Here is a 57,671-nt window from a genome sequence, read left to right on the forward strand (position 1 = left end):
GCCGAGAAAGCAATGGCGCCAAAACCGGAAGCTTCTAAGGAGAATGCAAAAATTGCGGTAGAAAAGCCCAGAAAGAAAGCCGGTTTTATAGCGGTCTCAATCGGAGAAGGGCTGGGCGAAATATTTACAGGGTTAGGAGTTGACTATCTGATTGAAGGTGGTCAGACAATGAATCCGAGTACGGAGGATATGTTAAATGCAATCAGTGAAGTAAATGCAGATTCGATCTTCATCCTCCCGAATAACAGCAATATTATCTTGGCAGCAGAACAGGCAAAACAGTTAACTGAAGACAAGAATATTATAGTAATACCATCTAAGACAATTCCCCAGGGTATTACAGCAGTGATTAACTTTGTTTATGATAAAAGTCCGGAAGAAAATGCCGAGAGAATGATCCAAGAGATGCTGAGAGTAAAATCCGGCCAGATAACCTATGCAGTAAGAGACACAAGCATTGATGGTAAAGAAATTAAACAAGGTAATATAATGGGAATTGGAGATAAAACTATTCTCTCTGTAGGCCAAGATATTAAGGAAACCACCTTAGAATTAATACAGTGCCTGACAGATGAAGACTCAGAGCTGATCAGTTTATATTATGGCGAAGAGATAAGTGAAGAGGATGCCACAGAGCTTGCTGATGAGCTAATGGAGTTATATCCGGATATGGATGTAGAAGTTCATTACGGAGGTCAGCCGATTTATTACTATGTTTTATCAGTTGAATAAGTTAAGATAGAAAAACATACAAATGATAGGAATGTAAGTGGTTCGGAGATTAATATTGACGAACCACTTTTCATATTCTATGATAACTTTAGCCTTAATTATACCGTAAAGATTGGGGAAAGGATGTGGTAAGTTGAAACAAGATAAATTACCTAAACAGGGGGATATATTTAAGCTTGATGTGGACAAGCCTTGTCAAATTGTTACAAATGCATTGCATTCACAAACAGGTGAGAATATGGTGGTATATCAGGAGCTGTATGGAGACTTTCTTACCTATGTGGAACCTTTGGCATTATTCTTATCAAAGAAGAACAATGCTTCCAAAGATGAATTATGTGCCGATAACAACCACAATGAGACAGATAACAATCTTACAGTGCAAAGTAACTCTTCGATAAAATCAAGTGACAATAAGTCTAACGAGAATAACTCTAATGAGAGTAATACAGATAATACAATAGAAAACGTAGATAATATAAAATCCGTACAGGAAGGGGTGAATACGCTTCTTATGGATTTTTTAGAAGCACCCTCCTATAACAAGAAGCTGGAGATTATTACATCGAATCGAAAGCATATGAGTAACAGATTAATTAATGACATGGCAGTATCTTTAGATTGTACAGTGGAGGATGGTCCATTGGAAAATAGGATTAAGGAATTAATTTATTGCTTACAGGCTATGGCTAGATTTGAGGATAGAAGATTAAGATAATACTTGAATAAGCAATTGGAAGATTATTTAAAAAGCACTATTCGATAATATAATATTATTTTGAATGCTAGAAGGTTATAAAAGTGAAGGACTATTGCATAAGGAATATGCTAAGAGTATGACTTGTTGTTATACAAGGCTTGACGGACTCATTGCTAATTATGTATGCCCTTATCGAACAAAAATGTTAGATGGTGGAAGACATAATCGATAATGAGTCCATCAGCCTTAAGAATTTATTTTCTGAATTTTACCTACTCAAGATTTAATTTATTTCGGAATATATAATTCGTTGCAAAGAAGTATAATACAATTAATATTAAAATTGTGAATATACCGATAGGGAATATAAAATTAGGCAAGGATAAAACATTCGTCACACTTTCTCTAAATATACTGCCTACAATAGCAGCTAGGACGCTTATAATAGTTTGCATTACCATGCTAATTCCTACATAAGCTACAAAGGATCCGAGTAACTTGTGTCCGTTGAATAGATGTCCGATGGCAATAGCAAGGTAAATCATTAAAATATTATGAATTAAACCGAAAATTGCCAAAATAGCAAGCTCGATAAATAACAGAGTGGTTCTTCCCTTAAAAATCACATCTAATTCAGTCAGTCCTAAGCGAATTTGATACCAAATTTCACTGATACTGTCCGGATTTGCAAATACCAATAATAAAGAAGCAAAAACAGCAAGCACACTGCTGACAATCCATATCGCAGCCGTCAATAACTTTGATATAATCAACTGGTGTGATTCTACCGTAAGGGTGAACATCAGATAGCCTTCATCGGAGAGAAGATTTTTATAAAACCGCATAATCATGATTATAAAAGTAACAACAATCACAGCTATAATTGATACAATGTAAGCAAAGATTGAAAACCGGGGTATAATTGCTAAAGCACCGTCAAAAATATCTAAACCTATGATAACACGGTTTATTAAAGATAAAACGAATAAAATCAGATAAAGAGGCAGCAAGAAGCGTGCATTTGCCTTCATTTCATGTTTGAATAATTTATTTAGCATTTGAATACCTCCCTAAACAATGTATCAATTGATTTACCCTCTTTGGTTCGGATGTCATCTACACTGGCATGCAGCATAAGTGAGCCTTCCTTAATAAACACCACTTCATCCAAAACATTTTCAATATCAGCAATAAGATGAGTAGAGATTAATACCGTGGCATTCTCATTATAATTCGATATGATGGTATTCAGAATATAATCTCTGGCAGCCGGGTCTACGCCGCCAATCGGTTCATCCAAGCAGTATAAATCGGCTTTCCGGCTCATGACAAGGATAAGCTGAACTTTTTCTTTCGTTCCTTTGGATAATGTCTTCATTCTCTTTTGTGGATCCAGATGAAGTCTATCCAGCATCTCATATGCTTTCTTTTCATCAAAATCTTCATAGAAATCTTTAAAGAAATCAATGGTTTCGGATACTTTCATCCAATCCGGTAAATATGTCTTCTCCGGTAGGTAGGAAACCACCTTTTTTGTCGCTGTTCCCGGTAGATTTCCGGCAATCTTTAAGGTTCCTGAGGTGGGTACCAACAAACCGTTGATTAATTTGATTAATGTGGTTTTACCACTTCCGTTCGGTCCTAATAAACCGATAATGCGGCCCCGTTCCAAACTTAAATTGATATTATTTAAGGCAGTGAGGCTTGCATATTTTTTTGTTAATGAATTACATTCTAAAATTGCACTCATAATTTACTTAACTCCCATCTGCGTTTTACGCTGTTTTAATCATTGTTAAAATACTTATAAAAGGCTTACTCTGTGTTATTCATGATTTCTTTAATTAAAGCTATAATTTCCTCTGAATTGAAACCCAGCAACTTCATCTTATCTAAGAATTCCATAATTTGATCTTTCGCTGACTGCCCCTTTAGTTTTTTTATCATTACCTCATCAGAGGTTATATACCTTCCGCTAGTACGGTTTGTATAAATCAAACCGGTTCGCTCCAGTTCGGACAAAGCCTTTTGCATGGTGTTGGGATTAACGGTAGCTTCTGCGGCAAGATCTCTGACAGAGGGTAGCTTATCGCCGGGTTTATAATATCCGGAGATGATACCTGCCTGTATTTGTTCAATCAATTGAACATAAACAGGACGGTCTGAATTAAGCTCCCATTGCATTATCAAGACTCCTTTCTGAATTTTTTTGTACTACTGTATTAAGTGGTTAATACAATAATACAATCAATTGTAATTTTTGTCAATAGTAAAAATAAAAAACTTTTGAGATTAGATAATAATGGTTAGTTGCATAAAGAGTATTTTGCTCTTGTACAACTTGTTGTTTTATAAAGTTAAAGCTATTTGTGAAATATAGCAAATTGTCATTTTATTCTTTTTTATTCCCTGAATATGGGTTATAATAAAGAGTATACGATTTATTTAATTGAAATATTTTGTACGTTATTATCTTATTCTGCCAATAGGAATACTTCATAAACGTAAAAATACTGAGAAAGTACAGGTAATAGGAATTTAGATATAAGATACAATAAGTTAAGGAGAATTGATGGAATACAACGATAGAATTAATGCAATCAAGGGAATAGGGGAGAAGACTGAGAAGGCATTCCATCGCCTTGGAATAGAGACAGTTCAGGATTTGTTGGAGCATTATCCAAGAGGATATGAGGTGTTTGAACATCCACGGGTAATTGCCGGATTAGAGGAAGGTGTAACTGCATCCATAGAAGCTTCCATTACCATGACACCTAAGGTGAAGAGGGTAAGAAATCTACAGATAATTAATACCCAAGTTAAGGATGCTTCCGGAAGCATGCATTTGACCTGGTTTAATATGCCCTTTTTACAAAAGTCTCTTCGAATGGGATACCGTTATATTTTCAGGGGAAAGGTAATCCGTAAGAACGGTGTTCTGGTTATGGAACAACCCGGTATTTATCAGAAAGAGACCTATTATAAATTACTGAAGGTTCTGCAGCCGATCTATCCTTTGACGGAAGGAATTACAAACAAACTAATTTCAAAGGCCATGAAAGAGATACATAAGAATTTGGAATTTGCGAAAGATTATATTCCGAAGGCTGTTATAAAAGAAAATGCTCTTATGGACCGAACGAAAGCATTAAAGGAGATACATTTTCCAAAAGATAAGGAAACCATGGCAAGGGCAAGACACCGGCTGGTATTTGATGAGTTTTTTTTATATTCCTTAGCGCTTCGAAGGCTACGGGATAATAAAGTGATAAATAAATCCGATTTTAACCTGAGAGAGCGTGAGGAATGCGAACAACTAATTGAAGGCTTACCGTTTCCTTTAACCAAGGCGCAGATAAGGGTATGGGTGGAGATTAAAAAGGATTTGGCAGGAGAATACGTTATGAATCGATTGATTCAAGGGGATGTAGGCTCGGGAAAAACAATTCTAGCGATTCTTACTCTATTGATGGCAGTAAAAAACGGTTATCAGGCCAGCTTAATGGTTCCGACCGAAGTTCTGGCAAAGCAGCATGAGAAGTCCTTAAGGTCAATGCTTGAGCAGTTTGGAGTATCCATATGTCTTCTTGTAGGTTCCATGACAGCAAAGGAGAAACGGGAGGCTTATGATCGGATTAAAAATCATAAGGCGGATATTATTGTAGGTACCCATGCCTTAATTCAGGAGAAGGTAGAGTATGATAATCTGGCCTTGGTAATTACCGATGAACAGCATCGTTTTGGAGTCAAGCAGAGGGAAGCATTGATGTCCAAGGGGAGTAAGCCCCATGTACTGGTTATGAGTGCAACTCCGATACCCAGGACCCTGGCAATCATTTTATATGGAGATCTTGATATATCAATTGTAGACGAGCTTCCGGCAAAGAGACTCCCGATCAAAAATACAGTAGTTGATACTAATTACAGGACCAGTGCATACCGATTTATTGATAAGCAGGTAGCAGAGGGAAGACAGGCGTATGTTATCTGTCCTATGGTTGAAGAAAGTGAAGCAATCGAAGCGGAAAATGTTATAGAATATACAGAGCGACTTAAAGAAGTATTAGCAGCCCATGTTTCGGTGGAGTACCTTCATGGTAAGATGAAACCGAAGGAAAAGAATGAAGTGATGGAGCGTTTTGCTAAAGGGGATATCCATGTTCTGGTGTCCACAACCGTAGTGGAGGTTGGGGTGAATGTTCCCAACGCAACCGTTATGATGGTGGAAAATGCGGAACGTTTTGGATTGGCTCAGCTTCATCAGTTGCGTGGTCGTGTGGGTCGTGGTGAGCATCAGTCTTATTGCATCTTTGTTTGCGGCAGTAACAGCAGAGAGGCAAGGGAGCGTCTGGAGATATTAAATAAATCCAACGACGGCTTTTTCATAGCGGGAGAAGACCTAAAGCTTCGTGGACCCGGAGATATGTTTGGCATTAGACAGAGTGGGGCAATGGAATTTAAGATGGGTGATGTATTTAATGATGCGAAGGTTTTGAAGCAAGCCAGTGATGCTGTAAAGAACTTAAAGAATATGGAAGTGAATGCTATCTTTGAGGCAAATCCACAGCTTGAAGATAAGATATTAAACCGGAATACCGGTACTCTGTAACACGAAATGAATTGACTTTTTTGGTACAAGTGCACTATAAAATGAATAATGACCTATTAATTAATCAGACAAGGCTATTATTTAAATGACGTATAAAGATTAGGATGACTTAGTGTCAGATATATATTATAAGCTTTTTATTTGCCAATATTTATAGTATAATCAATGCAAAAGCCTATGTGAATAAAAGAGGTGTCTATGGCGACGAATGAGAATGCAATAACACATGACAGAACGGCTACATCGAAATTATCTGTGGTTATCCCTGTTTATCAGGAAGGTAGCCATATTCGCAGTTCAATTGGAGTGATTGAGGCTGTATTAACCGATAATAAAATCTTATATGAGTTTATTCTGGTAGATGACGGTTCTAGAGATAATACCTGGCAGGAGCTGAAGATCCTTGCACAAACGAACAAAAACATAACCGCCATTCGTTTAAGTAGAAATTTTGGTAAAGAGTCTGCACTTTGCGCAGGGCTTGAATATGCAGACGGAGATATGATTTTAGTTATGGATTCTGATTTACAGCATCCTCCCTCCTTAATTCCCGAGATGGTTACTGCCTGGAGAGAGGAAGGATATGATGTAATTGAAGGAATTAAAAATACAAGAGGTCGGGAAAATCCTATCTATAAGGCTTGTGCGAAGTTCTTCTATTATATCATATATAAAACGTCAGATATTGATCTTGGACAGGCGTCTGACTATAAATTAATGGACCGCAAGGTAGTAGAAGCATGGAAGGAGATGCAGGAACGGGCGATTTTCTTTCGTGGAATGTCAGCCTGGCTTGGATTTGAACGAAAACAAATCGGTTTTGACGTAGCAAAACGGGTAAACGGCTCTACAAAATGGTCCTTATTTCGTTTGGTACGTCTGGCTGCCAATGCCATAACCTCCTATACTTCAGTTCCCTTACATTGTATTACGGTTCTTGGAATCCTTATGTTTATCGGAACCATTGTATTGGGAGTACAAACCCTTATTATGAAATTTTCAGGAAGGGCAATGGATGGATTTACAACGGTTATTTTGTTGCAGCTTTTAATCGGAAGTTCAATTATGATCAGCCTAGGTATGATTGGAATTTATCTTACAAAAATATATAAAGAAGTAAAAGCAAGACCCAGATATTTAATATCAAAATGCATTAAGGGCGGTGATAAGAAATGTTAGGACTTTTATATCTTCTCCTATGCTTTACTACAGGATGGGTAATCTGTTCCTTTGCATTCCCGGGACTGATCGATATAACTAAGATTTCCTATGATAAAAGAAAGATATCCTTTAGTCCTTATCTTTTGGTTTTACCGATTTGGTTTATCATTGGTGTATTGGCATTAACCTGGCCCGTATATCTAATTGCTACATTATTCTCAGGTTCACAAGTTGCGTTGGCCTTTGCTAATGCAATAGTTATGCCGATGGCTTTGGCAGGGTCTGTTTTAGTTTTATATAGAAGGCATTTTAAGCAAAAACAACTGCCTACACCCTTTTTTTGTGAAGACAGTAAAATCATTCGTTTGGAGGTCTTTTTGGTTGCTGGGGTTACCCTGCTGGCAGGTACACTGATGTGGATGACCTTTTACGTGGCAGGAAGTAACTTATATGTGGGTGTATCGGTATTTAGCGACTTCTCACCGCACATAGGAATGATCCGATCCTTCTCCTATGGTAATAATTTTCCTACGGCATATTCCCACTTTGCCGGAGAGGATATTAAATATCATTTTATGTTTCAGTTCTTGGTAGGTAATCTGGAGTTTTTAGGTTTACGCCTTGATTATGCCTTTAATATTCCGAGTATTTTAAGCTTTGTTAGTGCATTCTTATTGTTATATCTGTTAGCTGTTAAAATATCCGGAAAACCGACAATTGGAGTGCTTTCCTGTTTGTTTTTTGCATTCCGAAGCTCCAAATCGCTTTTTACTTATTTGGCAGATATGCCCAAAGGATCGAATATAATTCGTGAGCTATCTGAAAATACATCCTTTATTGGCGATACACCCAATGAAAACTGGGGCTTATGGAACTTAAATGTCTATGCAAACCAAAGACATCTGGCCTTTGGTCTTGCAGTGATTTTTTTCGTGATTATAATGTTTTTACCGCATTTGTATGCAATGTATGAGGAATTAAGGAGGAAAAGCTTTGAGTATTCCATCCGCAGTATAAATAAGGGCATAACAACGAAAGGCTTAGCTAGAATTTTAGAGTATCCTTTGGTATATTATCTGAAAGCTTTATTTTTTACAAAAGAGGCATGGTTGGTTAAGGATTATAAATTGTCAGTTGCATCCGGCATCTTGCTTGGAAGCTTATCCTTTTTTCATGGGGCAGCAGTAATCGGTTGTTTATTAATCTTATTCGTGACAGCTATTCTATCCAAAAGAAGACTGGAGCTATTGATTACCGCTGTTATTGCTGTGGTATTAACGGTCTTACAAACCCGGTTTTTTATTGAGGGTTCAGCGGTTAAACCGGAATATTACTTTGGATTTATCGCAGATAATAAGACGGTTTTCGGGGTTTTATCTTACCTGGATAAGCTACTCGGAATTCTTCCATGGGTGTTAATTGTAGCCTTTTGCTTTGAGAAATGGATACGTAGATATCTTATATTGGCATTTATGATACCTTTGATTTTTTCCTTTACCGTATCTCTAACTGTTGATGTAACGGTAAATCATAAGTATATTATGATGAGCTGTATCTTATTAGGTATTATTGCGGCTACATTCATTGGACGATTATTCGAGAAAAAGGATGTTCTTTTGAAAGCTTTGGGTATTTTATTAATAATCGCACTTACAGCTACGGGGCTTTATGATTACTCTACGGTAATTCGTAAGAATAGGTTGGAAAACCCTATCATACTGGATATGAATTCTCCACTGACTGAGTGGGTAATAGAAAAGAGTGATGCCAAAGATATATTCTTAACCTCTAATTATTCAATAAACCAGTTTGTACTGGGGGGAGCTATGCTTTATCAGGGTCACCAATATTACGCCTGGTCCGCAGGTTACGATACCAATTATCGTGATATTATGGTACGAAGAATGTATGAGGCTGATACACCACAGCAGCTGGAGGAATTGGTCAAAAAAAATAACATTCGTTTTATTGTAATTGATCGGGATAACAGGGAAAGCCTCGAGTATAGCTTGAATGAAAAAAACATCCGTAATACGTATCAAACTGTATATGAAGAAGGAGACGGAGAATGGAAAATATCCATTTTTGATACGAAGCTACCTGTATCTTAGTTGGTTTAAAATAATTGATAAGAGTATTTTTTATAAACGTCATATAGAATAGACCACTTGAAACGGTATTTAAGCATATATGTTGACTGTAAAGCTAAGAGTTCTAGGCAGGATGAAGATGAAGTAAGAGTTTACATAATGTTTTCAATACATTATTAACTAATATAAGAAAAGAGTCATTGTGTAAAGTATGAATGCACTTATAAAGTAATGTAACGAAAAACTTTAACTCGCAGTGACTGTGCAATGGATTTAATCATATAAAGAAGAGGAGAAGGCGAATGAATTATAAATATGTTGTAGTCGGTGCCGGACTTGCAGGCTTAACAATGGCAGAAAGAATAGCGAATGTATTGGATGAAAAGGTACTGGTAATTGAAAAGAGGAATCATATCGGAGGTAATATTTATGATTCCTATAATGAGGATGGTATCTTAATTCATAACTATGGACCTCATATATTCCATACCAATGACCGTGAAGTTTATCAATATCTTTCTAATTATACAAAATGGAACGATTATTGGCATAGGGTTCTTACCTATGTGGACGGTAACCTGATTCCCATGCCGATAACCGTAGAAACGATTAATAAATTGTATAACTTGAATTTAAGTTGCTTTGAGGTAGAGGATTTTTTGAAAAAACAGGCTATAGAGATAGCAGATATTAAAACCAGCAAAGATGTTGCCCTTAGTAAAGTAGGACTAGATATTTATGAGAAGATTTTTGAGACCTATACGATGAAACAATGGGGAATTGATCCAGAGGAACTGGATACTTCAGTTATTTCAAGAATTCCAATCCGTCTAAATCGAGACACCCGTTATTTTAATGATAAATATCAGGGACTGCCAACCCATGGTTATACCAAGTTATGTGAGAAAATGATTGCGAATAAAAATATCAAGATTTTATTAAATACGGACTATAAGGAAATCATTGATGATATTAAGTATGAGACCTTAATCTATACCGGTCCTACGGATTATTTTTATAATTATAAATACGGAAAGCTTGCTTATCGTACTCTTAACTTCGTATTTGAAACCTACGATAAGGAAGAGTTTCAGGAAGCTCCTGTTGTAAATTATCCGAATGATTTTGATTATACCAGAATTACGGAATTTAAGAAGCTGTCCTGGCAGGATCATAAAAAGACAACAATATGCAAAGAATTTCCAGGCTCTGAAGGTGAACCCTATTATCCGTTCCCGACAAAAGAAAATAAAGCCCAGTTTGCTCTTTATGAAGAGGATATGAAGAAAGAAGAAAATATCATATTCATTGGGCGTTTATCAGAATACCGTTATTATAATATGGATGCTGTTGTTAGAAGAGCTCTTGATACCTTTGAAGAAAGAATAAACAATAAATAAGTTCAAATGAATTTTAAAAAAGCATGATTTGAGAAATATAATATAATGAAGGAAAGAACAATTAAGAGAGAAAAGCTTGAGATAAGGACAAAGGAGTCGGATAGGGAATGGATAAATTATATATTGTAATTCCTGCTTACAATGAAGAGGAAAATATAAAAGCAGTCATTGATGATTGGTATCCCATTGTCGAGAAAATCGGCAATGGAAGTAAACTGGTCATTATTGATGACGGAAGTAAGGATTCTACTTACGAAATAATGAAACAATATGCAGAGAAGCTGGAGGCTTTTGAACCGGTTACAAAGCCGAATGGGGGACATGGTGCCACGATTTTATATGGATATCATTATGCCATAGCGGCAGGAGCAGATTATATCTTTCAGACTGATTCTGATGGACAAACATTACCGGATGAATTCTGGCCCTTCTGGGAACAAAGAAATGCATATGACATGGTGATCGGTCACAGAAAAGGTCGTCAGGATGGTCTTTCAAGAGTTTTTGTAACGAAGACATTGAAAATGGTATTGCGCCTTAGTTTTCATGTTAATGTTACCGATGCGAATACGCCATTTCGGTTAATGAAGGTGAATACATTGAAGGAACAGATTAAATTAATTCCGAAGGATTATAATTTATCAAATGTTATTATCTCAGTTATCTATGCCAAGAAGAAGCTGTCGGTGAAATACCTTCCGGTAACGTTTCGTCCAAGGCAGGGAGGAGTCAATTCCATCAATATGAAAAAGATCATAAAGATTGGAAAACAGGCTTATAAAGATTTTAGGAAGATAAACCAGTATATAAAATAATATTTAGTTAAAGTGGGGAGACTTATGATTAAGAAATTTGTATACACTGTCATAGCGGTTATCCTGTTTGTTATGGGGAAGGATTTACTAGCTGCAGATTTTACTGCGTTTCTGCAATGGTGGTTCGTTATATTAGGTCTGGGGATTATCTTTCTTCCTCTGACTAACCTTATCTTTCAAACTTTTAGAGATAAAGGATATCTTTTCTCTAAAACAATTGGAATTGCTGTAACCGGATATATCATGTGGTTGTTGGCGTCCCTGCGTTTGTTAAAGTTCACAACAGTTTCCTGTATCCTTGCTGTAGGTATCGGTTTGTTGCTTAATCTTTTACTGATTCTATATTATAGTAAGCTCTCCAAGAACAGGAATGATGTTAATCGACAATCGTTATTTGGATTTTGTAATATGAAAGTAATGGATGAATATATCAAGGAGGAATTGCTGTTTTTTGCTCTTTTCCTTTTCTTTACCTATATTCGAGGCTTTAAGCCGGAAGCTTATGGTACGGAAAAATTCATGGATTACGGATTTATGACAACTATGATGCGAAGTGATTATATGCCTCCGCAAGATTTCTGGTTTTCCGGTACTCCTTTAAATTATTACTATGTTGGGCAGTTTCTGGCCACCTTTTTAACTAGAGTATCCTTTGTTGAAGTATCTCAAGGATATAATCTTATGCTTATGATGATTGGTGCTTTCGCCTTTGTCCTTCCCTTTTCCATCGTATATAATCTTATTCTTAAGTATTATCAGGGACAAAAAAGAGAAAGTCGGTTTGTTCCTCAGGCCTCAGGGTTACTTGCCGGATTAGGAGTCTGCATTGCCGGTAACATGCATTATCCGGTGTATAAGTGGTTTATCCCTGCTGTGCAATGGTTTTTGCATAGGGAGGTCAACGATTATTACTGGTTTCCCAATGCGACAAGATATATTGGATATAACCCTGAAACGAGTGATAAAACAATTCACGAATTTCCTGCTTATTCTTTTGTATTAGGGGATTTGCATGCTCATGTAATTAATATTTTGTTTGTACTAACGGTATTAGGAATTTTACTGGCCTGGTTAAATACCAGAGAGGCAGTGAAAGATAAGGAGACAATTGTACTTAAGGAAGTAGCACTAAAGAAGGTAGTGCTGAAAGAAATATTACATCCAGCTATCATAATGATCGGCTTTTTCATTGGGCTGTTTCATACTACAAACTTTTGGGATTTTCCGATCTATTATGTTGTTTCCGGAGCAGTTATTCTATTTTCTAATATGGTTGTATATAATTTTAAAGGAAAAGCTTTTTTGGTAACGGCTATGCAGGGTGTCTTCGTGTTAGGCATGGGGCTATTAATAGCTCTTCCGTTTACCATAAATTTCAAACAGATAACCACCGGCATCAATTTGGCAGATGCGCATACACCTCTTTATCAGCTTTTAGTACTCTGGGGATTGCCAATTATTACAGTATTAGCTTTCCTTATCTTTCTTATTACAAACTCTGCAAAGAAAAGACAGATAAGTAATAAGAACAATAGAAAAGCAAAAGCAAAAAGTAAATCAAAACATAGTAAGGATGAGGCGGCATTTGTGCAATTTATGAAGGAACTGTCAGATCCTGATCTGTATATTATAACCATAGGATTATGTGCTATCGGCTTAGTTTTATTGCCTGAAATTATGTATGTGGAAGATATCTATTCAGGTGATTACCGCAGGGCGAATACGATGTTTAAGCTGACTTACCAGGCATTTATCATGTTTGGGATATGCTTCGGATACATTTTGCCGCGGCTGTTACGTTTTGGCAGGACGAACAGACAAAAACTCATGGCAGGAATCAGTCTTGTTTTGGTTATAATGTCATTCTTTTATGTGGGTAATGCAGTAAAGGCATGGTATGGCAATATCTTTGATAAAAAGGGCTATGAGGGAATTGATGCAGCTGCCTTTATGAAGAAGGAAATGCCTGAGGATTATTATGCAACCAACTGGCTAAATCAGAACGTATCAGGAACTCCGGTGGTGCTGGAAGCCAACGGGGATAGCTACACGGATTACCAGAGAGTGTCTGTGATCACCGGGCTGCCTACGGTACTTGGATGGTATACCCATGAGAGGTTATGGAAATCTGAACCGGGTAGAACGGATCGAGACGTTACGGATATTTTAAATGAAAGGGCAGGATATATTCAAACGATATATACTTCGGATAATGAAGAAGAAGTTAAGGCTCTCATTCAAAAATTTAATATATCTTATATTTATGTCGGTAAATTAGAGCAGGATAAATATGAAGCAGTAAACCATGGCTTATTAAAGAAATTAGGTCAGATTGTTTATGAGGATAATGATTCAAAGGACAAATATTATGAGACTTACATTATAAAGATCGCATATTGACGATTAATAAGATGACTAAGCTACTAGGGGAGGCGCGATGAGGCGAGATTATTGACTTAAGTTAAGGGGTGTAAGATGATTAAATTAGTGAAAAGAACTTTTTATTATGGAAAGTTTGGGATTGTTTTAGGATTATTATTTTTCTTTTACTTGTTTCATACACAAAAGGTATCTGCGGCAAAAGATGAATCTCCGTATTTAATTAAAATTAATAGAGTTCACAATACAATTACCGTATATGCTAAGGATGAGGAAGGCAAGTATGAAAATCCGATCAAAGCAATGGCTTGTTCCGTAGGACAGAAGGGAACGCAGACAGTTCTGGGCGTTTATAAAACCAGAGCAAAATATCGCTGGAAGCTCTTAATGGGAGATGTATGGGGGCAGTATTCCACAAGAATTGTGGGGGGTATCTTATTTCATTCTGTTTACTATTATGAGTTTGGAAACCCCGGAAGTCTGGCCGTAAAAGAGTTTAATAAATTGGGCTCTGCTGCTTCCCATGGCTGTGTTCGGCTAACCGTTGAGGATGCAAAATGGATTTATGACAATTGTCCGGTAGGAACAACGGTTATTATTTATGATGATAAAAAAAGCCCGGGGCCACTAGGAAAACCGGAGACAATAAAGATACCGCTATCCATACGTTGGGATCCTACAGATCCCAGTGAGAACAATCCGTATAAAGATAAAATACCAAGGATATATGGAGTTAAAAATCGAACGATACCTTGGGGTGAAGAGGTTGATTTACTGGAAGGAATCACTGCAAAATCAAGCGTGGGAATTAATATTACTTCTAAAATAATTGTGGAAGGCGAGTTGAATAATTATAAAGCCGGAAGCTATAATGTTACATATTCGGTAAAAGATGAACTGGGCAGAACCAAAGAAAAGAAAGCTACGATAAAGGTGGATACCCCCACTACAACAGAATTTGAAGGCATTCATGACAGGGTAGTTCAAGTTGAGGATGAGATTACAGAAGAATTTATATTAGACGGAGTCAAGGTATATTGCAATGGATTAAAATTGGATAAAGAAGTGATTGAAATAACCATTCATCAAGAGCAGGAAGGGATATATAAGATTACATATTATCTTAGTGCAGATAATGAAATATATGCTAAGGAGTACGCTAATATTTTTGTGGATAATGAGGCGCCTGTTTTTGAAGGAACAGCAAATCGTTTGTTAGATTCCGGACAGATACCAAATACTGCTTTTGCCCTAAACGGTGTTAGTGTAAGCGATAATTATACAAAGATGAAACAGGATGACATTAAGGTTACAATCCAAGCGTTGCAGGATGTACTTAAGGATTTGACAGCAGAGGACGTCTTAAAACTTATTATAGAAACAGAGGAAAGTAATGCGATAGAAAGCACCGGCGATAGTAACGCTAATCTATCGGATAATAGAGTCAATAACGAAGAGCAGTATGTGAAAAACACTGAGAATTTCAGGGATGATGATATAAATAACTTCAATAACGACAACAGAAATGATAATAATATTTATAATATCGATTACTTAAGAGCATTAATAAAATATCTGGGCACAGGCTATCTGGTTACGTATGAAGCGGAGGATGACATTGGTAATAAGGAAAAAGTGTCAGTACTATTTCATTATTGACAATTGTTAATAAGTAAATTATCATAACATGTATAATTCTGGGAATAAGGGGTAGGTACATATGATAATTGTGAAAGAAAGGCTGAATACGTTAGATATTCCGACGCTATTTAGTTGGTTTATCATATACAGCAGTATTGGTTGGATTTATGAAACAACCTACTGCTACTTAACTACGGGTAAAATACTGAACCGGGGATTTTTATATGGACCGTATTGTCCGATATATGGACTAAGTATATTATTTATGATTTTGTTATTGACTGACAGGTGTAAAAATATAGTTACATTATTTCTCTCCTGTGCGTTGGTTGCAACCGTTCTGGAATATATCAGTTCTTATTGGATGGAGATGGTGTTTAACCGTCGTTGGTGGAATTATTCCAATATGATGTTCAATATTAATGGCAGGGTATGCTTAGGAGCTTCTATCTTATTTGGTATCTGTGGGGTATTATTTGTCCGATATATCCATCCGGCTATGATACGATATATTCGAAATAATATTCCGGAACTACAATTACGAATAGCGAATAAAATTATTCTGGTTTTGTTTGTGATTGATGTGTTATTTTCTTTTCGAATGAGTCTTATTTAGTACATAGGAGTTATTATGACAGGCAGACGCCTAATTACATGTGTCTGTCTTATTTTATCTTAAAAAGTGGATTTTTATTCAACTTTTCTAATAAATATATGTTTCTCCTTTCCAACGAAAGGATTTTATGATATACTAGTATAACTGAGACAAAATCGAAAAATTAAAATATTCTTATTTTAGCATTCCAATATAATAGGATTTATCCTACATAATAAAAGCATGAAAAAGTATATTTTTGATAAAATATAGAACATATAAGAAAGGAGCAAACGAAATGAACAAATATTCAGAAATTACTCCGGAATTGATGGAACTTGCTGACTTGTGTAAGCAAAATAACGTAATACCTTCTGAATTATATTCAAAGTATGATGTGAAACGTGGACTTCGAGATATCAGCGGTAAGGGTGTGTTAACCGGACTGACCGAAATATGTGAAGTGAGATCTTATACCATTGTAGATAATGATTATGTTCCTTGTGAAGGTAAATTATTTTACCGAGGAGTGGACGTAGAGGAGATTATAAAAGGATTTAGTAGCGAGGAACGTTTTGGATTTGAAGAAGTAACTTATTTATTGTTGTTTGGTGAATTGCCGACGAGAGAAAAATTAGAGCACTTTTGTAACTTGCTGGAGCGAAAAAGGGAATTACCGCCCAGCTTTGTTAGAGATATTATTATGAAGGCTCCCAGCAAGGATATGATGAATACTTTAGCACGAAGTGTACTTACCTTGTATTCCTATGATGAAAAAGCAGACAACATATCAATAGAGAATGTTCTCCGCCAAGGACTACAATTGATTGCTTTGTTTCCTTTATTATCTGTATACGGATACCAGGCTTACAGGCATTATCATTTTGGGGACAGCTTAGTAATTCATCCGCCCAAGGATGGACTTTCTACAGCAGAAAACATACTATATATGCTTCGACCAAATAAAAAATATACAAAGCTGGAAGCTAAAATACTTGATATTGCTCTAGTTCTTCACGCGGAGCATGGTGGTGGTAATAACTCTACTTTTACAACTCATGTAGTTACATCCTCAGGAACGGATACCTATTCTTCAGTTGCAGCCTCCTTAGGTTCCTTAAAGGGTCCGAAGCATGGTGGTGCCAATATAAAAGTAATGCAGATGTTCGAGGATATGAAAAATACAGTTAAGAATTGGGAAGATGAAGAGGAAGTAAGTTCATATCTGTCAGATCTATTGAATAAAAAAGCCTTTGATCAGGCAGGATTGATTTATGGTATGGGTCATGCCGTATATTCTATTTCCGATCCAAGAGCGAATGCATTCAAACAATATGTAAAAAGCTTATCGGAGGAAAAAGGTCTTATGAAGGAATATCGCCTTTATGAGATGGTTGAACGTCTTGCTCCTGAGATTATTGCTAGGGAAAGAAAGATGTACAAGGGAGTCAGTGCGAATGTGGATTTCTATAGTGGTTTTGTATATCACATGTTAAATCTTCCCAAGGAATTATATACACCGATTTTCGCTATTGCCAGAATTTCAGGCTGGATTGCCCATCGGTTAGAAGAGCTGAATAATTCCGGTAAGATTATACGTCCAGCATATAAGAACGTAGCAAAACATAAGGATTATGTAAAATTAGATGATCGGTAAAAGTAATTAAATTTATATTTTTAGATTATAATATCAAAACAAAAAAATATATTTGATTCTATAATAAGATAAGAAACTTTAATCTTTTTATACAAGAAATAATAATTATAATAATATACAATATTGTTTTATTTTAATCATAATTCGACATTTTATGAAATAAATACTAGGGTATTTCAATATACTTTGCATATACTATCAATGTAACAAGAAAAGAAATGATTTTATTTAAATTATTTCAAATGGTTACGAGTTGAACTATCAAAACGTAAACAACAACACAAATTATTTTGAATATGATTTTGTCGTATCCGAAATAAGAAATGGAGGAGTTTATATGTCAAGTAGAAACAGAGCAGAAGTACCTGAAGCTAGAGAAGCATTAGATCGTTTTAAATTTGAGGTAGCGAATGAGCTTGGTGTTCCTTTAAAACAGGGATATAACGGAGACTTAACCTCATACCAGAACGGTTCTGTCGGTGGATATATGGTTAAGAAAATGATACAGGAACAGGAAAAAAGAATGGCAGGTAAATAGCTAAAAATATCAATTATATAGGGCTGTTTCAAAATAGTTAAACAGGGAATATAATTTTACCGTAATGTCTGATCGACGGACATGTTGCTGATTTTGTTATGCCTAGTGCGAACAGAAGTGTTTGAACAAGGCATGCAAATCGAAAATATGTCCGTCAATCTTAGGTAATTATATTTCCTATTGTATTTTGGAACAGCCCTATTACTGAGGAAGCATTTAGGTGTTATCTCGAAAAAAGTTATTGAAATCTTTTACAGGATAAGATAAACTAAAATTAAAACAAGTTGACAAATGTACATAATACTATACAATTAGTTATAGTGTATTTGTTATAAGAAATCGGAGAAAAAGTATGAGAGTGATAGCAGGTAAAGCAAGAAGATTACAGCTAAAAACACCAGAAGGCTTTGAAACCAGACCAACTACAGATAAAATTAAAGAAACCTTATTTAATATATTAAATCCGTACTTGGCAGATGCTGACTTTCTCGATCTTTTTTCCGGTAGTGGAGCAATCGGAATAGAGGCTTTGTCCCGGGGTGCTAAGTACGCTGCTTTTGTTGAAGATAAAAAAGCAGCACTAGATTGTATAAAAAACAATCTTCGTACTACAAAGCTAGAAACGCAGGGAGAAGTACTTGCGATGGATGTAATAAAGGCTATCAGAGCCTTAGAAATTAAGGGAAAGGTTTTTGACGTTGTGTTTATGGACCCCCCTTATGATAAGTTACTGGAAAAAGGTGCACTATTAGCCTTACAAAATTCCAATATTATATACTGTGATACCATAATCGTTGTTGAAGCTTCACTGCACACAGACTTTGATTATTTAGAAGATACGAAATTTAGAATCTTTAAAAAGAAAGAGTATAAAACAAATCAACATGTATTTATAGAATTAAAATAAATACAATCAGGCATAGGGGAGATTACGCATGAAAATTGGTTTATATCCCGGTAGCTTTGACCCAATAACCTTAGGACATTTGGATATTATTGTTCGTGCTTCCGGTTTGGTTGACACACTGATTATCGGTGTTCTTAAAAATAATGCAAAAAAACCGTTATTTACAGCGGAGGAAAGAGTAGAATTTATAGAACGAATCATCAAAAACAGACCTGAACTATCCCATGTTAAGGTAGAAGCCTTTGGTGGATTGCTGGTAGACTATGCAAAACAAAAACAAGCTTCTATCATAGTGAGAGGTCTTCGTGCGGTTACTGATTTTGAATATGAGTTACAAATCGCACAGACAAATCATAAGTTGGATCCAACAATTGATACTATGTTTTTTACTACCAGTGTTGAATATTCTTATTTAAGCTCCAGTGTGGTAAGAGAAATAGCAAGCTTTGGTGGTGATATCAGACAATTTGTACCGGAAGAGATTATACAGTCTGTTTACGATAAATATAATGTGATAAGGAGTGTTTGAAATGGGAGCAAGCAGAATAGAACAATTAATTGAGGATATTTATGAATTTGTCGAAAGTTGCAGAATGCAACCGTTATCAAGCACTAAGGTTATTGTTCCAAAAGATGAATTATATGATCTTTTGGATGAATTAAGGCTTCGGACACCGGATGAAATAAAACGATATCAAAAAATAATTGCGAATAGGGATGCTATACTTTCAGATGCTGAAGAAAAAGCAGAATCAATTCTTGCTCAAACAAGAGAAAAGGCAAAGCAACTATTAAACGAACACGAGATTATGCAGCAGGCTTATTATGAAGCAAATGAAATGATTATGCAGGCCTCCCAAGAGGCAGACCGAATAAGGAGTGATGCGCAGAGAGAGGCTGACCAGATTAGAACCGGTGCTTTGGTTTATTCCAATGATGTATTAACAGAAGTAGAGAGAACTCTGGCGAATGCTTACGATAATGCCTTAACAAGGTATGATAGTTTCATAGGTGCTTTAAAAGGTAATCTTGAAATCGTTGGACATAATAAAAGAGAGCTTCATGAACAGCTCTATCCACAGGATAAAACAATGGAAGACAGTCAGGGAGATGTATATCAGGAGGAAGAATTTGAATTCGATGAAAATACCTTCTTAGATGATATAAATTAATCCCATACTTCATATAGTGATACCGTTATACGATACGAAAAAGAGCTACATATAACAATGCAAGTACGAAAGTAATTACGGTATTAATGAGCTTAACGATAAAATAAGATTTCATAGATAGTCTTGTGTCTCCCAGTACACTTTTGGTTTGTGCCATACCTGATAAACCGCCAAAGGAGGTTAGTACTGCGGCCAAGACTATTTTCATGTGTATGTTAATATCTGCTTTACATATTTGGTTAATGCCGGTGGTTATCTCTAAGATCCCCATAAAGGAAGCTTTTAATAAGCCATTTCCGGGACCTATTTGATTGATAATCTGTGCTAGAATGGAAAATAGGATGATATAACCTCCGATTTTTGTGATTACTTCAAAGCCATTCATAATGGAACTATCAAGTATCTGAAAACTGAAGCGGGCTGATTTTGATGTAGCCTGTATCGGTTTTGTTTTCGAGGGTGGAATAGGGCCTTTTGTAGTTATATTAAATCTTCGTCTATTTATGTAGAATCTGTAGATTACGGCACTGATAATGGAAGATAAATACAGAATTACGAATAAGGAATACCTGATTCGGGGAAGCTTTAATTGATTAATGACAATATAACTCATAATAAATACGGGGCTATAGTTATTACACATGGTAAGAAGGAAGTTACCTTCATCTTCATTTATCTTTTCTTCGGATACCAAATCTGCTGTCGTTTTTGCACCCATGGGAATGCCGGATAAAAACCCAATTAAAATGGGATAACAACCCTCAGAACTGACCCGAAACAGTTTCCCAATTACAGGATAGAGAATTCTGCTGATTTGTTTAGAAATATTTAAACGGATCATAAGATTAGAAATTATGATAAAAGGCAAAAGGGTTGGTAATACATTAATAAACCATAATAATAATCCGGTACTGGCGCCTTCATAGGATGCATAGGGATATAGAAACATGATGATAAAAAACAGGAGAACTGCGCCTTTGATCAATTTGTTTTTAGGATTACTCAGAATTTTTTTCATTAGGTTACTCCGTATCAAGACAGGTTACTATAATTTATTGAGATACTTAAAAGATTATTCTAGATTTTATAACATGAATATAAAAGGGCTAAAGGAGATGTAAAAATGGCTGAAAAAAAGAACCTTCCAAAAAGAAGTGATGTTGAGAAAAAATTCACCTGGGCAATTGAAGATTTATATCCATCAGATGAAATGTGGCAATCGGAATACGAAAAATTAAAGGAAATGCTACCTAAAATAGCAGAATATCAGGGAAGACTATCAAAATCCGGTGATCTTTTACTAAGCTTTCTGCAGTTGGTCGATGAGGTCGGTATGCTTATGGAGAGGGTTTATGTATATGCGAACCAGAAATATCATGAGGATACCGGTAATGCAACCTATCAGGATTTATCCAATAAGGCTAATGTATTATCGGTTCAGGTAAGTGCAGCTATGTCTTTTGCTACTCCGGAAATCTTATCCATACCGGAAGAGCAGATATCGCAATTTAAACTGGAGACAGAGGGTTTGAAACAATACGATTTTTATCTGAAAGATATTTTAAGGTTAAAGCCCCATATATTATCAGCAGAAATGGAAGAGCTACTGGCTGATGCCGGTGAAATTGCTGAAGCACCGGATCAGATTTTTTCTATGTTTAATAATGCAGACATCAAGTTTCCAGATATTAAGGATGAAGATGGTGATCCGGTTAAGATTACTCACGGAAGATATGGGCAGCTTTTGGAAAGTAATGACCGCAGAGTTAGAAGAGAAGCTTTTGAAGGAGTTTATGCTACTTACTACAGCTACCGTAATACGTTAGCTGCAGCCTTTAGTGCAAATGTAAAACAAGAATCCTTTTTTGCAAAAGCCAGAAAATACGGCTCCACCCTTGAGAAAACCCTGGATGCAGGTAACATTCCGATGGAGGTATATACCAATTTAATAGAAGCAGTTCATGAAAACATGGGGCTGATGCATCGTTATGTTTCATTACGTAAAAAACTGTTAGGTATAGATGAGCTTCATATGTATGATTTATACACACCCTTGGTACAGGACATCAAGATGGAAATCCCCTTTGAGGAAGGGAAGAAAATAGTAGCAGAAGGTTTAGCTCCGTTGGGAGATGATTATTTAAGAATCCTAAAAGAAGGCTATGAAAACCGATGGATTGATATCTATGAGAATGAGAATAAGAGAAGTGGAGCATATTCCTGGGGTGCTTATGGAACTCATCCATTTGTCTTACTAAATTACAATGAAACCTTAAACAATGTCTTTACCCTGGCCCATGAAATGGGGCATGCCATTCATAGTTATTATTCAGATAAGGAACAGCCCTATGTATATGCCGGATATAAGATATTTGTGGCCGAAGTGGCTTCTACCTGTAATGAGGCTTTATTAATCGACCATATGTTGAAAACAACGAAGGATAAGAAACAAAAGGCATATCTGATTAATCATTTTCTGGAAAAATTTAAAGGAACCTTATATCGACAGACCATGTTTGCGGAATTTGAGATGCTTACCCATAAGATGGTAGAGGATGGGGAAAGTCTTACAGCAGATAACCTATGTAAATTATATCATGATTTGAACGTTGCATATTTCGGAGACGATATTGTAATCGATTCTGAAATTGATATGGAATGGGCCAGAATACCTCATTTTTATAATGCATTCTATGTATATCAATATGCAACTGGTTATTCTGCGGCTATTGCTTTGTCCAGGCGGATATTAAGTGAAGGAAAGCCGGCGGTGGAGGATTATATTCGCTTTCTAAGCAGCGGTTCCTCAAACTATCCGATTGAACTACTAAAAACAGCCGGAGTTGATATGGGAACCAAGGAACCGGTAAATCAGGCTCTTAAGTTATTCGAAGAGTTGTTAGATCAGATGGAAGAGTTGATGGCATAAACATTTATCTATAATATTTATTTATATTAATGAATGGATAAAACCTGAGAAAATATATTGGTCCGAATATAAGACAGATATATGTTTCTCAGGTTTTTTTATGCTTCAAAGCCATGAAGAAATTCGATTCAAGTATCTTATAATAACCGACTGTATAAAACTATTATGTAGCCAAGTTACACACCATTAGGTATTCCTCTTCCAACTCCTTTATAATCTCAAATCCCACTTTTTGATACATGCGAACTGCATAATTATCCTTTTGAACGGCCAAAGAAGTTCGTTTATAGCCCTGTTCTTTCAATAGCTTTAACATATCTTGCATCAAAGCAGTACCGATTCCTATGTTTCGATACTCTTTGTATAAGGAGATGGCAAACTCAGGAGTCTGGTCATCGATATTACCAAAACCTTTAACTTCGCCGGACAAAATTCGTGCCCATACGGCACCAACTACTTTTCCTTTGATATCAGCAACCAAACAATAATCATCCGGTTTGCCAAAATCTTCAATGAATACCCTTACTTCAGGTTGATTTATAACATCCCTGGGAATGAGACGGGTTTCGTCTCTTTGAAAAATGGCTTCATATAGGAAGTTTTCTAGCAAATGTAGTTCGTTTGAATTTATTTTTCTGATATTAAAGTTACTTATTTTTACACCTCCAAATGAATATATCATTATGATTTGAATTATGAGTATCATTTGTATCAATATAATTGTCTTAATATCACAATATACAATACAAGTAAGCAATAGAATTGACACTATATGGGAAGATTTTATATGATACAGATACCATACTTATATTCATTCATAATTGTGGTTCCAAATTTTTTATAAACAGTCTGATTATAGATATGGGTTGCGAATATATCATTCTTAAGCATCTGCATTCCTAATGGGTCCAGCTGTTTTTTTGCATCCGTTACCTTTGTAATAACCGGTATTCCTTCCCTTCTTTTGATTTCTCTTAATAAATGAGAGGAATCTCTTTTCATGCCCAGCACTCTTGCATAGGCTGTATATCCGCTTTGGTTATAAGAATAAAAAGTTTCTTGGTCAATATTAAGAATCATATGAGTTAATGCTCGCATGATTCGGGTATGGGTCATATTTTTCGTTTTTAGGTCTTTTACAATCTCAGAAATACATTTATTAAGGTCTTTCAAATTCATCATTCGATCGGCTAAATCCGTAGATACATCAACGTAGCTCACAAGAGAAGTTTTATCTTCTGATAACAATTTGTATTTTATTATTTCAGAAAAATCTTCTTCTGTAACCGGATAGGTTTTATAATAATTGTTTGTTAAAAGTTGAAATACACTATTAGGAACACTGTTTCTTAGCTTGGATAAACCAAATACATTATCAGCGTTAAGAATTGCTCTACGGATAGCTGTGGCAGAGCTGATTGTGGGATTTCCAGCGGTTGTTACATCTAAGGAAAACAATGCCTCAGCTACTACATTCGAAGGGGTTTGCTCTGTTAGATCTAGGGCATGATAATGGGCTGACTTTCTTTGGATTGTTACCGGAATAATATCAGAGGAAAGCTTGTGGAGTGCCTTTAAATATTCAATACCCAGAATATTATTGGGTTCTGATAATATGTCTGCAATTTTACTGTCATGATTGTCGTGGGTTTGAGTTTTTCTGAAATAGTCACCAACCACCTTAGCCCGGGCTGCAGGATAGGAAAGTCCCTGCTTCAGATAAGAGGTTAGTTGCTGATCAAATGAAGCAGGGACATTGGTTAAGAATTGTGCAGCTTCTTTTAGAATAGAAATATCACCTGATTCACTTCCAAAACAAAGATAATCAATAATTCCCAGTTTATTAAGAAGGGAAACAGTACCTAATGCAAAATACTCTGCACTTCCCGTAGCATAACATACCGGTATTTCGAGAACGATGTCAGCGCCATTTTCTAAAGCCATAACAGCACGGCTATATTTATCGATCATAGCAGGGGCGCCTCGTTGTACAAAATTACCGCTCATAACGATAACGACATAGTCGGCACCGGTGATACGGCGTGCTTCATCAATATGATATTTATGACCGTTATGGAACGGATTATATTCTGTAATGAGTCCTACGACCTTCATGGTTACCTCTCAAAGTATGTTGCTTCTCACAATTATAGAGTTTCTTAAGCTTTATAGTTTACGGCAGATAAACCGTTCATAGCAAATTAAATGCTCACTAGCCTTTTATTGGCCAGATTTAGAAAGTTATGCTATATGAAATAGATATAGTATAAGATAGGTTTATCGCTTTATGAAATACTATATAAATTATATCCATATAATGCATAAATTACAAGTGCTAGCCTGATATTGAAATTGAAAGATAATCCAATTCATTTATGAATAATAACTAATACTTACTAATTTATTTCTTATTTATTTGGTTTAAAAATGATGTCAGATTTTCATATTTTTATTAAAAATTACACTTGTATACTAAATAAGATTGTTTTATAATAAAATTTATGGGTTTTACTATTTATGTACATACTATTATAGAGAAAAGATGTTAAGGAAGGAGAAACATCATGGGATTCATTGATGACATTAAAAAAAGAGCAAAGAGCAATAAAAAAACAATTGTTTTGCCGGAAACCGGGGACAGAAGAACACTGGAGGCTGCCAATACCTTACTTGCGGAGGAGATAGCCAATATCGTGTTAATCGGTAAAAAGGAAGATATAGAAAAAGGAGCAGAGGGTTTGGATTTAACAAAAGCTCTTATGATTGATCCGAGCCAATCGGATAAGCTTCAGTCCTATATAGATTTACTTGTAGAGTTAAGAAAGAATAAGGGTATGACTCCAGATAAAGCAAAGGAACTTTTAACTAAGGATTATCTTTATTTTGGTGTTACCATGGTTAAGGCAGGAGATGCGGACGGTATGGTTGCAGGTGCCGTTAATTCAACAGCGAATGTTCTTCGTCCTTCCCTTCAGATTTTAAAGACTGCACCTGGAACGAAGTTGGTATCCTCCTTCTTTGTGATGGTAGTACCGAATTGTGAATATGGAGCAGATGGTACTTTTGTATTCTCAGATTGCGGACTCGTGCAAAATCCTAACGCAGAAGAATTGGCTGCGATAGCAGGAAGCAGTGCAAAAAGCTTTGAAGCGCTGGTAGGAAAAGAAGCGGTAGTTGCTATGTTATCCCACTCAACCAAAGGAAGTGCATCACATCCGGATGTTGATAAAGTGGTAGAAGCAACGAAGATAGCGAAGGAACTATATCCTGATATTAAATTGGAAGGTGAGTTCCAGTTAGATGCCGCTATAGTACCGTCAGTAGGAGCCTCTAAAGCGCCCGGAAGCGATATTGCAGGTAAAGCTAATGTATTGGTATTCCCGGATCTTGATGCAGGAAATATCAGTTATAAAATAGTTCAAAGACTTGCGAAAGCAGAAGCTTATGGACCGGTAACCCAGGGTATAGCAAAGCCGGTGAATGATTTATCAAGAGGGTGTTCTGCAGAGGATATCGTTGGTGTTGTTGCTATTACTGCTGTTCAGGCAGCTGCAATAAAATAATAGGATACCATATAAGCACGTTTTTTATTAGGGAGGAAGAGGTTGTTACACAATGAGTTTTTCAGCATATCATTATGAACAGCCCCGTGAATGCTAACATTTTCTCATCTTTAAAATGTTCAATATTATCATAATATAGAAAAAGTTATTTTCTTCATATAACGAAAATGATTAGATTTTCACATACAAAGGACAAGTTTATAGTATTTAACAAGCTTGTTAACAATTAGAAAAGAGGTATAATATGAAAGTATTAGTTATTAATTGCGGAAGCTCATCATTAAAATATCAATTAATAGATTCCGAAACAGAGCAAGCATTGGCAGTGGGAATTTGTGAACGCATCGGACAAGAAGTAAGTTATTTAAAGCATACACCGAACGGTGGGGATAAGGTTGTATTAGAAACTTCAATGAAAAATCATGAAATAGCAGTTAGCATGGTATTAGAGGCTTTAATCAATGACAGTTATGGGGTGATCAAATCCTTAGATGAAATTGGTGCAGTTGGCCATAGAGTAGTACACGGAGGCGAGAAATTCGCTGCGTCAACAATTATAACGGATGAAGTAATCAAAGCCATTGAAGGTTGCAATGATCTGGCACCTCTTCATAACCCGGCTAATTTAATCGGTATCCGTGCCTGTGCAAATCTTATGGAAGGTGTGCCGATGGTAGCTGTATTCGATACGGCATTCCATCAGACCATGCCCCCTAAGGCTTACCTTTATGGGCTCCCATTTGATTATTACGAAAAACATAAAATTAGAAAATATGGTTTCCATGGTACCAGCCATAGCTATGTTTCCAAAAAAGCAGCAGAGTTTGCCGGTCTTGATATAGAAAATTCCAAAGTCATCGTATGCCACCTGGGTAATGGCGCCAGCATCTCCGCAGTATTAAACGGCAAATCCATTGATACCAGTATGGGCTTTACTCCACTATCAGGACTCGTCATGGGAACAAGAAGTGGTGATATCGATCCCTCTATAATAGAGTTTATCTCGAAAAGAGAGAACAAGACAATTGATCAGGTTATGAATCTCTTAAATAAGGAATCCGGTGTATGGGGTATGTCAGAAGTATCCAGCGATTTTAGAGATATTAATGTGGCGATGGATTCCGGTAATGAAAAAGCAAGATTGGCATTTGAGTTATTCGTTTATCGTGTGGCAAAATACATTGGTGGATATGTAGCAGCTATGAACGGCGTTGATGTAATCGCTTTCACCGCCGGCGTGGGTGAAAACGATCATAAAGTAAGAGAGTGGGTTTGTGAATATCTTGGATACCTTGGAGTAACAATAGATTTAGAGAAAAACAAGGCAAGAGGTGTGGAGATTATGCTCACCACTCCCGAATCTAAGGTTAAAGTATGCATCATGCCTACCAATGAAGAGCTGGCAATTGCAAGAGAAACGGTAGCACTGCTATAATTAGAAATATGCATTTAACCGTTGACAAATAATAACACAGTAGTTATAATACAATATAGTGCGTAAAGGTTGCATAGCGCATACGGAGAGATAATAATGCTAATATCTTTATCAGAAATAATGAGCACAAAGGATAAAGTAGAACATATCAAAGCTTCCATCGAAATGGAGCGGTTTGACTTCCAAGGTAATTCCTATGAATTTATCAAGAAGGAACCGGTGGATCTTACGATTACAAATCTCGGTAATAAGACAGTTTTGATTGAAGGTAGTACAAATATATCTCTGCTTCTTTTCTGTAACAGGTGTTTAAAGGAAATTGTTTTCCCGATGGACATACACATTTCCAAGGAGATTGATTTCAATCTTTCTGAGAACGAACGTGCAGAAAATTTGGACGAAACGAATTATATTATTGGATACAATCTGGATGTAGACATATTAATCTATGATGAGATTTTAATTGGCTTTCCTATGAAGTTATTATGTGATGAGGAATGCAAAGGGATTTGCAAGACTTGTGGAATAAACTTAAATCAGGAAACCTGCAACTGTGATAACACAGAATATGATCCCAGAATGTCAGTAATCCGAGATATTTTTAACAATTTTAAGGAGGTGTGACAAATGTCTATCTGTCCTAAGGGCAAACATTCAAAAGCCAGAAGAGATAGCCGCAGAGCTAACTGGAAAATGACTGCACCTAATTTAGTGAAGTGCAGCAAGTGTGGAGAACTTATGGTTCCTCATAGAGTATGTAAGGCATGTGGTTCTTACAATAAGAAGGAAATTATTCCTGCTGAATAATCAAAAAAGACCCGTAACTGTTAGTATAAACAGTTACGGGTTTGTTTTTTGTTGCGTGTAAGTAAAGTGTATGTAATAAATACGACGCACCCTTATTTACTTTTTGCCGTAAGCATATGGGAGAGAATGTGGGTTACATAAAGCTCCAAGTTCTCCTCTTGTAATAGAAAATCCGTATGAATTTCAATAAAGCATAATCTATCCTGATATTCACTTTTAAAAACAGGGGAAATAATATGATCATATAAGGGAGCGAAGACTCCTTGCTTTTTAGTATAGCAATTCGAAGGCTTTGCCTTCTGTCGGTATTCTTTGTCCACATAGAGGGCAAGGCTTTTATGCATTGCAGTATCCTCCATAGGAAGATAATAGTAATCCCTATAATTATCATAGAAGTGCTTTAATTCCCCTTCGTAGATATCTATCGTAATTGAGGCAGTCTTTTGATAAGCAGTAAAATATACATAATCATTACCAAAGCTTATCCGTACGGGTAACGGAGATTGAACTTCAAAACGTATGGTCATTTTATTATTATCAACACCAGCCTGAAGGATCCGAAACGGCTTCTCAAATAAATCTGCATAAGATAGAATAGGGCATATACTGACCAGTCCTTTTAAATCATCCTCATTATGTAATAGCAGTGCTCCCAGCAGCTCATCCGCTTGAGAAGGGCTTTCAGCGTTAGCGGGGGAATTTCTTTTCTTTTTAAGATTTTCAATATGACGTTTACCCAGATAGCTTTGATATATCTCTATCAGGTCACCGCCGCTGAGAGTATCTTTACGGTCGATACCTAATAATTTTTCAATTGATTTTTGTTTAAAATTACCAAGTTTGAATATCTTCTTATAAGGAGATATTTTTTTATATAAATCAATACCTCTAATGTGATCAAAATTATAATCAAGCTGTAGCAGAGAGCATTTTTTCAGAAGATAGGGAATATCAAAACCGGTTCCGTTATAATGTATGATAGCTTCATAATCTTTCATAAATTCAAAGAAAGCGGAGATAATCTTTGCTTCTTCGTTAATATCTTCAGAAAACCACTGTATAATATAAAAGGAGGAAGCTTTATAATAGAGACATCCAATCAGATACAAATACGTGGTATCTGCTGCAAATCCGGTGGTTTCAATATCAAAAAATAAGAGCTTTTCTAATTCGAATTCTAAATTATGCGAGTAATTTAGCTCCAGATCAACAGGAAATTGCCTGGTTATCATCAGCATATCCTCCATTCAATATAATTTTAATTCAATGTTTTCCACTTTTTTCGTTGATAAATACAATTAATCTGTAAGCAAAGGGGTGCATCTATGATTTTTTTCGCTGCATGTGAAATCTTTTATTATATATATTTTATCATAAAACTAAGGAAATACAATGTATTTTAGCCAATGAGTCATAATATAAAGGAAATTACTGGGTTGACATAATATTGATTTAATGTTACTATAAATAAGGTTTAATTAATAACAAATTCAAACAAAAAACTGTATACATAACAATTGGCTTGAAAAATAAAATCATGTTCATTATTATGAAGTAGGTTATCTTAGTATCTGAGAATGATTTTGGTTGTAGTTATATTACGACAAAGATGTAACATTGTCAGTGAAATTTTAGCTGAAAAATACTAGTAGAACTGGGGCTTGTTTAGGATCAAACGGTCATAAACTATACGATTACTTTACAATGAAGTAAACTATAAAGGGTAACTTAAGCACTCTAACTCTATGATATATAGAGGAGGAGTGCTTTTTTTAACATATAAAGGAGGCAAAATATGGAAGTTTTAAAACGAAATGAAAAATGGTATGATTGGAGGTGGCAATTAAAGCATCAAATCACTACGCTTGATAAAGTAGAGGAAGTGTTGGGAACCTGGTTTAGTGAAAACAAAAAGAAAAAGCTGAAAGACACACTGGAGAAATTTCCAATGGCGATAACCCCTTATTATTTGTCCTTGGTAGACGCAGAGGACATCGAAAATGATCCGATTTTCAAACAGGCATTTCCAAATGAAAAAGAACTAATTATTTCAAAGTGTGATATGGTGGATCCGCTTTCCGAAGAGAAGGATAGTCCTGTGGACGGAATCACACATCGATATCCTGATAGGGTATTATTTCACATAAGTAATACCTGTGCTATGTATTGCAGACATTGTACGAGAAAAAGAAAAGTGGGGGATAAGGAGTGTATACCCTCCAGAGACGAGATACAGAAGGGGATAGACTATATTAAACAGACACCTGTAATTAGGGATGTACTTTTGTCAGGAGGAGACCCCTTTCTGCTAAATGATGAATATATCGATTGGATTTTAAGCGAAATTGCAGCAATTCCCCATGTGGAAGTGATTCGTATCGGGACTAGAATTCCTGTGGTTTTACCATTTCGAATTACGGATTCCTTAATTGATGTGCTGGAGAAATATGATAATTTATGGATTAACACTCATTTTAATCATCCAAGTGAAATTACGAAGGATTCGGCGATTGCTTTAAGAAAGCTTGCGAAAGCAGGGATACCTCTTGGGAATCAATCGGTTTTATTATCCGGTGTAAATGATTGCCCAAGAATTATGAAAAAATTAGTTCAAAAATTAGTAAAAAACAGAGTTAGACCATATTATATCTATCAATGTGACTTATCGGAAGGCTTGGAGCATTTTAGAACCTGTATAGGAAAAGGGATAGAAATTATGGAAAGCTTAAGGGGGCATACCAGTGGATTTGCAATACCTACTTTTGTAGTGGACGCTCCCGGCGGAGGCGGTAAAATACCCGTTATGCCTAACTATATTATATCCTGGTCGGCCAATAAAGTGGTTCTAAGAAACTATGAAGGTGTAATTACGACTTACAAGGAGCCGGATAATTATAGACAAACCATGTGTGAACTTGATTGTAATGATTGTAATCTTAATCTGAAACTAGAGGATAAAGATAAGACGAGGGTAATAGGAATTGAAAAGTTGCTGGCTGATTATGATGACACCATTACTTTAAATCCTTCGGATTTACTTCGATAGGAGGCAGGGAATATGGCAGATAGAATAGAACAGTTCGGAAATTCTATCATTCAACACGGTAAGGAAAATGATAGAATCTATTTAATGAAATTAAGTGAGGAAGATATGCCACGGATCCTAGATATCATAGAAACCTTAGCAGATAAATATCAATATGCAAAGATATTTATTAAAGTTCCTTTTAAATATAAAGATGACTTTGAAAAAAATGGATTTGAAATAGAAGGTAGTATTCCGGATTTTTATCATGGAGAAACAGCAGCATACTTCATGTCAAAATATCCGGATGCCAAAAGGAAACAAGAAACAAATCTAACGGAATTGAATAACATCGTAGAGATTGCCAAAAATAAAAGTCGGACCAAGGATGATATGTTAGATAATGGGTATCTCTGTCGAAAAGCAAAGCCTGCAGATACCAAAGCTATGGCAGAGCTTTATAGCAAAGTATTCGCCAGCTATCCCTTTCCCATACAGGATAAAGATTATCTGATTAAGACAATGAATGAGAATGTTGTATATTTCGGTGTTTGGAAAGAGGAGAAACTAATTGCTTTATCTTCCAGTGAGATGGATGTGAAGTCAGGGAATGCGGAAATGACCGACTTTGCTGTAGATCCTGAATTTAGAGGAAGTAACCTATCGATTGTTCTACTAAGCCAAATGGAAAAGGAAATGAAGAAGAGATCAATGGAATTGTTATATACAATAGCCCGTGCAAAATCCTATGGTATGAACATAACATTTGCCAAAATGGGATATTGTTTTGCGGGAAGGTTAAAAAACAATACTAACATATGTGGAAGTATTGAAAGCATGAATTTATGGTATAAGAGGTTGTAAGGCTGACAGGGAATGTACACAGGGGCTGTTTCACAATAAAGTAGGGATATGAGTTATACTCCCAGCTTTTCTATTGTGAAACAGTCCTTTAACTTTTCTTTTGGAAACTGATATGATAGAATATTCCATATGGGTCATTCTTTATAAAGGGGATAAGGATTTGTGATGTGGGGATTAGAAGTATTTGGTAATGAGTTTTATTACATATTCTACATTTTCTTTTTATACAGCTGTTTTGGTTGGATCTATGAATGCTGCCTTGTTTCGTTGCAAAAAAGAAAGTTTGTTAATCGAGGATTTTTAAATGGGCCGATCATTCCAATCTATGGATTTGGCGCGCTTTTTATTTATTTGGCATTTTGGCAATATAGAAACCACGTGCTGCCGGTTTTTGTTGGCAGTATTATTCTTGCAACCTTACTGGAGTATGTGACTTCCCTGATTATGGAGCTTTTATTTCATACGAAGTGGTGGGATTATAGTAACTATCCGTTTAACCTAGGAGGAAGAGTATGTGTTTTTGTATCTGTATTTTGGGGAATCTTATCTCTAACGATGCTACACCTAATTCATCCGGGAGTTAATTTTTTGATTTCAAGTATGCCTAGAAATTGGGGAGAATTATTCGGATATGTTATAATACTTCTGCTTTTGGTCGATATTACTGTTACAATCATTTATACTGTGAAATTTGATCGTCTTCTTGAAAAACTAACGGGTATCCGTCAGGATATCTTGGAATATGTCATAGCAACAAGACTTTATGAAACAAAAGAGGATTGGAAAGATAAACTATCCGGTTTCAAGCTGTCCGGTAAATTCAATGAATTTAAGGCCTCCTTAGAACAACAAAAGAAAATTCGTTTATCAAAACAAAGCATAAAGCATATTAAGGAAACGCCGCCGGAGGTTGAGGCTAAGTTAAAAGAACTGTTTCGACGTTATCAGTCCTTGGCTATGAAAAAAATACATATCCGTCTGTTGAAAGCATTCCCATCTATGCGTGTTGGCCGGAGGGAAGCGGCTTTAAGTGACCTTAGAGAAAAACTTGCATTGAAGGGAGTGCGTAAATTGAGTATGGATATCAAGGATGAAGTTACAGGAAAGATAAAAAGCTATCTTAGTGGGTTTTTACGGGCAGCTATGGTTGGTTTACTGGTTCTGCTGCAATTTGGTTTGATTATATATTTATCCTTCCGTTTAAGAGAATATACGATTTATATCTATTCATTTATACAGGTACTAAGTGTTGTTATTATCATTGGACTGGTAAATGATGACCGAAATTCATCTTATAAGATTAGCTGGATATGTATTATCGCTGCGTTTCCGATTACCGGCCATATTATGTTTATGCTTTGGGGTAATCGCAGAGGACGTAAAATTGAACGCAGAATTTTGAAGAAACTACAGCGAGGAGCAGAGTTTCTAGAATATGACAACAAAGTCATCGAGGAGTTTGCCAGAATATACCCCACCAAAAGCAGGATGACAAGATATTTGGAAGCAAATCATTTTCCGCTTTATAAAAACAATAAGATAGATTATTATCCCATGGGAGAGGATGCTTTTGATGCGATCTTTGAGGAAATTGAAAAAGCAGAGCATTTTATCTTGATCAACTTCTTTATTGTGGGAGAAGGTGTACTATGGCATAGATTGCATGAGCTTTTACTAAAAAAAATTAAGGAGAAGGTTCGTGTACTTTTTCTTTATGACGATTTTGGAGCAATGCTTCGGACACCAACTCATTTTAAAAGAGATCTAGAGAGTGAAGGATTTGAAATTCGAGTATTTAATCCGATTCATCGCTATACTGATAAATTATATATGAATTATCGCTCTCATCAAAAAATCATTGTAATTGACGGTAATGTCGGCTTTACCGGTGGAATGAATCTTGCAGATGAGTATGTAAACTTCGTACCACGATTTGGAGTATGGAAGGACAATGCAGTTAAGGTGGAAGGCGATGCTGTATGGGGACTGACAGTTACTTTCCTTCAGATGTGGGAGGTCTCATCCGGTGGTGAACCGATTGATTATAAACCTTTCAGACCGACCAAGAAATTTGAAGAAAATAATGTGTTTTGTCAGGTGGTTTCGGACGGTCCTGCCAACAATCCAAGAAACCCCATGGAAAATATCTACAAGCAGATCATATATTATGCTAAGAAAGTATTGTACATTACTACACCATATCTTATAATTGAAGATGATATGCGGGATGCTTTAATTACTGCAGCAGCGAGCGGGATCGATGTGAGGATTATCACACCATTTATTCCCGATAAGAAAAATGTAAAATGCCTCACTTATTACCATTATGGGCGCTTACTAGAGGGAGGCGTACGGATCTTTGAATATACCCCGGGTTTTATTCATGCTAAGACAATCATCAGTGAAGATACAGGAATCGTAGGTACCGTCAATATGGATTATCGCAGTTTTCATCTTCATTATGAATGCGGGGTCTGGATGTGTAACCGGGAAGTAATTGATACGATTAAAGCAGACCTTTTAAAAACCATGGAACAGTGCCATGAAGTAACCTATGAGGAATGGAAGAACAGACCATTATTTACAAAGCTTTATCAGATGGTGCTTAACTTATTTAAGACATTAATGTAATAGAGATGATGGAAGGAGACTCTTATGTATACGAATGTATGTAAACACTGCCATAAGATATTTTTATCCAGATTAAAGGCCTATGCCTGCGAGAATTGCAAAGAGATCGACAGTAATCATTTTGATGACATTGAATCTTATTTGAAAGAATACCCTAATAGCAATGCCCTTCAAATATCAGAGGCATTAGGGATTACTGCGTATGAGGTTTTGAATTATGTAAAAGAGGGCAGGCTAAATGTCTCCAGAGGTAAATTCGAACGCCTTCCGGATTAAAATTTTCGAAAGAAATGTAAGCAGATATAGTATAATGGAATAGATGATTAAATTAATAGATAGAAAAAGAGACTGCCGGTTTAGGATGAGAGTTAAAATCAGCTTATGGGAATAAGTGTAAGGGATAAATCGGTAATAACCATATGAAAAGAAAATAGAACACATTAGATACATGATTGTTCTTTTGTATGTAGGTCGTATTTATACCAAGATAAATATAAGATGAAGTTGTTCATGTTTAGGAACAGATGAGAGAGCAGGTGTCAGAATGATTGGTTATTTAAAAGGGGAATTGGCTGAGGTAAAGGAAAGCTATGTTGTTATGGAAGTTGGAAACATCGGATACGAGATTTATCTACCAACCTCATCTATCATGGAGTTACCTTCCAAGGGAAGTACATTTAAATTATATACATATCTTCATGTCAGAGAGGATGCCATCAGTTTATTTGGCTTCTTAACCAAGGATGATTTGGAGATGTTTAAGCTTCTGATTACTGTGAATGGAATTGGGCCTAAAGGTGCTTTGGGTATCTTATCCGCAATATCCGCTGATGAAATCCGATTTGCAGTTCTGGCTGAGGATTCGAAAGCGATAGCAAAAGCCCCGGGAATTGGCAATAAAACCGCCGGTAAATTAATACTGGAACTAAAGGATAAGTTCAAGTTGGAAACAGCTTTTGAGCAAAAACTAATCAATCAGGCTGAGAAAAAGGATGTCTCTGGATTATATAATAAAAGGGAAGAAGCGATTCAAGCACTTACAGTACTTGGTTATTCTGCCACCGATGCATTAAAAATTGTGAATCAGATAGATATTACTGAGGAGATGACTTCAGAGGAAATCTTGAAACTGTGCTTAAAGAAGGTGTAAACACATTATAAAAATATAAGAAAGACAGGCAATTGATTTATAGATTAAGAAGATATTATTTTTACAACAAGGCTGATTAAGTATGTCGTATAATTCTAACGAGTAAATCAGGGAACATTAGATAATGGAGAATAATATGTCAAAGCGAATGATAACAACCGAATTAATAGATGAGGATAAGAGACTGGAAAGTACCCTGCGGCCGCAGATGCTAACGGATTATATTGGTCAAAGTAAAGTAAAGGATAATCTTAAGGTATATATTGAAGCAGCGAAGCAGAGGAAAGAATCTTTGGATCATGTACTATTCTTTGGTCCTCCGGGCCTGGGAAAGACGACCCTAGCCGGAATTATAGCCAATGAAATGGGTGTCAATATGAAGGTTACTTCAGGTCCTGCGATTGAAAAGCCGGGTGAGATGGCTGCAATATTGAATAATCTGCAAGAAGGCGATGTTTTATTCGTAGATGAAATCCATAGATTAAACCGACAGGTGGAAGAACTTTTATATCCGGCTATGGAGGATTATGTCATTGATATAGTAATTGGCAAAGGTGCATCAGCAAAATCCATCCGCATTGATCTTCCCAAATTCACTCTGGTGGGAGCAACCACGAGGGCCGGAATGCTGACACCACCTCTAAGGGATCGTTTTGGAGTAGTGAACCGTATGGATTTTTATACTGTTGAAGAACTGAAACAGATAATAATGAGATCAGCACAAGTGATCCAAGTAGAGATAGATGAGGAGGGTGCCATAGAGCTGGCCCGCCGCTCAAGAGGAACACCCCGACTGGCAAACCGTTTGTTAAAAAGAGTAAGGGATTTTGCACAGGTGAAATATGACGGAAGAATTACGAAAGAAGTTGCTGGTTTTGCCTTAGATTTATTGGAAGTTGATAAACTCGGACTGGATCATATCGATAGAGAGATACTGGTTACCATGATAGAGAAATTCAGTGGGGGTCCGGTAGGGATCGAAGCAGTTGCGACTACCATCGGTGAGGATGTAGGTACGATTGAAGAGGTATATGAGCCTTATTTGGTACAGAACGGTCTAATCCTTCGTACGCCCAGGGGAAGGGTAGCATCGGAATTAGCATATCGTCATATCGGATTATAACTTCGTGTGAGATAATTCTCATCTTGAAGGAAGATAAATCTCACAAAGCAGGATACGAAATCTGGACGATAAAATACAAGAACAAAAAAAGCAATATGCGCATAAGTATAGCTATGTAGAATAAATAATTCATTGGTTGAAACTGTTAAAATTATTACAAAGACTGCTTGTATAACACTGAAACTTAAGTTATAATGTTTGCAGAGCTGTGCTTATTGATTTCAAAGAAAATGGGGGCTAATAAGGAGTATGAATAAGTTTAACGATATTGAGGTTATCATTAATAACAAAAGATATACGTTAAGTGGCTATGAAAGCGAGGAATATCTACAGAAGGTCGCTTCCTATATCAACAGTAAGCATAATGAGTTTAAGAACAAGGACGCCTATAAATTTTTGGATTCTGATCTACGGAATATATTAGTCCAGATTAATATTGCTGATGATTACTTTAAAAACAAAGATAAAATAAAAGAAATCGAAGCAGAGAATGAGCAAAAAAGCAATGAAATATTTGATTTAAAGCATGAATTGATTTCAACGCAGACCAAGCTAAGTTCTGCTCAGGCAGAAATCGAAGAGCTAAAGAGGGAGATTAACGAAGCCCAGAAAAAGATCATTCGGCTGGAAACTGGGTTAAACGATTCGAGAAGATAGATGCATATAGCAGAGGATAGAAGATATCCCCTGTTTACATTAGGAAAGGCTGTCCACTATCAGTTGTTCATACCGGGTTAGAATTGCCCGCTATGTTCCTGTGATTGGGCAGCCTTGTTAAGTTAAATAAAAAACATAGGGATAATAAACGAATGGAATACACCTACGTATAAAAACTATGAAAACAGACAATTCCGAATTAATAGTTATGCTAATTGGCAGATAAATAATTTTGGTTGTTGATTACGAATATAACCCTGAATATTGGCTATATAGATCATGAAGATCGCAGTTATGGATAGCAATATTCAAGGTATGACATATGAAAGGTTTGGAAAAACAAATGGATAGACAGATAGAGATCTTAGCTCCGGCAGGCTCCTATGAAAGCATGAGAGCGGCTATGAATGCGGGTTGTGATGCGGTATATATCGGTGGTAACAGCTTCGGAGCCAGAGCATATGCCAATAATTTAGAGGAAGAAGCACTTCTTCGTGCCATAGATGAAACTCATATCAGGGATAAGAAATTATATCTGACCGTAAATACTCTAATAAAGGAGCAGGAGCGGATAGAGAAGTTGTATAATTATCTGATAAGATTTTATCTGCAGGGACTGGACGCCGTTATCGTGCAGGATGTTGGAGTAATGCACTTTATCCATCATAATTTTCCAAAGCTTCCGATACACGCCAGTACACAGACGACTCTAACGATGGCCCAGGGGGCTAATCTGTTAAAAGAAACAGGAGTTACCCGATTGGTAACAGCAAGGGAGCTTTCTTTAAAAGAAATCAGGTTAATAAGGGATAATACGGATATGGAGATTGAAACCTTTGTTCACGGAGCATTGTGTTATTGCTATTCCGGTCAATGCTTGATGAGTAGTATCATTGGGGGTAGAAGCGGCAATAGGGGAAGGTGTGCCCAGCCCTGTCGTATGCCTTATCGGTTTCACTCTGGAGATAGAATGATCTCTTCCAGGAAAGAACCGTATCTTCTTAGTCCTAAGGATATTAATACGGTCGCTCTGATACCGGAACTAGTGGAGGCGGGAATTGATTCCTTTAAGATAGAAGGCAGGATGAAACGGCCGGAATATGCAGCAGGGGTAACTGCAGTTTATAGAAAATATCTGGATTATTATCTCACATACGGTAATGATAAATTTAATAATCTAATTCACAGCAGAGAATATGAAACAGATATGAAAGAACTTATGGATCTCTATAACCGCGGTGGCTTCTCCCAGGGATATGGGAAAGAGTACCATGGGAAGAAGATGATGTCCATGACCCGTCCAAATCATAGCGGTGTTTATGTAGGGGAAATAACCGGAACACAAGGGAAGCAGGTTGTGATAAACCTAAAAGAAGCCATCAATGCTCAGGACATTCTAGAGATTAGAAATACAGAGGAAGAAGCAGTTTATGAATTTACCGTCAAGGACCCTCATGAAAAAGAGGGGAAATTGATTACCAACGTAGGAATGAAGCATTCTAAAATACGCATTGGAGATAGGGTTTACCGAACAAAGAATAATAACTTGCTTACCCGAATTACTGCCGACTATATAGAAAAAGATACAAAACTGGGTATTCAGGGAATACTTAGAGCAAGGCTAGGGAAAGAGCTTGCCCTTACCTTAACCTATAAGGATATTACCATCACAGCTTATCATGAAATTGTACAAGCTGCCATAAAACAACCGATGACGAAGGAAAAGTTATCAGCGCCATTGGAAAAGCTGGGTGATACTCTATACAGACTGGATGAATTAGAAATTGAAGCTGATGAGAATATCTTCATTCCGGTTGCATGGTTGAATGAAATTCGCCGTAATGGGGTACAGAGCTTACAGGATGCTATCACAGGAGGCCACAGAAGAAACCTGCCTAGTCAACTAAAGAAGGATAAGGCTATAAAAGGGTATAACCTATCTAATGAATATGATATGAAAGACAGTCTTTCAAACACAAACAATATTACTAAGAATAATCAGACTGCGAAAGAGAATGGGGATAAGACTTTCGGCATCTGTGTCTGCGTTCAAAGAATGGATCAGTTTCAGACGGTAATAACCTATCCTGAGGTTGATGAAGTTCATGGTGATTATGATACCTTATCAAATCATGAAATCATTACAATGGCTAGAACTACAATTAACGCAGGTAAGAAGTTTTATCTGGTATTACCCCATATCTGCAGGGCTTTGGTATATGAAAAGCTTAAAAAGGATATAGTTTCTTTTATAGAAGAAAATGACAAGATAGATTTTATCGTGAAAAACTTTGAAGAAATTTCATTGTTGCAAACTCTTATGAAGGAATACAAGATAAATACCGATATCAAATTAAATTACAATCTTTATATCTTCAATAAAGATGCGAAGGAGTTCTATTGGGATAAGGGACTCTATCAATATACTGCACCGGTGGAATTAAATTATATGGAATTAATGAATCTGGGAGTGAGAGATTGTGATCTTTTAGTTTACGGATATTTACCGCTTATGATTTCAGCTCAATGTCTATATGAAAGCACTAAGGGTTGTGAAAAATGTAAGGCAGGACAACGGGTAGAGGATTATCTGGTGGATCGGCTTGATAAGAAATTCTATGTTCAGACCCATTGTTTGGGATGTTACAATACCATTTACAACGGTCAATGTTTATCCCTGCTTAAGCAGTCAGAGGAAATATACAACCTAAAACCTAGGAACCTTCGATTAGATTTTACCTTTGAGAGCATAGAAGAAGTACAATCGGTATTAAAGACATTTATCGATGTGTATTATCATGGAAGTAAAACATATCCGGACCTATCCGATTATACCACAGGTCACTTTAAACGAGGTGTGGAATAGTTGTAGGTTAAGAATTGGCAGGTGAGAGCATGCATCTAGTGGTAGAATTAATTCAATATCTGATGGTACTTCTGATAGGGGTTTATAGTTTTTACAGCTTTAGTGTAGTACGTTTTCGAAATAAGAGAATGCAGGATAAGTCCTATCGAAAGCTATCTGCTTCGATCTACTTATTGCACTTTATCGGATATTTTACCCTGTATTTTCAGACGATGAATGATAAGCTGTTATTTCTATATGCTGGAGAAGTGTTATTGATTATACTGGTTAATACATTCTATCAGACTTTTTATCCGAAACGATCTAAGCTTTTAGTAAGTAATATGCTTATGCTTCTGACGATAGGATTTATTATTCTTGCCAGATTATCCTATGACAAGGCGGTAAAACAGGTGTTGATTGTGGCAGTATCCTTCTTGGTATGCCTCATTGTCCCGGTTACGATTAAACGAATTACGTTTTTAAAACGTTTTGGATGGATCTATGGAATTCTGGGTATTGCAATCCTTTTCGTAGTATTGTTTGCAGGAACAACGAACTATGGAGCTACGAACTGGCTTACGATTGGAGGCTTTAGTTTTCAGCCCTCGGAGATCGTTAAGCTTATATTTGTATTCAGTATTGCAGCCATGCTTCAAGAAAGGATTAATTTAAAAAAGATATGCATTGTTACAGTAATAGCAGGAGTTCATGTGCTTATATTGGTAATTCAGAAGGATTTAGGCGGCGCCCTTATCTTCTTTGTTACCTTTGTATTTATGCTATATACAGCCACATCAAGGCCCTTATATCTGTTTTCGGGTCTTGCCGGTGGAAGTGTAGCAGCATTCATAGCCTATAAGCTGTTCTATCATGTCAGGGTAAGGGTTATGGCTTGGCAAAACCCTATGAGATATATAGAGAAGGAAGGTTATCAGATCTCTCAGTCCTTATTTGCCATAGGAACCGGAGGATGGTTTGGCATGGGACTTAACCGTGGGTTACCAACCAGTATACCTGTGGTGGAAAGCGATTTTGTTTTCTCGGCTATTGCAGAGGAGTTTGGAGCTTTATTTGCTCTGTGTATGATATTGATTTATATTAATTGCTTTATAATGCTCATAAATATTGCCTTAACGATGGAAGATGCGTTTTATCGTCTGATTTCTCTTGGGTTCTCTGTTATGTTTGGGTTTCAGGTGATTTTGTCTATTGGTGGCGTGATTAAATTTATACCTTCTACCGGAGTAACCCTACCTTTTATCAGTTCAGGGGGAAGCTCGGTGTTTGCAACTATTGTAATGTTTATGATACTTCAGGGCATTTATCTTAAGGTAAAATCCGATAAAGAGGAGCCGATAGAAGAGGGCGTACAAAAGGATCAGTAACTTCATCGCCTATGTGTAAGAGAAAGGCAGAAAGGCATGGGTATGTTTTTGAGTAATAACAGGGATTATAATCCGAAAAAATCAATCATGAAGGTATTATATATTTTTCTTGGACTATTTGTACTTACGATGGGTTATTTTATGTATTTTCTGATTTTTCGTAGTAATGAAGTAATTAATAGTACTTATAACAAACGACACGATGTATTAGCCGAGAGAGTAATCAGAGGCATGATTATATCGGCGGATCAGGAAATCCTTGCACATACGATAATCGATGAACAGGACAGGGAAATAAGAAGATATCCCTTTGAGGATCTTTTTGCCCATGTGGTAGGAAAGATGCAAAAAGGAATGTCAGGGCTGGAGGAGACAGAGAATATTCGGCTTATGACTTCAAACCGCAATTCCTTTGAGAATTTATATAACGAAATGGTGGGTCAGAAAAATCCCGGTAATAACATCTATATTACAATGGATACGAAGCTGCAACAGGTAGCCTATGATGCCCTTGGGGATCATAGGGGTGCGGTAGTCGTTATGGAGCCTGGTACAGGTAAAATTCTTACTATGGTCTCCAAGCCATCTTTTGATCCCAATGAGATTGATGTGCTTTGGCCGGAGATCATGGAAGACGTCGAGGAAGAATCACCTTTGATGAATCGGGCTACTCAGGGGCTTTATCCCCCAGGCTCTACTTTTAAGCTTTTAACTGCATTGGCTTTTATGAGGGATAATCCGGATTATATTACTTATGAATATGATTGTAACGGCAGCGTTGAATATGAGAATATGAAAATTCATTGTTATAAGGGCAAAGCCCATGGTGAGGTGGATTTAATAAAATCCTTCGCAAAATCCTGTAACACCTCCTTTGCAACCATTGGAAAGGATTTAAGTACCGATAGCCTATATTCTCTCAGTGAAACTTTTCTATTCAATCAGTATTTACCCATACGTATGGCAAACAGTCCCAGCAGCTTTGTATTAAAGACCGGCAGTTATAGCGTAAAAGAAGCGATGCAGACTGCAATCGGACAGGGTAGAACCTTAGTTACCCCCATTCACAATGTAATGATTGCGGCAGCAGTAGCCAACGGTGGAGTCATGATGAAGCCTTATGTGGTCGATCGAATTGTAAGTGCTGACGGATATACGGTGAAAGAATACGAACCGGAAGTATATGCAAATCCGATGACCAAGGAGGAAGCGGAATATCTGGGAGAAATGATGCAAAGTGTAGTGACTGTTGGTACGGCAGACGAGCTAAAGGATGGGAAAGTTACGGTGGCCGGCAAAACCGGTTCGGCAGATCAGGCAGGAAAACCGGCCCATGCATGGTTCATTGGATATGCACCGGCGGATAAGCCACAGATAGCTTTTAGCATTCTTGTGGAAAGTGTAGGAACCGGTGGTGATTATGCAGTACCTATCGCAAGACAAATTATAGATGCATATTTTAATTAGTGAGAAAGAAATGTTCTAAAACTGTTTTTGGTTTATAAATGTGTACATTTTAGATAATCGCATAATTTATGAAAGCCGAATATTGATTAGAAAAGCATGTCCTAAGGAAAAGAAAATGTTATTGCTTTGTCATATATTGATAAAAATAAGTTGAAAACTTATGCATATTGATGTATACTCTAGTGTAGATAAGACGGCACACCAAAAAACAGGAGGCATTGCGATGGTAGAAGCAACGAGCTGTGGTGGTGTAGTTATTTTCAGAGGGAAGATTTTATTACTGTATAAAAACTATAAGAACAAATATGAAGGGTGGGTGCTACCTAAAGGAACAGTGGAAGAAGGAGAGGAATATAAGGAAACGGCGATCCGAGAAGTGAAAGAGGAAGCAGGGACGAACGCTTCCATTATAAAATATATCGGGAAAAGCCAATATTCTTTCAGCACACCGCAAAATACAGTATTAAAGGATGTTCATTGGTATTTAATGATGTCTGATAGCTATTACAGTAAACCACAACGGGAAGAATATTTTATGGACTCCGGTTACTACAAGTTTCATGAAGCTTATCATATGCTTAAGTTTGCCAATGAGAAGCAGATACTAGAGAGAGCATACAATGAATACATTGACTTAAAGAAAAGTAACCTATGGGGAAGTAAAAAGTATTTTTAACAAAACGCATTGAAAGCAGGAACGAATCCAGGAAGGAGAGTTCCTGTTTTTTGTTGTGTGTTTTGTTAATAGCTCACTTAGAGAAAATATATTTGTGCTCTTAAAAATTATTTTTAATTTCATGTTTGAGTATGTAATAAAATGTACAGAATTATGATAGATTCATGAATTGTTGAAATTGAATCGCATAGTGGAATGGTGAAAGGAGAAAGTGTAATGGCGCATCATAGGGAAGAGGTAAAAGATGAATATGACTTTAGTGATGAAGACATGATGGGAATGTCCAATGATGAATACTCGGATGTTCTTGAAGCAGAAGATATTGACTATTATAATGATTTTTCGGACTATGATGAATAGGTTATGAGAATGATCTCCAGTGGGAAACTGCCGGAGATTTTTTCATAAAGGCAGAGAAACAGGTTCAAATTTAGTGCAGTGTATAAAGATAACTGCTAATACATAAGTAGCAACGAGTAGAAAAAAGTATATATTCAAAAAACAATGTGATATAATGGAAAAAACAAGCATACACGATGAAAGCGCATCTTGTACCCACGAGAAATTTTATTCTATTGATAAGCAAGTTTATAAAATACTCATTAACCAAAGCTAGGTTCAAAATTAATCGCTTTTTTAAAGGAGAGGTTTATGAAAATAAAACTGTGGTTGAAATACTTATGTTATATTGTTTTAATATTTGCCATCCTTTTTGTGGAAGCAAATATTACTAGAAAGCTATCTTATGTAATGAGTAGGACGTGGGACGGTAAATATGGTTTATATATTGTATTAGTTAGGATGGCTTTTAATGTTTTACTAGGATTGTTGCTAGGTATAGAAACTTTACTTAAGGAAGTAAAAAGAGAGGGAAAATGGAATATTAATTTACCTAAACTAATATTAATGGGAATACCTTTATTCTATTTTTCATTCTCATATTTATTTGGTTATATTAACATTCCGTTTGTACAAAACGTGATTGCTTATCCGGCATTTAAGCTAGTTCTTTTTGAAAACAATCTGATAACGATTTTACAACTAATACTCGGTTATGTAATTATCACGAGTTTATATAAAGAGGAAAAAAGGAAGGTATATGATGTTTAAATCAAGTGATTTAATGAGGGAGAATGCATGTCTTTTAAAATAAAAAGTAAATACATATTTATCTTAGTGATCTGTGGGTTAATTATTATTAATCTATTTCAGTATGCAGAAAATAAAAGTTATGAAAAGTACTTATCTCAAAAAGTAAAAGTTTCCGTTTCTAACATAGCAAGTAAAATATTGGAGAATAATTTTATTCTGAAAAACGCCATAAATGAAAGAAAAATCACAAATATTAAACTTAATATTCTAGGTAATAACTTTTACAATATTGCTTTAGAACACAATAAGCTATATGAGATATATAAAATGAAATCAAAGAAGAGTATCAAAGATTCATCTACCTTTATGATAGCCGATGATTGTTCCATGTTTATCAGCATGAAGATGCTCGGGAACTATGGTAATGAGTATATAATAATTCGAGATGAAGAGACAGTAGAACTTAATGATAAAACGGTTGAAATCTTAAAGATAATGCAGGAGGTAGTTAGTAATTGGTCTGAGATTGTTAAGGATAATGTGAAAGGTGCGACACCGGATGGAATGCAAGGGAGCTACTGGGATGATTACCATAATGGGATTAATGATAAATATTGGAGCAATATTCTCTGTGACCTAAATGACTATAACAAAGGGCTTGATTGGGATTATAAGAAACTTCAAATAGAAGATTAACTAGGGGTTAAGTATTTTCATCAATTTTTGTGTAATGCTCTGTTGTATTTATATGTCCCGGTATTATCCATGTGGGCTTTATATGTATTAATATTAACTGTTAATAATAGTATTGTTTTCACTATGAAATAAAGATGTTTTTATTTTGTCCTTTGAGTGTAATCTTAAGTATAGTAAATCTCTACCTATATTTTAGATTGAAGTAATGATATGGTATTATATGTCAGATGCGCAACTGAATAATCGAAATATAAAGGAGAAATTTATTATGAAGAAAGATAATAAAATTAAATCAATGCTTTCAAGTACACTCTGTATGACACCGAAGGGCATGAATGCAGATGAATTGAGTCCGGAGGAATTTGCAACTTGTTATGAATTATTTTTTGACAAAATATTCGAGATTAGTGCATCAGATATTACCGGAATAGAAGGATATGGCGAGTTTGATGATGAGTGTAAAACGAGGTATGTCTCCTGTAGAGATTTTCTTACCGGTACATTTGCAGAGGAAGAAGACGGGTATTGGTATCACTGGAGCGAAATGTTTGAAACCACTTTATTAGATCGTGATTTCTTTGAGAAATATTACAAGAAGATGGTAGATAAAATCAGTTATTGTGAAGAACAGCGCTTTTTAGTTAATAACAATACATTCTTTTGTAATATGAAAAGACAACTACTGCGCAAGAATTACAACAAAGAGAAACGAACTATATTGTGATGGATGCTGACATGTTTGGTATTATGGGAGATGACTATGGAACAAGAGCAGAGCAAGTATTACATTTCTCAAAGAATATAATGCAAGGCGGTAAACCACTATTGTGGACTATGGCCGGTGCTCTGGAAAAGTTAAGAGATACATATAACAAAAGATTTTTAAGTTATATATATTTCTTGGCATTAACCTGTAGTGAAGAAGAATTGCTCTTTCGCATGAAACATGGACGGGGTATTCATGATGAGAATTGGCTGCAAGCTTCGGTTGGTCATAATAATTACCTGAGGGAACATGATTCTATTGATGGGGTTAATTATGATAAGTATGATATTTCAGGAAAGAATGTACACGATGTAGCTACCTATGTAGATACTTGGATTAATTCAAAATTATGAAGGTTATGCGAGTAATGATTTACATAATATTTTGTTGATGAGTACATAGTGAAGTGCCAGGGGTAAAAACGTAGTAAAGTAAATTAAGGAACATTAAGAAACGCCTTTAAGGTGTATTCCCGTACTTCGATTCGCAAATACCTCATTATAAATGGTATTTGCGAATTGAGATTCGGGAATGCAGTAGTTAGGCAATAGAATAAACTAATTTAATTAACTGTTGACAGCTATTTATAAGGGGAAGATATTATGATATATGAGTTAAATGAGTTGGAATTTTATAGAATTAAGCCAATGCTTATAGGAAGCACGGTAAATCTTGAAATTAAAGCAGTCGCTAATAAATTTAATCCGGGATGGATTTTTGTAGATAATTACGAGAATCCTAAATCAGCGCTAGTGTGGTCTAAGGGAATAGAAGGTTTTTATTTTCTTGGACAAGAGACTAACATAGAATTTACTGAGTGTATTGATAAATACATTACTGAAGTAATAATAAATCGTGCAAAAAAAGTAGGGTTGGATAGATTTGAATTTAGTGGGACTGGTGTAGAATGGGATCAAACTTTAGAGAAAATATTTAGTAATAAAGAGTTATATAAATCTAAGCAGTTCGTCTATAAATATAATAATACTGAAAAAACGCTTATAAGGAAAAAGGATTTGCCAGATGGTATAGAAGTAAAAAAAGTCGATAAAGAGTTATTAAATAGTAATGTTACAAATATAGACTTTGTAAAGTCGGCAATTCTAGAATGGTGGAATAATGTCGAGGATTATATTAATAAAGGAATAGGTTTTTGCACTATATTTGATAACAATATTGTAAGTAGTTGTATATCAAGCTTTGTCACTGAAGAATCAATGGAATCTCATATAGTAACAGTAGAAAAATATAGAAAAAGAGGATTTGCTAAAATAGCAGTAGAAGAGTTTTTAAGGTATTGTATAAAATATAACTATGAGCCATATTGGGATTGTATGGAAAGTAATGCAGGTTCAAGAGCTTTGGCTGAAAGCTTAGGGTACTATAAAGATTATGAATACAAGCTATATAGCTTTAAAATATAGGCCGGCTTCCGTTTATTCCATCGCCTAACAGAGTGTTCCCAACATCCATAAGCATCTTGGGTCAAGCTTCGTGAGAGCTGACGGACGTCGTGAACACTCGGAACGATAGGCAGACATCGCTCGCTGCGCTCACTCTGTCCGCCTATCGCGCCACGTTATATGAAATACCGGACTTACTAATTCAACTATGACATACTGTTATCATAGTTAAGATGATAAAATAGAATAAAGTTACATAATTGGAGGGATATATTATGACTAAAAATGAAGTTGCTTTATCTGAATTGCCACACAACGGTAGGATTGGAAGGTTTGTGAAAATACTTGAAAAGGAAAGAGATAAGGATACTGTTTTAAAAGTTCTTGAGAATGCTATTCACTATAATTCATTGAATAAAGAGCAAAAATCAGCCTTGTTATGGCTTGAAATTTTGAATTTAGATGATATTTCTTCATTTGAAGAATTATTAGCATGCAAAAGAAAACCATTAAAAAAACAGTTAAATGAATGAAACCGTCGTAGGTTCAAAACTTCATATAACAGCGAATATGTAGTTCCTCTTCGTTTCACCCAAATTAGCCTTCGGCCAGTTTCGCATATTCGCGAAACGTTAACTGACATAGCATTATTCGGAATCGAATGGGGATTTAGGAGGGTATAATGAAGCTTAGTTATATAGACAATGGTAAAGAATTTGATTGGGGTAAAACATCGAAAGATTATGCAACTTATCGTGATATTTATTCAGAGCTTTTTTATGAGAAGCTACATTGTTTAGGAATAGGTAGAAAAGGTCAGCGCATATTAGATTTGGGAACGGGTACAGGAGTACTGCCACGTAACATGTATAAGTATGGAGCGGAATATGTAGGCACAGACATTTCAGCGAATCAGATAGAAGAGGCAATGCGTTTGTCAAAAGAGTTAGATTTGAGCATTAGTTGGAAAGTCTGCCCTGCAGAGAATACTGGATTAAGTGATAATAGTTTTGATGCAATAACAGCTATACAGTGTTGGTGGTATTTTGACACTTCAAGGATAATTCCAGAAGTTATAAGACTTTTAAAGCCTCAAGGAAGATTAGCAATTATAACAGTAAATTGGCTTCCGGAGGAAGATGAAATTGCAAAGAGAACTGAAGAATTAGTTTTGAAATATAACCCCGCATGGAAGGGTGCTAATTATCAGCGAGAAAAATTATCAGTACCAAAGTGGTTAGATAATCAGTTTAGTGTGACAACCCTACATACATATGATGACTATCTGACGTTTAGTAGAGAAAAATGGGCTGGAAGAATAAGAGCATGTAGAGGTATTGGAGCATCATTAAATAAAGAAACTGTGAACCAATTTAATGAGGAACATATGAATCTTCTGTTGAAAATTGCACCATCAGAATTTGAGATTTTACATCAAGTAATTATACAGATATTGAGAGTAGAGGGGTAAGAATATGGCTAGTGGAAGGGTGTCATTATGATTAAGAAGATAGAGCCTTATAAGGATATTGCACTGATTTATGAACAGGTAAGACCAAGCTATCCTGCACAACTAATTCAAGATATCATTGCAGCAACAAATATAGGATTAAATAGCAGACTTTTGGAAATTGGAGCAGGAACCGGAAAAGCAACAGTTCAATTAGCGGAAAAAGGGTTTAAGATACACGCTATTGAAGTGGGAAAAGACATGGGTGAGATATTAGTAGATAAATGTGTTATATATCCTAATGTTTCGGTTGAAATATCATCATTTGAAGAATGGACTCCAAAGCATAATGATAAATATGATATGATTTTCTGTGCTCAAGCATTTCATTGGCTTGATGCTACTATAAAATATAAAAAGTGCCACGATCTATTAAAAGAGAACGGTTACTTAATATTATTTTGGTATAATGCGAGTGCAGATATGACAAAAGAGACAGAAAAGATAAATCAAAAGGTTAATGAGATAGTTCGAAAATATGTTGATAGACATCCAGAAACAAGGAATAAGCCAGAAAGAAATACTCATTCTGGAGTGTTTGAGAATGATGAGAGGAAATCTGAAATAGAAACTTCAGGGTTATTTGAAATTCTAGATATACTTAATTACAAAGATGAAACAAAGAATAATGCAGAACAATTTATTAAAGCACAGAAATCAGTTCCGGCATTTGCTTCACTTCTTGATGAATTAGATGATAAAACTATTCAAGACATAGAAGAGGAAATAAAGAGTGAAATTAACAATAATGGAGGATATGTTGGAACATTATTTAACTATTCGCTTTACATAACAAAAAGGATTGCTAATAATATTAATTAAGGTGCCAACGTCCGTGAAAGAGGAACTCATGAACAAAAAATACGAATTTGAATCAGATAGATTAGGCTTTAGGCTTTGGTGTGATGAAGATAAAGTGCCATTTGCTAGAATGAATGCAGATAGCAAAGTAATGCAATATTTTCCTAACATACAGAACAAAGAAGAGTCAGACAAATTTATTGAAAGAATTATGGATCATTTTAAAGAACATGGGTATGGTTTGTGGGCTGTAGAGATAAAAGAAACTCAGGAATTTATTGGGTTCATAGGTTTTTATACAGCTACATTTGAGTCAGAATTTACTCCATGTGTTGAGATTGGCTGGAGACTAGATCATAGATTTTGGAACAAGGGATATGCAACTGAAGGGGCAATTAATTGCTTAGATTATGGATTTAGTATTTTGGGACTGAATGATATATACTCATTTACATCAAGAATTAACAGGCCATCGATTAATGTTATGAAAAAAATAGGATTAATCGAGCAAAGTACATTTCTGCATCCTAATATTAGTAAAGATAGTCCATTAAGGCCGCATGTATTATATAAAATTGATAAAAATACATATGTTAAGAATGCGAAGGATTAAGTTGTTGGGCTATTACTGTTAGCCACTCTCGAGAGAGAGGGGTATCGCTTAAGTTATTAATAAAAATATGAAAAGGAGATGCATCTATGGGATGGCCAACACATATAGTTGCAGCAGCCGGTTATGTGTTTGATAATAAAGGAAATATACTTATAGTAAAAACACATCATAGGGGATGGGATTCTACCGGAGGACAAATTGAAGAAGGGGAAAACATTGAAGAAGGTGTATTACGTGAAATTTTAGAAGAAAGTGGTGTTAAGGCCCAGATAAAATGCTTGTGCGGTATTTATTCAAACGTAGGGAAACATCTTTTTTATGATGGAGTAACGTCTGTTCCAACAAAAGTTATGATGGATTTTATATGTGAATATATAGATGGTGACTTAACCTGTTCGAATGAAACAAGTGAAGTTATTTGGGTTCCCAAAGAAGATGCTTTAAGTTATATCACATCGCCTGCACAAATATATAGATTTAAGAATGCCTTAGATTTTAATGGTAAAGTGGTCTATAGTTCCTATATTTCAAAACCTGAATTTAAAGTGCTATCTCAAAGATACATATAATCCATATTACATTGTTTTTATATGAATTTTGATCCCAGCGATTGTAGCTATGAAAGGAGCTGTTTAGTATTGAAACTATTTGAAAAAGAAGTACAAGAAGTCCTAAGTATAATTGATGAGTGGGAACAGAGGTTAATGAAATTAGATGAATTAGCGATAACCCAAAAGCAGAATAGGCAAAATAGAACAGTAAAGCAAATCGTAGGTCATATGGTAGACTCTGCGACTAATAATACGCATAGAATTATTCACCTACAATATCAAGAAAGCCCATGTCATTATCCGGATTATGCAAACTTAGGTAATAATGATAGATGGATTGCTATACAGAATTATAACAAAGAAGAGTGGTATAATTTGGTGCAACTATGGAAGTATAGTAATATACATCTCGTTCATGTAATCAATAATATCAAATCAGAATGTTTAGAGAATATATGGATTAGTGCCTTGGATACAAAGATATCATTAAAGGATATGATAATTGATTATCCTAGACATTTAAAATTACATATTTCTGAAATAAGCGAATTGATTGAAAAATAGCATAGGACTACATCCACAGAAAAACCATGCGTATGTCTATTTTAGTATTAAATACAGAATTAAATATAATTTCGTGCTTATATTAATAAATCGCCACAGTAACGATTATTAAGGAGAAGATTATGAATATAAATAAGAAAATTTTATTGCTTATATCGGTTGTAATACTGTTGATGGCTTATTTATTATTAAATAATACGCTGGGAAATAGGGAAGTTGGTAAAAGCTTAAAATTAAAAACATCTAATATAATTAAGGTGTGGGATGGTAGGATCGGTGAAACGTTCACCATAGATAAGGAGGATTACATTACCAGAATCAGAGCTGTAGTAGATGATATGAGATATCTTGAGGTAATAACTTCGTCGGAAGAAAAGGTTGGTAGTAGCTACCAGATTACATTTGAAGATGAAAATGGAACTGTTTTAACCAAAATTAGCTTTGAATGGCCGGAGAATTCTGTTGTAATAAATTCTAAGACTTATAAACTGGTAGATGATAAAAAATATCTATTATATGCATATATTGCAGATGCATTATACCTGGCCAAATATGATGAAACAGTAGAATAAAAGCCTATATGATTTATCTTTAAAGACAATTTGATTATATATTTTTGAGGTGATAATTATGCTGGAAATTAACAATGTAAGTGTTATGAACTTTGATAATGCGCTTCGCGGTGCAAGAAATCCTATGAACAGTTGGGAGAAAAGTGATAGCTATTATAATAGTAATGGTATATTTACAATAGGTGAAAATGATTTGAGTCTTGCTAAAAAACTATGTAGAGCAGGTAGTGACCATAGAAAATTCTTAAGACAGATATTTATATCTGCAGATATATATGCTCCATTATATTGGTGGAAGGAATTTGACACATATAAAATTGGAACTGTAGCTAACTCAACAAGTACTATGCATAAAATACATAGCCAAGAGATTAATATACAACAGTTTAGTCATGATAATATGACAGATAGATCAAAGGAACAGCTTGTCTTATTGATACAGAACTAAGAACATTATATAATGAAACAAAAGATAAAAGTTATTGGTATGATATAATACAACTACTACCTTCAAATTATAACCAGATGCGAACATGTTCATTTAATTATGAGACTATGATTAATATATATTATTCAAGAAAGAGTCATAAATTAAACGAATGGCATATTTTCTGTAATTGGATTAAATCCTTGCCATATGCAAAAGAACTAATTATGATAGAAGCGTAGTTAAGATTTCTCAATCAAATAGGGGGAGCAATATGAACATTGTAGTTTTAAATGGAACACCTGTTAAGGGAATAACTTATCATATGAAGGAAATGTTTCTGAGCCATATGCGCGACAAAAATCAAGTGACAGAGTTTTATCCGAAGGATTTTCCTCCATTTTGTGTGGGGTGTAAAGCGTGTTTCCTTCGTGGAGAGGAGAAATGTCCCCATTATAACTTGATGGAGCCGATTTGGAATGCTACTTTAAATGCTGATTTATTGGTATTCGCTTATCCAGTGTATGCTCTACGTGCACCGGCCTCCATCAAATCAGTACTTGACCATTATTGTGTTCATTGGATGGCGCATCGACCAGAGCCTGAAATGTTTGAAAAGACAGCTGTAATCATAACAAATAGTGTTGGAGCTCCTAATGGTTCTGCACAAAAAGATGTCAAAACCAGCATGTCGTGGATGGGAGTATCTAAAGTTTATACCTATGGGGTAGGTATGATGGGTGATATTTTCTGGAATGAGATAAAAGATAAGAATAGGATAATGCTAGAACGAAAAATGGAGAGTCTTGCTAATAAGGTAACGATTGTAAAGCCTCGCCGTCGAAAAAGCTTAAAAGTCAATATGTTCTTCCTTATGTGCAAGAAGATACATAAAAGCGCATTAAAATCTGAAACAGAACTTAGTCTTGATACAAAGCATTATATAAAACATGGATGGATAAAACCTAGAACTTTAAAATCATAACGAGTAATGATACTTGAAAGGACGGTATATGAGTTTAATAAAAGATGAATATCCAATATTAGAAAGAGACACAGAACAATTAGCAGTTATAATGCCCAATAGGCGAAATGAGTATAGTTTGCCCGAAAAGTGCGTATTTGCTTTTTTAGGTGATGTGACGGATCATTATGCATTACAGCATGAGTGTAAAGTAATTGCACAGTTTGAGTCCATTACAAAAACATATCCAATCTACAGCACGGTATATAAGGATGAAGAAATTTGCTTTTGCCAAGCGCCCTGTGGTGCGTCGGCTGCAACTCAAATATTAGATTTTCTAATAGCATATGGGGTCAAGTATGTGATAGCCTGTGGAAGTTGTGGTGCATTAGAAAATATAGATGAAAATGAAATCATAATTCCAAATGAAGCTTTACGGGATGAAGGAACTTCATATCACTACATCAAACCATCTAGAACAATCAAAATCTCCGATCGTGCTATCAATGCAATAAAGAGGGCAGCTGATATTTGGAAAGTCAGGTACATAGAGTGTAAAACCTGGACAACAGATGGGTTTTATAGAGAAACTAAGGATATGGTCGAATATAGGAGAGAAGAGGGATGTGTGGTTGTGGAGATGGAGTGTTCCGCTCTAGCAGCCTGCTCAGAGTTTAGAGGCATAGAATTTGGACAAATATTATTTACAGCGGATACTCTATTTAATCCGGAAGATTATGATGAAAGAGACTGGGGGACATCCTCCTATGATATTGCATTATTGTTATCGCTGGAAGCAGTAAGAATAATTTAGTAATGGTACTTTGATAAAAGACGACAATCTTAAATATTAAGTAGTAAATATTGTTTATAACAAATTTAAATTATTTATAGTAACACAATATGTCTGATGGGATTTTTTCAATCGGTTGAATGATTGATGAATCAAATAATTTTAATAAGGAACTTTAATTCATCTTTCCGGAAAGGTAGCTTAATGATATATAAAGGAAAAACTTATAATAAAATTATTCTGGTTGGAAGTGCAGGAAGCGGAAAAAGCTACTTATCAAAAATAATAGCTTATTATACGAAAAAGCCTCTAATACACCTGGACAATGAATATTGGAAACCGGATTGGACTGCCACGCCAAAACAAGAATGGATTGATAGACAGAAGGCATTAATAGCCGGTGAAAGCTGGATCATTGACGGTAACTATCATAGTACGTTGGAACTGCGGTTTGAGGCGGCAGATTGTGTTATTTTTTTAGATATCAATCGATTAATCTGTGTTTATGGAGCTTGGATAAGACATGGGAAGAAACGAACAGATCTTCCGGACTATCTGGAAGAAAAGAAGGATAAGGAATTTTTTGAATTTATCAAATGGATCTGGGATTTTCCTAAGAAAGGACGAAACAGGATATTACAGATGCATAATCTATATCCTGAGAAACTGTTTATTGTATTGAAGAATCGAAAAGATATAAAGAACTTCATAAAGGAACTGGAGAAGCAAAATAAAAGAGAGGTGAATATTCTGTGATAGAAGGAAATAAAGTGATCATTAGACAGCTGGAATTAGGTGATGAGGATTTTTTGCATAAATGGAGAAATGATGCTAAAGGGAATCTGTACTGTGGCTTTCAATACGGTTTCTTATTGAGTAAGGAAGCATTTCGACTAGAATTGAAAGATCAAATAGAAAATAGACAGGTGTTCACTAAAGATAAGCTGTTTATCATATGTAAGAAAGAAGACTTAACACCGATTGGAGATATATCTTATCGTAATTGGGACCATAGGAATAGAAGTGCAGAATTTGGAATTGAGATAGGCGAAGTTGATGAAAGATCTAAGGGTTATGGATTTGATGCACTTTATCATTTTATTGATTATATGTTTAACTCTCTTAATCTACATAGAATTGAGTTAACGACGTTCGCTGATAATCTAAAGGCCCAAAAGCTTTATGACAGGTTAGGATTTAAGACAATTGGTATCATGAGAGAAGCAAGCTTTGATAGTAGAACCGCCAGTTATATGAATATATTGTATATGGATTTGTTACGAAGAGAGTGGGATGAAATCAAAGCTAATATGGTAAATAATTAATGATTTACTTTTATATTCATCAGATATTGATGAATATAATGTATGACTATAATGAAATGGTATAAGGAGGTTGTATTTGAAAATGAATGAATTACATAAGTTAGAGAAAAAAGATATTGAACAATGTGCCGACCGTGTCGCAAAAGCATTTTATGACTATCCAATGTTTCAACATATCTTAGGAGACAGATTAAACCATGAAAATATTAAGAGTGTTCTTTCGTTTTTAATGAACTTTTCTTGTTTATATGCGAAAGCGTATACGGTAACCCAAGAATTAGAAGAAGTTATATTGTTTACTGATTATAAGAATTATAAATTTAGCTTAATCCGGTCCTTAAGATCAGGAGGTTTATCACTTATGAAGATGGGTTCGGATGTCGGACAAAGATTTAACTCGTTTGATCGTTTCACACAGGACATACATAAAAATTGCATGAAAGACAGAGAACATCAGTATATCATATTGCTCGGGGTAAATCCCGATAAACAGGGCCAAGGTTACGGGAGTAAATTAATTAAACATGCGCTTGCAGTTGCCAAAGAAAAAGGACAGCCAAGTTATCTGGAGACTCACGGTGAAAAGAATGTAGCTTACTATAAAAAGTTAGGCTTTAAGGTAATCTCCGAAGATATAT

At 35.7% G+C, this 57,671-nt stretch carries 56 protein-coding genes and 1 pseudogene (2 of these 57 cut by a window edge); 50 read left to right on the plus strand and 7 right to left on the minus strand.

What is annotated here, in order from left to right; translation table 11 throughout:
• Together I5677_RS02145 and I5677_RS02150 are read left to right on the plus strand one after the other, a co-directional pair.
• A protein-coding gene (locus I5677_RS02145; protein WP_197659929.1) for a DAK2 domain-containing protein crosses the window boundary here: on the plus strand, positions 1–732 show its end. Its footprint begins 954 nt before the window's first position; only the last 732 of its 1,686 coding nucleotides appear in the window; the start codon falls outside the window, past its left edge; the stop codon is at positions 730–732.
• A gap of 133 nt (positions 733–865) precedes the next feature.
• Positions 866–1,450 carry a DUF1653 domain-containing protein gene (locus tag I5677_RS02150; RefSeq protein WP_197659930.1) on the plus strand — a complete coding sequence of 195 codons (585 nt, stop codon included), beginning with the start codon at positions 866–868 and terminating at the stop codon, positions 1,448–1,450.
• 254 nt (positions 1,451–1,704) lie between these two features.
• Here the strand turns inward: I5677_RS02150 and I5677_RS02155 are convergent, their stop codons facing one another.
• From I5677_RS02155 to I5677_RS02165, 3 genes are all read right to left on the minus strand, one after another.
• Positions 1,705–2,490 (minus strand): ABC transporter permease, encoded by a 786-nt coding sequence (locus I5677_RS02155; RefSeq protein ID WP_197659931.1) that lies wholly within the window; start codon positions 2,488–2,490, stop codon positions 1,705–1,707.
• Positions 2,484–3,182 (minus strand): ABC transporter ATP-binding protein, encoded by a 699-nt coding sequence (locus I5677_RS02160; RefSeq protein ID WP_197659932.1) that lies wholly within the window; start codon positions 3,180–3,182, stop codon positions 2,484–2,486. Before I5677_RS02160 ends, I5677_RS02155 begins: the two co-directional genes overlap by 7 nt.
• Before the next feature lie 65 nt (positions 3,183–3,247).
• Entirely contained in the window at positions 3,248–3,616 is a 369-nt protein-coding gene (locus I5677_RS02165) for a GntR family transcriptional regulator (RefSeq protein ID WP_197659933.1), read from the minus strand.
• 388 nt (positions 3,617–4,004) lie between these two features.
• Between I5677_RS02165 and recG the strand changes: the two genes are divergently transcribed.
• From recG to I5677_RS02230, 13 genes are all read left to right on the plus strand, one after another.
• Positions 4,005–6,041: an ATP-dependent DNA helicase RecG gene (gene recG, locus I5677_RS02170; RefSeq protein ID WP_197659934.1), complete on the plus strand. Its 2,037-nt coding sequence runs from the start codon at positions 4,005–4,007 to the stop codon at positions 6,039–6,041.
• Between the two features lie 198 nt (positions 6,042–6,239).
• Positions 6,240–7,220, plus strand: a complete 981-nt coding sequence (locus I5677_RS02175; RefSeq protein ID WP_197659935.1) for a glycosyltransferase family 2 protein — start codon at positions 6,240–6,242, stop codon at positions 7,218–7,220.
• Complete coding sequence (locus I5677_RS02180) at positions 7,214–9,313, plus strand: hypothetical protein (protein ID WP_197659936.1); 2,100 nt, start codon at positions 7,214–7,216, stop codon at positions 9,311–9,313. The genes I5677_RS02175 and I5677_RS02180 overlap by 7 nt, the downstream gene beginning before the upstream one ends.
• A 281-nt stretch (positions 9,314–9,594) precedes the next feature.
• A complete protein-coding gene (gene glf / locus I5677_RS02185; RefSeq protein ID WP_197659937.1) occupies positions 9,595–10,692 on the plus strand; it encodes a UDP-galactopyranose mutase in 1,098 nt (365 codons plus the stop codon).
• A gap of 107 nt (positions 10,693–10,799) precedes the next feature.
• A complete protein-coding gene (locus I5677_RS02190) occupies positions 10,800–11,507 on the plus strand; it encodes a glycosyltransferase family 2 protein (protein WP_197659938.1) in 708 nt (235 codons plus the stop codon).
• Between the two features lie 24 nt (positions 11,508–11,531).
• Entirely contained in the window at positions 11,532–13,907 is a 2,376-nt protein-coding gene (locus I5677_RS02195) for a DUF2298 domain-containing protein (RefSeq protein ID WP_197659939.1), read from the plus strand.
• Between the two features lie 75 nt (positions 13,908–13,982).
• The gene (locus I5677_RS02200) at positions 13,983–15,545 is read left to right on the plus strand and encodes a L,D-transpeptidase family protein (RefSeq protein WP_197659940.1); all 1,563 of its coding nucleotides are present in this window, start codon (positions 13,983–13,985) and stop codon (positions 15,543–15,545) included.
• A 61-nt stretch (positions 15,546–15,606) separates the two neighbouring features.
• Positions 15,607–16,143 carry a putative ABC transporter permease gene (locus tag I5677_RS02205; RefSeq protein WP_197659941.1) on the plus strand — a complete coding sequence of 179 codons (537 nt, stop codon included), beginning with the start codon at positions 15,607–15,609 and terminating at the stop codon, positions 16,141–16,143.
• A 277-nt stretch (positions 16,144–16,420) separates the two neighbouring features.
• Positions 16,421–17,779, plus strand: coding sequence for a citrate/2-methylcitrate synthase (locus I5677_RS02210; protein ID WP_197659942.1), 1,359 nt, complete (start codon positions 16,421–16,423; stop codon positions 17,777–17,779).
• Between the two features lie 337 nt (positions 17,780–18,116).
• Positions 18,117–18,317, plus strand: coding sequence for an alpha/beta-type small acid-soluble spore protein (locus I5677_RS02215; protein ID WP_197659943.1), 201 nt, complete (start codon positions 18,117–18,119; stop codon positions 18,315–18,317).
• Between the two features lie 352 nt (positions 18,318–18,669).
• Positions 18,670–19,224 (plus strand): 16S rRNA (guanine(966)-N(2))-methyltransferase RsmD, encoded by a 555-nt coding sequence (gene rsmD / locus I5677_RS02220; RefSeq protein WP_197659944.1) that lies wholly within the window; start codon positions 18,670–18,672, stop codon positions 19,222–19,224.
• 28 nt (positions 19,225–19,252) lie between these two features.
• Entirely contained in the window at positions 19,253–19,753 is a 501-nt protein-coding gene (gene coaD / locus I5677_RS02225) for a pantetheine-phosphate adenylyltransferase (protein ID WP_197659945.1), read from the plus strand.
• Position 19,754: 1 nt separating this feature from the next.
• Positions 19,755–20,396 carry an HrpE/YscL family type III secretion apparatus protein gene (locus I5677_RS02230; protein WP_197659946.1) on the plus strand — a complete coding sequence of 214 codons (642 nt, stop codon included), beginning with the start codon at positions 19,755–19,757 and terminating at the stop codon, positions 20,394–20,396.
• 25 nt (positions 20,397–20,421) lie between these two features.
• On the opposite strand, the gene I5677_RS02235 is transcribed toward I5677_RS02230, so the two are convergent.
• Complete coding sequence (locus I5677_RS02235) at positions 20,422–21,414, minus strand: transporter (protein WP_197659947.1); 993 nt, start codon at positions 21,412–21,414, stop codon at positions 20,422–20,424.
• 105 nt (positions 21,415–21,519) lie between these two features.
• On the opposite strand from I5677_RS02235, the gene pepF reads away from it, so the two are divergent.
• A complete protein-coding gene (gene pepF, locus I5677_RS02240; protein WP_197659948.1) occupies positions 21,520–23,325 on the plus strand; it encodes an oligoendopeptidase F in 1,806 nt (601 codons plus the stop codon).
• Positions 23,326–23,488: 163 nt separating this feature from the next.
• Here the strand turns inward: pepF and I5677_RS02245 are convergent, their stop codons facing one another.
• Positions 23,489–24,007: a GNAT family N-acetyltransferase gene (locus tag I5677_RS02245; protein WP_197659949.1), complete on the minus strand. Its 519-nt coding sequence runs from the start codon at positions 24,005–24,007 to the stop codon at positions 23,489–23,491.
• 101 nt (positions 24,008–24,108) lie between these two features.
• Positions 24,109–25,440 carry a nucleotidyltransferase gene (locus I5677_RS02250; RefSeq protein ID WP_197659950.1) on the minus strand — a complete coding sequence of 444 codons (1,332 nt, stop codon included), beginning with the start codon at positions 25,438–25,440 and terminating at the stop codon, positions 24,109–24,111.
• 449 nt (positions 25,441–25,889) lie between these two features.
• On the opposite strand from I5677_RS02250, the gene pta reads away from it, so the two are divergent.
• The 4 genes from pta to rpmF all read left to right on the plus strand — a co-directional run bounded on the left by pta (position 25,890) and on the right by rpmF (position 29,130).
• Complete coding sequence (pta, locus tag I5677_RS02255; RefSeq protein WP_197659951.1) at positions 25,890–26,888, plus strand: phosphate acetyltransferase; 999 nt, start codon at positions 25,890–25,892, stop codon at positions 26,886–26,888.
• A gap of 244 nt (positions 26,889–27,132) precedes the next feature.
• A complete protein-coding gene (locus I5677_RS02260) occupies positions 27,133–28,323 on the plus strand; it encodes an acetate/propionate family kinase (RefSeq protein ID WP_197659952.1) in 1,191 nt (396 codons plus the stop codon).
• A 120-nt stretch (positions 28,324–28,443) separates the two neighbouring features.
• Positions 28,444–28,947 (plus strand): YceD family protein, encoded by a 504-nt coding sequence (locus tag I5677_RS02265; protein WP_243456471.1) that lies wholly within the window; start codon positions 28,444–28,446, stop codon positions 28,945–28,947.
• Positions 28,948–28,950: 3 nt separating this feature from the next.
• The gene (gene rpmF, locus I5677_RS02270) at positions 28,951–29,130 is read left to right on the plus strand and encodes a 50S ribosomal protein L32 (RefSeq protein ID WP_197659954.1); all 180 of its coding nucleotides are present in this window, start codon (positions 28,951–28,953) and stop codon (positions 29,128–29,130) included.
• A gap of 92 nt (positions 29,131–29,222) precedes the next feature.
• On the opposite strand, the gene I5677_RS02275 is transcribed toward rpmF, so the two are convergent.
• The gene (locus I5677_RS02275; RefSeq protein ID WP_197659955.1) at positions 29,223–30,362 is read right to left on the minus strand and encodes a ribonuclease H-like domain-containing protein; all 1,140 of its coding nucleotides are present in this window, start codon (positions 30,360–30,362) and stop codon (positions 29,223–29,225) included.
• 563 nt (positions 30,363–30,925) lie between these two features.
• Between I5677_RS02275 and kamA the strand changes: the two genes are divergently transcribed.
• The 30 genes and pseudogenes from kamA to I5677_RS02425 all read left to right on the plus strand — a co-directional run.
• Positions 30,926–32,176, plus strand: a complete 1,251-nt coding sequence (gene kamA / locus I5677_RS02280; protein WP_197659956.1) for a lysine 2,3-aminomutase — start codon at positions 30,926–30,928, stop codon at positions 32,174–32,176.
• 12 nt (positions 32,177–32,188) lie between these two features.
• The gene (ablB, locus tag I5677_RS02285; protein ID WP_197659957.1) at positions 32,189–33,019 is read left to right on the plus strand and encodes a putative beta-lysine N-acetyltransferase; all 831 of its coding nucleotides are present in this window, start codon (positions 32,189–32,191) and stop codon (positions 33,017–33,019) included.
• A 165-nt stretch (positions 33,020–33,184) separates the two neighbouring features.
• Positions 33,185–35,650 (plus strand): cardiolipin synthase, encoded by a 2,466-nt coding sequence (cls, locus tag I5677_RS02290; protein WP_243456483.1) that lies wholly within the window; start codon positions 33,185–33,187, stop codon positions 35,648–35,650.
• Positions 35,651–35,674: 24 nt separating this feature from the next.
• A complete protein-coding gene (locus tag I5677_RS02295) occupies positions 35,675–35,926 on the plus strand; it encodes a hypothetical protein (RefSeq protein WP_197659959.1) in 252 nt (83 codons plus the stop codon).
• 268 nt (positions 35,927–36,194) lie between these two features.
• Entirely contained in the window at positions 36,195–36,800 is a 606-nt protein-coding gene (gene ruvA, locus I5677_RS02300; RefSeq protein WP_197659960.1) for a Holliday junction branch migration protein RuvA, read from the plus strand.
• 136 nt (positions 36,801–36,936) lie between these two features.
• Positions 36,937–37,923, plus strand: a complete 987-nt coding sequence (gene ruvB, locus I5677_RS02305; protein WP_197659961.1) for a Holliday junction branch migration DNA helicase RuvB — start codon at positions 36,937–36,939, stop codon at positions 37,921–37,923.
• Between the two features lie 249 nt (positions 37,924–38,172).
• Positions 38,173–38,580, plus strand: coding sequence for a cell division protein ZapA (gene zapA, locus I5677_RS02310; RefSeq protein ID WP_197659962.1), 408 nt, complete (start codon positions 38,173–38,175; stop codon positions 38,578–38,580).
• 343 nt (positions 38,581–38,923) lie between these two features.
• Positions 38,924–41,446, plus strand: coding sequence for a U32 family peptidase (locus I5677_RS02315; protein WP_197659963.1), 2,523 nt, complete (start codon positions 38,924–38,926; stop codon positions 41,444–41,446).
• 29 nt (positions 41,447–41,475) lie between these two features.
• Positions 41,476–42,813, plus strand: coding sequence for an FtsW/RodA/SpoVE family cell cycle protein (locus I5677_RS02320; RefSeq protein ID WP_197659964.1), 1,338 nt, complete (start codon positions 41,476–41,478; stop codon positions 42,811–42,813).
• Positions 42,814–42,849: 36 nt separating this feature from the next.
• Complete coding sequence (locus I5677_RS02325; protein WP_197659965.1) at positions 42,850–44,280, plus strand: peptidoglycan D,D-transpeptidase FtsI family protein; 1,431 nt, start codon at positions 42,850–42,852, stop codon at positions 44,278–44,280.
• 223 nt (positions 44,281–44,503) lie between these two features.
• Complete coding sequence (locus tag I5677_RS02330; RefSeq protein ID WP_197659966.1) at positions 44,504–44,956, plus strand: NUDIX hydrolase; 453 nt, start codon at positions 44,504–44,506, stop codon at positions 44,954–44,956.
• A gap of 216 nt (positions 44,957–45,172) precedes the next feature.
• Entirely contained in the window at positions 45,173–45,316 is a 144-nt protein-coding gene (locus tag I5677_RS02335; protein WP_197659967.1) for a hypothetical protein, read from the plus strand.
• 291 nt (positions 45,317–45,607) lie between these two features.
• Positions 45,608–46,066 carry a hypothetical protein gene (locus I5677_RS02340; protein ID WP_197659968.1) on the plus strand — a complete coding sequence of 153 codons (459 nt, stop codon included), beginning with the start codon at positions 45,608–45,610 and terminating at the stop codon, positions 46,064–46,066.
• Between the two features lie 27 nt (positions 46,067–46,093).
• Positions 46,094–46,744, plus strand: a complete 651-nt coding sequence (locus I5677_RS02345) for a hypothetical protein (RefSeq protein WP_197659969.1) — start codon at positions 46,094–46,096, stop codon at positions 46,742–46,744.
• A gap of 268 nt (positions 46,745–47,012) precedes the next feature.
• Positions 47,013–47,468 (plus strand): hypothetical protein, encoded by a 456-nt coding sequence (locus I5677_RS02350; protein ID WP_197659970.1) that lies wholly within the window; start codon positions 47,013–47,015, stop codon positions 47,466–47,468.
• Positions 47,468–47,863 carry a hypothetical protein gene (locus I5677_RS02355; RefSeq protein WP_197659971.1) on the plus strand — a complete coding sequence of 132 codons (396 nt, stop codon included), beginning with the start codon at positions 47,468–47,470 and terminating at the stop codon, positions 47,861–47,863. Before I5677_RS02350 ends, I5677_RS02355 begins: the two co-directional genes overlap by 1 nt.
• Positions 47,864–48,112: 249 nt before the next feature.
• Positions 48,113–48,934, plus strand: a complete 822-nt coding sequence (locus I5677_RS02360) for a GNAT family N-acetyltransferase (RefSeq protein ID WP_197659972.1) — start codon at positions 48,113–48,115, stop codon at positions 48,932–48,934.
• Positions 48,935–49,188: 254 nt separating this feature from the next.
• Positions 49,189–49,446, plus strand: a complete 258-nt coding sequence (locus I5677_RS02365) for a hypothetical protein (RefSeq protein ID WP_197659973.1) — start codon at positions 49,189–49,191, stop codon at positions 49,444–49,446.
• A 149-nt stretch (positions 49,447–49,595) separates the two neighbouring features.
• Positions 49,596–50,384, plus strand: coding sequence for a class I SAM-dependent methyltransferase (locus tag I5677_RS02370; protein ID WP_197659974.1), 789 nt, complete (start codon positions 49,596–49,598; stop codon positions 50,382–50,384).
• A 27-nt stretch (positions 50,385–50,411) separates the two neighbouring features.
• Entirely contained in the window at positions 50,412–51,245 is an 834-nt protein-coding gene (locus I5677_RS02375) for a class I SAM-dependent methyltransferase (protein WP_197659975.1), read from the plus strand.
• Positions 51,246–51,258: 13 nt separating this feature from the next.
• Positions 51,259–51,837 carry a GNAT family N-acetyltransferase gene (locus I5677_RS02380; RefSeq protein ID WP_330617788.1) on the plus strand — a complete coding sequence of 193 codons (579 nt, stop codon included), beginning with the start codon at positions 51,259–51,261 and terminating at the stop codon, positions 51,835–51,837.
• Positions 51,838–51,923: 86 nt separating this feature from the next.
• Positions 51,924–52,406, plus strand: coding sequence for an NUDIX hydrolase (locus I5677_RS02385; RefSeq protein WP_197659976.1), 483 nt, complete (start codon positions 51,924–51,926; stop codon positions 52,404–52,406).
• 69 nt (positions 52,407–52,475) lie between these two features.
• A complete protein-coding gene (locus I5677_RS02390) occupies positions 52,476–52,952 on the plus strand; it encodes a hypothetical protein (protein ID WP_197659977.1) in 477 nt (158 codons plus the stop codon).
• 122 nt (positions 52,953–53,074) lie between these two features.
• Complete coding sequence (locus I5677_RS02395; protein ID WP_197659978.1) at positions 53,075–53,524, plus strand: hypothetical protein; 450 nt, start codon at positions 53,075–53,077, stop codon at positions 53,522–53,524.
• A gap of 58 nt (positions 53,525–53,582) precedes the next feature.
• A pseudogene (locus I5677_RS17480) lies at positions 53,583–54,193 on the plus strand (hypothetical protein).
• A 32-nt stretch (positions 54,194–54,225) separates the two neighbouring features.
• The gene (locus I5677_RS02405) at positions 54,226–54,936 is read left to right on the plus strand and encodes a flavodoxin family protein (RefSeq protein ID WP_197659979.1); all 711 of its coding nucleotides are present in this window, start codon (positions 54,226–54,228) and stop codon (positions 54,934–54,936) included.
• Positions 54,937–54,964: 28 nt separating this feature from the next.
• Complete coding sequence (locus I5677_RS02410) at positions 54,965–55,729, plus strand: nucleoside phosphorylase (RefSeq protein WP_197659980.1); 765 nt, start codon at positions 54,965–54,967, stop codon at positions 55,727–55,729.
• A 183-nt stretch (positions 55,730–55,912) separates the two neighbouring features.
• A complete protein-coding gene (locus I5677_RS02415; RefSeq protein ID WP_197659981.1) occupies positions 55,913–56,464 on the plus strand; it encodes a P-loop NTPase family protein in 552 nt (183 codons plus the stop codon).
• Positions 56,461–57,033 carry a GNAT family N-acetyltransferase gene (locus tag I5677_RS02420; RefSeq protein WP_197659982.1) on the plus strand — a complete coding sequence of 191 codons (573 nt, stop codon included), beginning with the start codon at positions 56,461–56,463 and terminating at the stop codon, positions 57,031–57,033. The genes I5677_RS02415 and I5677_RS02420 overlap by 4 nt, the downstream gene beginning before the upstream one ends.
• Positions 57,034–57,115: 82 nt before the next feature.
• Positions 57,116–57,671: the 5' portion of a GNAT family N-acetyltransferase gene (locus tag I5677_RS02425; protein WP_243456486.1), read on the plus strand. The gene runs 44 nt beyond the window's last position; the window shows 556 of its 600 coding nt (coding positions 1–556); it begins with the start codon at positions 57,116–57,118; its stop codon lies beyond the right edge, outside the window.

It is taken from the genome of Mobilitalea sibirica, from assembly GCF_015999265.1.
GTDB lineage: Bacteria > Bacillota > Clostridia > Lachnospirales > Lachnospiraceae > Mobilitalea > Mobilitalea sibirica.

Excerpts from the sequence above, each read along its gene's own strand:
- I5677_RS02210 (WP_197659942.1), top strand. The coding sequence starts at position 16,421 with ATGAACAAATATTCAGAAATTACTCCGGAATTGATGGAACTTGCTGAC.
- ruvB (WP_197659961.1), top strand. The coding sequence starts at position 36,937 with ATGTCAAAGCGAATGATAACAACCGAATTAATAGATGAGGATAAGAGA.
- coaD (WP_197659945.1), top strand. The coding sequence starts at position 19,253 with ATGAAAATTGGTTTATATCCCGGTAGCTTTGACCCAATAACCTTAGGA.
- I5677_RS02325 (WP_197659965.1), top strand. The coding sequence starts at position 42,850 with ATGGGTATGTTTTTGAGTAATAACAGGGATTATAATCCGAAAAAATCA.
- I5677_RS02365 (WP_197659973.1), top strand. The coding sequence starts at position 49,189 with ATGACTAAAAATGAAGTTGCTTTATCTGAATTGCCACACAACGGTAGG.
- I5677_RS02335 (WP_197659967.1), top strand. The coding sequence starts at position 45,173 with ATGGCGCATCATAGGGAAGAGGTAAAAGATGAATATGACTTTAGTGAT.
- I5677_RS02395 (WP_197659978.1), top strand. The coding sequence starts at position 53,075 with ATGAATATAAATAAGAAAATTTTATTGCTTATATCGGTTGTAATACTG.
- I5677_RS02345 (WP_197659969.1), top strand. The coding sequence starts at position 46,094 with ATGTCTTTTAAAATAAAAAGTAAATACATATTTATCTTAGTGATCTGT.
- I5677_RS02360 (WP_197659972.1), top strand. The coding sequence starts at position 48,113 with ATGATATATGAGTTAAATGAGTTGGAATTTTATAGAATTAAGCCAATG.
- I5677_RS02405 (WP_197659979.1), top strand. The coding sequence starts at position 54,226 with ATGAACATTGTAGTTTTAAATGGAACACCTGTTAAGGGAATAACTTAT.
- I5677_RS02315 (WP_197659963.1), top strand. The coding sequence starts at position 38,924 with ATGGATAGACAGATAGAGATCTTAGCTCCGGCAGGCTCCTATGAAAGC.
- I5677_RS02195 (WP_197659939.1), top strand. The coding sequence starts at position 11,532 with ATGATTAAGAAATTTGTATACACTGTCATAGCGGTTATCCTGTTTGTT.
- cls (WP_243456483.1), top strand. The coding sequence starts at position 33,185 with ATGTGGGGATTAGAAGTATTTGGTAATGAGTTTTATTACATATTCTAC.
- I5677_RS02250 (WP_197659950.1), bottom strand. The coding sequence starts at position 25,440 with ATGAAGGTCGTAGGACTCATTACAGAATATAATCCGTTCCATAACGGT.
- kamA (WP_197659956.1), top strand. The coding sequence starts at position 30,926 with ATGGAAGTTTTAAAACGAAATGAAAAATGGTATGATTGGAGGTGGCAA.
- pepF (WP_197659948.1), top strand. The coding sequence starts at position 21,520 with ATGGCTGAAAAAAAGAACCTTCCAAAAAGAAGTGATGTTGAGAAAAAA.
- I5677_RS02245 (WP_197659949.1), bottom strand. The coding sequence starts at position 24,007 with ATGATATATTCATTTGGAGGTGTAAAAATAAGTAACTTTAATATCAGA.
- I5677_RS02260 (WP_197659952.1), top strand. The coding sequence starts at position 27,133 with ATGAAAGTATTAGTTATTAATTGCGGAAGCTCATCATTAAAATATCAA.
- I5677_RS02385 (WP_197659976.1), top strand. The coding sequence starts at position 51,924 with ATGGGATGGCCAACACATATAGTTGCAGCAGCCGGTTATGTGTTTGAT.
- I5677_RS02340 (WP_197659968.1), top strand. The coding sequence starts at position 45,608 with ATGAAAATAAAACTGTGGTTGAAATACTTATGTTATATTGTTTTAATA.
- I5677_RS02200 (WP_197659940.1), top strand. The coding sequence starts at position 13,983 with ATGATTAAATTAGTGAAAAGAACTTTTTATTATGGAAAGTTTGGGATT.
- I5677_RS02320 (WP_197659964.1), top strand. The coding sequence starts at position 41,476 with ATGCATCTAGTGGTAGAATTAATTCAATATCTGATGGTACTTCTGATA.
- I5677_RS02410 (WP_197659980.1), top strand. The coding sequence starts at position 54,965 with ATGAGTTTAATAAAAGATGAATATCCAATATTAGAAAGAGACACAGAA.
- I5677_RS02330 (WP_197659966.1), top strand. The coding sequence starts at position 44,504 with ATGGTAGAAGCAACGAGCTGTGGTGGTGTAGTTATTTTCAGAGGGAAG.
- rsmD (WP_197659944.1), top strand. The coding sequence starts at position 18,670 with ATGAGAGTGATAGCAGGTAAAGCAAGAAGATTACAGCTAAAAACACCA.
- I5677_RS02355 (WP_197659971.1), top strand. The coding sequence starts at position 47,468 with ATGGATGCTGACATGTTTGGTATTATGGGAGATGACTATGGAACAAGA.
- ablB (WP_197659957.1), top strand. The coding sequence starts at position 32,189 with ATGGCAGATAGAATAGAACAGTTCGGAAATTCTATCATTCAACACGGT.
- pta (WP_197659951.1), top strand. The coding sequence starts at position 25,890 with ATGGGATTCATTGATGACATTAAAAAAAGAGCAAAGAGCAATAAAAAA.
- ruvA (WP_197659960.1), top strand. The coding sequence starts at position 36,195 with ATGATTGGTTATTTAAAAGGGGAATTGGCTGAGGTAAAGGAAAGCTAT.
- I5677_RS02295 (WP_197659959.1), top strand. The coding sequence starts at position 35,675 with ATGTATACGAATGTATGTAAACACTGCCATAAGATATTTTTATCCAGA.
- I5677_RS02215 (WP_197659943.1), top strand. The coding sequence starts at position 18,117 with ATGTCAAGTAGAAACAGAGCAGAAGTACCTGAAGCTAGAGAAGCATTA.
- I5677_RS02350 (WP_197659970.1), top strand. The coding sequence starts at position 47,013 with ATGAAGAAAGATAATAAAATTAAATCAATGCTTTCAAGTACACTCTGT.
- I5677_RS02415 (WP_197659981.1), top strand. The coding sequence starts at position 55,913 with ATGATATATAAAGGAAAAACTTATAATAAAATTATTCTGGTTGGAAGT.
- I5677_RS02155 (WP_197659931.1), bottom strand. The coding sequence starts at position 2,490 with ATGCTAAATAAATTATTCAAACATGAAATGAAGGCAAATGCACGCTTC.
- glf (WP_197659937.1), top strand. The coding sequence starts at position 9,595 with ATGAATTATAAATATGTTGTAGTCGGTGCCGGACTTGCAGGCTTAACA.
- I5677_RS02230 (WP_197659946.1), top strand. The coding sequence starts at position 19,755 with ATGGGAGCAAGCAGAATAGAACAATTAATTGAGGATATTTATGAATTT.
- I5677_RS02265 (WP_243456471.1), top strand. The coding sequence starts at position 28,444 with ATGAGCACAAAGGATAAAGTAGAACATATCAAAGCTTCCATCGAAATG.
- I5677_RS02165 (WP_197659933.1), bottom strand. The coding sequence starts at position 3,616 with ATGCAATGGGAGCTTAATTCAGACCGTCCTGTTTATGTTCAATTGATT.
- I5677_RS02275 (WP_197659955.1), bottom strand. The coding sequence starts at position 30,362 with ATGATAACCAGGCAATTTCCTGTTGATCTGGAGCTAAATTACTCGCAT.
- I5677_RS02205 (WP_197659941.1), top strand. The coding sequence starts at position 15,607 with ATGATAATTGTGAAAGAAAGGCTGAATACGTTAGATATTCCGACGCTA.
- zapA (WP_197659962.1), top strand. The coding sequence starts at position 38,173 with ATGAATAAGTTTAACGATATTGAGGTTATCATTAATAACAAAAGATAT.
- I5677_RS02375 (WP_197659975.1), top strand. The coding sequence starts at position 50,412 with ATGATTAAGAAGATAGAGCCTTATAAGGATATTGCACTGATTTATGAA.
- I5677_RS02235 (WP_197659947.1), bottom strand. The coding sequence starts at position 21,414 with ATGAAAAAAATTCTGAGTAATCCTAAAAACAAATTGATCAAAGGCGCA.
- I5677_RS02190 (WP_197659938.1), top strand. The coding sequence starts at position 10,800 with ATGGATAAATTATATATTGTAATTCCTGCTTACAATGAAGAGGAAAAT.
- I5677_RS02370 (WP_197659974.1), top strand. The coding sequence starts at position 49,596 with ATGAAGCTTAGTTATATAGACAATGGTAAAGAATTTGATTGGGGTAAA.
- I5677_RS02180 (WP_197659936.1), top strand. The coding sequence starts at position 7,214 with ATGTTAGGACTTTTATATCTTCTCCTATGCTTTACTACAGGATGGGTA.
- recG (WP_197659934.1), top strand. The coding sequence starts at position 4,005 with ATGGAATACAACGATAGAATTAATGCAATCAAGGGAATAGGGGAGAAG.
- I5677_RS02160 (WP_197659932.1), bottom strand. The coding sequence starts at position 3,182 with ATGAGTGCAATTTTAGAATGTAATTCATTAACAAAAAAATATGCAAGC.
- I5677_RS02175 (WP_197659935.1), top strand. The coding sequence starts at position 6,240 with ATGGCGACGAATGAGAATGCAATAACACATGACAGAACGGCTACATCG.
- rpmF (WP_197659954.1), top strand. The coding sequence starts at position 28,951 with ATGTCTATCTGTCCTAAGGGCAAACATTCAAAAGCCAGAAGAGATAGC.